Annotated in this window: 39 protein-coding genes (1 of these 39 cut by a window edge); 24 read left to right on the top strand and 15 right to left on the bottom strand. The window is 71.1% G+C overall.

The features are described 5' to 3' along the window. The 3 genes from ACESM1_RS08395 to ACESM1_RS08385 all read right to left on the bottom strand — a co-directional run. The coding region (locus ACESM1_RS08395) for a filamentous hemagglutinin N-terminal domain-containing protein (RefSeq protein WP_372619257.1) at positions 1-3,340 on the bottom strand (3,340 nt) is incomplete at its 3' end. Positions 3,341-3,348: 8 nt separating this feature from the next. Beyond that, on the bottom strand, positions 3,349-5,091 hold the full coding sequence (locus ACESM1_RS08390) for a ShlB/FhaC/HecB family hemolysin secretion/activation protein (protein WP_372619256.1): 1,743 nt from the start codon (positions 5,089-5,091) through the stop codon (positions 3,349-3,351). A 186-nt stretch (positions 5,092-5,277) separates the two neighbouring features. Further along, positions 5,278-5,961 (bottom strand): OmpA family protein, encoded by a 684-nt coding sequence (locus ACESM1_RS08385; protein ID WP_372619255.1) that lies wholly within the window; start codon positions 5,959-5,961, stop codon positions 5,278-5,280. 252 nt (positions 5,962-6,213) lie between these two features. On the opposite strand from ACESM1_RS08385, the gene ACESM1_RS08380 reads away from it, so the two are divergent. The 9 genes from ACESM1_RS08380 (at position 6,214) to ACESM1_RS08340 (ending at position 15,582) form a co-directional block, all read left to right on the top strand. Beyond that, the gene (locus tag ACESM1_RS08380) at positions 6,214-7,773 is read left to right on the top strand and encodes an ABC transporter substrate-binding protein (RefSeq protein ID WP_372619254.1); all 1,560 of its coding nucleotides are present in this window, start codon (positions 6,214-6,216) and stop codon (positions 7,771-7,773) included. Positions 7,774-7,909: 136 nt separating this feature from the next. After that, positions 7,910-8,917 carry an ABC transporter permease gene (locus ACESM1_RS08375; protein ID WP_372619253.1) on the top strand — a complete coding sequence of 336 codons (1,008 nt, stop codon included), beginning with the start codon at positions 7,910-7,912 and terminating at the stop codon, positions 8,915-8,917. After that, positions 8,914-9,810 carry an ABC transporter permease gene (locus ACESM1_RS08370; RefSeq protein WP_372619252.1) on the top strand — a complete coding sequence of 299 codons (897 nt, stop codon included), beginning with the start codon at positions 8,914-8,916 and terminating at the stop codon, positions 9,808-9,810. The genes ACESM1_RS08375 and ACESM1_RS08370 overlap by 4 nt, the downstream gene beginning before the upstream one ends. Continuing rightward, positions 9,807-10,775, top strand: coding sequence for an ABC transporter ATP-binding protein (locus ACESM1_RS08365; RefSeq protein ID WP_372619251.1), 969 nt, complete (start codon positions 9,807-9,809; stop codon positions 10,773-10,775). Before ACESM1_RS08370 ends, ACESM1_RS08365 begins: the two co-directional genes overlap by 4 nt. Further along, a complete protein-coding gene (locus ACESM1_RS08360; RefSeq protein ID WP_372619250.1) occupies positions 10,772-11,761 on the top strand; it encodes an ABC transporter ATP-binding protein in 990 nt (329 codons plus the stop codon). Before ACESM1_RS08365 ends, ACESM1_RS08360 begins: the two co-directional genes overlap by 4 nt. Beyond that, positions 11,758-12,777, top strand: a complete 1,020-nt coding sequence (locus tag ACESM1_RS08355; RefSeq protein WP_372619249.1) for a C45 family autoproteolytic acyltransferase/hydolase — start codon at positions 11,758-11,760, stop codon at positions 12,775-12,777. The genes ACESM1_RS08360 and ACESM1_RS08355 overlap by 4 nt, the downstream gene beginning before the upstream one ends. A 29-nt stretch (positions 12,778-12,806) precedes the next feature. Then, the gene (locus tag ACESM1_RS08350) at positions 12,807-13,805 is read left to right on the top strand and encodes a sigma-54 interaction domain-containing protein (protein ID WP_372619248.1); all 999 of its coding nucleotides are present in this window, start codon (positions 12,807-12,809) and stop codon (positions 13,803-13,805) included. A gap of 65 nt (positions 13,806-13,870) precedes the next feature. Beyond that, positions 13,871-15,259 carry an acyclic terpene utilization AtuA family protein gene (locus ACESM1_RS08345; RefSeq protein ID WP_372619247.1) on the top strand — a complete coding sequence of 463 codons (1,389 nt, stop codon included), beginning with the start codon at positions 13,871-13,873 and terminating at the stop codon, positions 15,257-15,259. Positions 15,260-15,261: 2 nt separating this feature from the next. Further along, positions 15,262-15,582: a DUF4387 domain-containing protein gene (locus tag ACESM1_RS08340; protein WP_372619246.1), complete on the top strand. Its 321-nt coding sequence runs from the start codon at positions 15,262-15,264 to the stop codon at positions 15,580-15,582. 13 nt (positions 15,583-15,595) lie between these two features. On the opposite strand, the gene ACESM1_RS08335 is transcribed toward ACESM1_RS08340, so the two are convergent. Then, the gene (locus tag ACESM1_RS08335) at positions 15,596-16,186 is read right to left on the bottom strand and encodes a TetR/AcrR family transcriptional regulator (protein ID WP_372619245.1); all 591 of its coding nucleotides are present in this window, start codon (positions 16,184-16,186) and stop codon (positions 15,596-15,598) included. Between the two features lie 212 nt (positions 16,187-16,398). Between ACESM1_RS08335 and ACESM1_RS08330 the strand changes: the two genes are divergently transcribed. The 3 genes from ACESM1_RS08330 to ACESM1_RS08320 all read left to right on the top strand — a co-directional run bounded on the left by ACESM1_RS08330 (position 16,399) and on the right by ACESM1_RS08320 (position 21,625). Then, the gene (locus ACESM1_RS08330; RefSeq protein WP_372619244.1) at positions 16,399-17,589 is read left to right on the top strand and encodes an efflux RND transporter periplasmic adaptor subunit; all 1,191 of its coding nucleotides are present in this window, start codon (positions 16,399-16,401) and stop codon (positions 17,587-17,589) included. A gap of 14 nt (positions 17,590-17,603) precedes the next feature. After that, positions 17,604-20,744, top strand: coding sequence for an efflux RND transporter permease subunit (locus tag ACESM1_RS08325; protein ID WP_372619243.1), 3,141 nt, complete (start codon positions 17,604-17,606; stop codon positions 20,742-20,744). 155 nt (positions 20,745-20,899) lie between these two features. Next, positions 20,900-21,625 (top strand): DUF1194 domain-containing protein, encoded by a 726-nt coding sequence (locus ACESM1_RS08320; RefSeq protein ID WP_372619242.1) that lies wholly within the window; start codon positions 20,900-20,902, stop codon positions 21,623-21,625. Here the strand turns inward: ACESM1_RS08320 and ACESM1_RS08315 are convergent, their stop codons facing one another. The 4 genes from ACESM1_RS08315 to ACESM1_RS08300 form a co-directional block, all read right to left on the bottom strand. After that, entirely contained in the window at positions 21,626-22,807 is a 1,182-nt protein-coding gene (locus tag ACESM1_RS08315) for an acyl-CoA dehydratase activase-related protein (RefSeq protein ID WP_372619241.1), read from the bottom strand. Continuing rightward, positions 22,728-24,920, bottom strand: coding sequence for a BadF/BadG/BcrA/BcrD ATPase family protein (locus tag ACESM1_RS08310; protein WP_372619240.1), 2,193 nt, complete (start codon positions 24,918-24,920; stop codon positions 22,728-22,730). Before ACESM1_RS08310 ends, ACESM1_RS08315 begins: the two co-directional genes overlap by 80 nt. Beyond that, positions 24,917-26,425, bottom strand: coding sequence for a hypothetical protein (locus ACESM1_RS08305; RefSeq protein WP_372619239.1), 1,509 nt, complete (start codon positions 26,423-26,425; stop codon positions 24,917-24,919). Before ACESM1_RS08305 ends, ACESM1_RS08310 begins: the two co-directional genes overlap by 4 nt. A gap of 444 nt (positions 26,426-26,869) precedes the next feature. Beyond that, on the bottom strand, positions 26,870-27,046 hold the full coding sequence (locus tag ACESM1_RS08300) for a hypothetical protein (RefSeq protein WP_372619238.1): 177 nt from the start codon (positions 27,044-27,046) through the stop codon (positions 26,870-26,872). Positions 27,047-27,123: 77 nt separating this feature from the next. On the opposite strand from ACESM1_RS08300, the gene ACESM1_RS08295 reads away from it, so the two are divergent. Further along, positions 27,124-27,582: a group III truncated hemoglobin gene (locus ACESM1_RS08295; RefSeq protein WP_372619237.1), complete on the top strand. Its 459-nt coding sequence runs from the start codon at positions 27,124-27,126 to the stop codon at positions 27,580-27,582. A gap of 50 nt (positions 27,583-27,632) precedes the next feature. On the opposite strand, the gene ACESM1_RS08290 is transcribed toward ACESM1_RS08295, so the two are convergent. The 3 genes from ACESM1_RS08290 to ACESM1_RS08280 are packed head-to-tail and all read right to left on the bottom strand — an operon-like array spanning position 27,633 to position 31,326. After that, positions 27,633-29,633, bottom strand: coding sequence for a tripartite tricarboxylate transporter permease (locus tag ACESM1_RS08290; RefSeq protein ID WP_372619236.1), 2,001 nt, complete (start codon positions 29,631-29,633; stop codon positions 27,633-27,635). Continuing rightward, positions 29,633-30,379, bottom strand: a complete 747-nt coding sequence (locus ACESM1_RS08285; RefSeq protein ID WP_372619235.1) for a hypothetical protein — start codon at positions 30,377-30,379, stop codon at positions 29,633-29,635. Before ACESM1_RS08285 ends, ACESM1_RS08290 begins: the two co-directional genes overlap by 1 nt. Continuing rightward, positions 30,379-31,326: a tripartite tricarboxylate transporter substrate binding protein gene (locus tag ACESM1_RS08280; RefSeq protein ID WP_372619234.1), complete on the bottom strand. Its 948-nt coding sequence runs from the start codon at positions 31,324-31,326 to the stop codon at positions 30,379-30,381. The genes ACESM1_RS08285 and ACESM1_RS08280 overlap by 1 nt, the downstream gene beginning before the upstream one ends. 177 nt (positions 31,327-31,503) lie before the next feature. Between ACESM1_RS08280 and ACESM1_RS08275 the strand changes: the two genes are divergently transcribed. Then, the gene (locus ACESM1_RS08275; RefSeq protein ID WP_372619233.1) at positions 31,504-32,235 is read left to right on the top strand and encodes a hypothetical protein; all 732 of its coding nucleotides are present in this window, start codon (positions 31,504-31,506) and stop codon (positions 32,233-32,235) included. 2 nt (positions 32,236-32,237) lie between these two features. Here ACESM1_RS08275 and ACESM1_RS08270 read toward each other — a convergent pair whose 3' ends face one another. Beyond that, complete coding sequence (locus tag ACESM1_RS08270) at positions 32,238-33,317, bottom strand: threonine aldolase family protein (RefSeq protein WP_372619232.1); 1,080 nt, start codon at positions 33,315-33,317, stop codon at positions 32,238-32,240. A 156-nt stretch (positions 33,318-33,473) separates the two neighbouring features. On the opposite strand from ACESM1_RS08270, the gene ACESM1_RS08265 reads away from it, so the two are divergent. The 9 genes from ACESM1_RS08265 (at position 33,474) to ACESM1_RS08225 (ending at position 46,813) form a co-directional block, all read left to right on the top strand. Further along, entirely contained in the window at positions 33,474-34,433 is a 960-nt protein-coding gene (locus tag ACESM1_RS08265) for a TAXI family TRAP transporter solute-binding subunit (protein ID WP_372619231.1), read from the top strand. Positions 34,434-34,458: 25 nt separating this feature from the next. After that, positions 34,459-36,348, top strand: coding sequence for a TRAP transporter permease (locus ACESM1_RS08260; protein WP_372619230.1), 1,890 nt, complete (start codon positions 34,459-34,461; stop codon positions 36,346-36,348). Positions 36,349-36,381: 33 nt separating this feature from the next. Continuing rightward, positions 36,382-38,460 (top strand): hydantoinase/oxoprolinase family protein, encoded by a 2,079-nt coding sequence (locus ACESM1_RS08255; protein WP_372619229.1) that lies wholly within the window; start codon positions 36,382-36,384, stop codon positions 38,458-38,460. Continuing rightward, positions 38,460-40,103 carry a hydantoinase B/oxoprolinase family protein gene (locus tag ACESM1_RS08250; RefSeq protein ID WP_372619228.1) on the top strand — a complete coding sequence of 548 codons (1,644 nt, stop codon included), beginning with the start codon at positions 38,460-38,462 and terminating at the stop codon, positions 40,101-40,103. The genes ACESM1_RS08255 and ACESM1_RS08250 overlap by 1 nt, the downstream gene beginning before the upstream one ends. Next, a complete protein-coding gene (locus tag ACESM1_RS08245) occupies positions 40,100-42,169 on the top strand; it encodes a hydantoinase/oxoprolinase family protein (RefSeq protein ID WP_372619227.1) in 2,070 nt (689 codons plus the stop codon). Before ACESM1_RS08250 ends, ACESM1_RS08245 begins: the two co-directional genes overlap by 4 nt. Then, positions 42,169-43,704 (top strand): hydantoinase B/oxoprolinase family protein, encoded by a 1,536-nt coding sequence (locus ACESM1_RS08240; protein ID WP_372619226.1) that lies wholly within the window; start codon positions 42,169-42,171, stop codon positions 43,702-43,704. Before ACESM1_RS08245 ends, ACESM1_RS08240 begins: the two co-directional genes overlap by 1 nt. 26 nt (positions 43,705-43,730) lie before the next feature. Further along, a complete protein-coding gene (locus tag ACESM1_RS08235; protein ID WP_372619225.1) occupies positions 43,731-44,528 on the top strand; it encodes an enoyl-CoA hydratase/isomerase family protein in 798 nt (265 codons plus the stop codon). A 146-nt stretch (positions 44,529-44,674) separates the two neighbouring features. Further along, positions 44,675-46,075: a hypothetical protein gene (locus tag ACESM1_RS08230; protein ID WP_372619224.1), complete on the top strand. Its 1,401-nt coding sequence runs from the start codon at positions 44,675-44,677 to the stop codon at positions 46,073-46,075. A gap of 81 nt (positions 46,076-46,156) precedes the next feature. Continuing rightward, entirely contained in the window at positions 46,157-46,813 is a 657-nt protein-coding gene (locus tag ACESM1_RS08225; protein ID WP_372619223.1) for a class I SAM-dependent methyltransferase, read from the top strand. On the opposite strand, the gene ACESM1_RS08220 is transcribed toward ACESM1_RS08225, so the two are convergent. Continuing rightward, the gene (locus ACESM1_RS08220; RefSeq protein WP_372619258.1) at positions 46,737-48,884 is read right to left on the bottom strand and encodes a heavy metal translocating P-type ATPase; all 2,148 of its coding nucleotides are present in this window, start codon (positions 48,882-48,884) and stop codon (positions 46,737-46,739) included. The two genes, ACESM1_RS08225 and ACESM1_RS08220, sit on opposite strands and share 77 nt — an antisense overlap. Before the next feature lie 159 nt (positions 48,885-49,043). Here ACESM1_RS08220 and ACESM1_RS08215 point away from each other — a divergent pair, with 159 nt between their 5' ends. Next, the gene (locus tag ACESM1_RS08215) at positions 49,044-49,529 is read left to right on the top strand and encodes a DUF411 domain-containing protein (protein ID WP_372619222.1); all 486 of its coding nucleotides are present in this window, start codon (positions 49,044-49,046) and stop codon (positions 49,527-49,529) included. Positions 49,530-49,605: 76 nt separating this feature from the next. Here ACESM1_RS08215 and ACESM1_RS08210 read toward each other — a convergent pair whose 3' ends face one another. Both ACESM1_RS08210 and ppsA read right to left on the bottom strand, forming a co-directional pair. After that, positions 49,606-49,929: an ankyrin repeat domain-containing protein gene (locus tag ACESM1_RS08210; RefSeq protein WP_372619221.1), complete on the bottom strand. Its 324-nt coding sequence runs from the start codon at positions 49,927-49,929 to the stop codon at positions 49,606-49,608. Between the two features lie 158 nt (positions 49,930-50,087). Next, positions 50,088-50,479, bottom strand: partial view of a phosphoenolpyruvate synthase gene (gene ppsA, locus ACESM1_RS08205; protein ID WP_372619220.1) — the 3' end only. The gene runs 1,999 nt beyond the window's last position; only the last 392 of its 2,391 coding nucleotides appear in the window; its start codon lies off the right edge, out of view; its stop codon occupies positions 50,088-50,090.

The raw sequence follows: 50,479 nt of genomic DNA, 5'->3' as shown, positions 1-50,479 counted from the left end.
CGAGCGTGCCGATGCTGAGCGCGGTCAGGTCGAGCGGCGCCGTGACCTGGACCGAGGACCCGCCGGCGCCGCTTGGCGGCAAGGTCAGCCCGCTGAAGCCGCCGCCGATCCTGAGGCGCCCGGCGAAAGCGATGGCGTTCAGCTCCGTGCTGGTGATCTCCAGCGCGCCGGCGACAGCGCCGGCGCCGCCGAGGTCGATGACGCCATCGGTGAAGCGCGCGATGGTCACGGTGCCCGGCGTGAGCGCGGCGCCGGGCTGGATCAGCCCCGGCGCGCCGAAGGTCAGCGCATCGGCGACCAGCGTGACGCCGCTGGTCGCGTCGCCACTGGCCACCAGCGCCGCATCGATGGTGAGCGCCGGCGCCGCCAGACGGACATCGCCCTGCGCGGTGATGCCGGCCGTGGGCGTGGTGGGACCGCTGCCGTCCGGATGCGGCACGGAGGTCGGCGTGGCCGTCACCGTCATGGCGCGGTCGGACCGGATGGCGGTGGTGCCGGCGCCGAAGCTCTCGCTGCCGACGGACAGGATGCGGTTGGTGGTGAGCCCGAGGGTGACGTCGCCGCCCGAGAGCACGGCCAGTTCGCCCGCGCGGATCGAGCCCACGCCCGACTGGGTGACGGCACCGCCCGCCACGAAGCTGTCCGGATCGCTGGAGGCCGCCAGCGTCACCGCCTCGCCGCCGGTCACCGCGCCTGCCAGCGTGACCGAGCTGCCCCACAGGTGCACGCGGCCCGTGCCGGCCACCGGTGCGGGGTCGGTGCCGCCGAGATCGCCGGCCGAGACCGAGCCGGTCGCAGACACCCCGAGCGCGCCGGCGGCGCTGATCCGCACCACGCCCGCGCTGCCGCCGCTGACGGCGCCGACGATGCTGAGATTGCCGGTGCTGCGGACCGTCACATTGCCCGTGCTGGCGATGTCGCCCAGGCTGCCGAGCGCGTTCGCCGTGTCGGCAACATTGAACCCGCCGGTGCCGGACTGGCCGCTGAGCCGGGATGCGGTGATGCTGGCGGCGGCGTCCTGCACCACCTGGCCGGCGGCCGCGGTGGTGCGCAGCGCGAGCTGGCCGCTGCCGATGTTCACGGCCGACTGCAGCTGCACCAGATCGGTGGCGAACAGCTCCAGGTTGGTGCCGGCGCGCGTGATGCTGCTGGTCAGCACCAGGTCATCCGCCGTCACTTCCGTGTCGTCCGGCGAGCCCCAGGTGCGATTTCCCGCCGTTGTCCGGCCGAGGCGGAGCAGCGCGGTGGTGATGGTGATGCCGTTGCCCGGCACAAAGGCGCTGGCCGCCGTGCCGACGCTGCGCGGCCCGATCTCCACCAGCGTGCTGCCGCTGAAGACGTTCGAGTTCTTCAGGGTGAAGGTGTCGGCGCGCAGCGAGAGGGTCGGTGCGTTCAGCGTGACGCCGTTCCTGGTGCTCAGCGTATCGGCGGAGACCGAGATGTCGGTGCTGGCGTTCAGCGTGACGTTGTCGAGCGCCAGCGTGCCGGTCCGAAAGCCGAGCGAGCCGTTCTGCGCCCGCATGTCGGCATCGACGTTGATCGTGCCGGTGTTCTTGGTCTCCAGGAAGACCGAGCCCGCGGTGCTGCGATTGACCTCGGCCTTGACGTTGATGGTGTTGTTGGCCTGCAGCAGCACGTTCACGCCGGCGGTGAAGCTGTTGATGGCATCCACATCCACGTCGATGGTGCCGCCGCCACCATCCGCGAACAGGATCGCGCCGGCGGTGCGGCCGGGCGTGCCGGCGACCGGCGGCTCGTTGGCGTCGCCGTCATCGTCCAGGTTGATGGTGTCGGGGTCGATCAGCACCGTGCCACCGCGGCCAGCCGGAGCATCCAGCAGCACCTCGGCGGCCAGCGTCAGGCCGCTCAGCCCTGACAATTCGATGAAGCCGCCGTCACCCCCCTGCGGGCCGCCGCGCGCTGCGAGGCTGCCGCGGACCTCGGTGCGTTCCGTGCTGTTCACCACGATCACGCCGCCATCACCGGCATCGGTCGCATCGGCGCGCAGCTCGGCGCCGGCTTCCACCGTGGTGGTCGCGGCCATGGTCTGCTCGCGGCCGATACCGGTGGTGCCCGTCAGCACCGTGCCGCCGCCGCCTGTGCCGGAAGCGTCGAGCTTGGCGCCCGCGGCGACCAGCACGCTCTCCTTGGCCTGCACTGTCACGAGACCACCGCGAACCCGCGCGCCGGTGCCGCGCGCCGCAACCTCGCCGGCCACCGTCGCACGCCCCGTCGTCGCGCCGCCGATCCGTATTGCGCCGCCACCGCCTGCGCCCGAGGCATCGAGCCGCGCCTCGCGCGCCACGCTCACCGCGCCACCCGCACTGCCGACCTGCACGCTGCCGCCGCGCGCGCCGGGCGCGGTGCCGGTTGCGCTGATGGTGCCGGCGTCCACCCGCACATCGCCGCCCGCGCCGCCGCGCAGCACCACGCTGCCCGCCGCCGCCGTCGCGTCGCCATCGGCGCTGATCCGCCCGGTGTTGCGCAGCATGGTGTCCACCACGCCGCGCGCCGCATCGGCGGTCAGCAGCACGGAACCGCCGGCCGCCTCGATCGTGCCGCTGTTGGTCACCAGCGCCACCGCGCCCTCCGGCGCCCGGCGCACCGACTGCGTGACGTCGAGCGAAACCAGCCCGTCGCCGGCGAGGTCGAGCGTGAAGGTCTCCGCACCGGCCAGCGCAACGCGGCCGAGCCGCGCGCGGATCAACCCGCTGTTGGCGACGCCCGGCGCGACGAGGGAGGCGAGGCCGCGCTCGGCGACGGTGATGTTGCCGTGGTTCTCGACCCGCGCGCCGGGCCGCGCCGGCTGGTCGAACATCATCCGGCCGGCCATGAAGTTCTGGTTGGTGATGCCGGCGGCGCTGACAATGAGGCTGCCGACATTCACCTGTGCACCGGGCGCGAAGACCACGCCGGACTGGTTGACAATCGCCACCCCGCCATTTGCCTGGATGCGCCCGGCGATCATCGAGGGGTCGGGCGTGTTGACGCGGTTCAGCGTCCAGGACTGCGCGTTGGGCTGGTTGAACTGCACCGTGTGATTGCGGCCGACATCGAAGCGCTGCCAGTCGATCGCGGCGCGCGTGGAGGTCTGGTCGATGCGCGTCGTCGTCGCCGACTGGCTGATGGCCGCACTGCCCGCGCTCACCAGCCCACCGCTCGGCGCGGCGCTCGGGGCCTGCGCCATGGCTGGCGCTGCCAGCAGCGCCACCGGCAGCAGTGCGGTGGTGGCGAGCAGCCCGTGCCGGATCGCGGCCACCGAGGGCGCGGCGGCACCGGGCAGGAGGCCGCGGTTCCGCACGGCGGCGGAACGGGCGGAGCGATGGGGCCGTGCGGTCATCGTGCGCCTCAGAACCTGGTGAGCAGACGGAAGAAGCCGGCAGTCTCGTCCAGCGGAGGCACGCTGCCGCCGCCCGCATCGACGCGGCGCGTCAGCCGGCGCACCGCCTCGACATCGAGCTGGACATTCTCGGTCAGGAACAGCCGCACGCCGCCGCCCCAGGATTCCAGCGTCACGTTGACGTCGGTCTCCAGGTTCTCCCAGCTGCGGCCGAAGTCGCGGAACAGGTAGAACTGCGCCGAGGGCTGCACCTCCACCAGATCGGTGCCGAAGCCCGGGATCTGAAAGGGCGGCGGGCGCACATCGAGCTGCAACTCGATGGTGGCGCCGAGCGCGCTGTCGCCGGTCACCTGCCCGGCATAGAAGCCGCGGCCGAGCCGGTTGCCGCCGAACAGGAACTTCTCCGACAGCGGCAGGATGTCGTCGCTCACCTGGCCGGCGACCTGGCCGAACACGCTGAGCATCAGCCCCTCGGCCGGCACCCAGAGCGGCTGGGTGCGGCTGAATTCGCCGCTCCATTTGACGAAGTCGAAGTCGCTCTGCACCCGCGCCGGGCCAGGCAGGTCGGTCGAGCCGGTCGCGTTGAACCAGGACAGGCCGCGATGGATCCGGATGGCAGCGCTGTTGATGGCTGGCGCTGGCGCGAAGGGGAAGAAGGTGTCGAGCGCGTTGCCCTCGAAGCCGAAGCGCAGCGTGCGCACTTGGTCCAAGCTCTGGCGCGTGCCGGGCGTGCCGACCTCGACCTCGCTGTCCAGATAATCGAACTGCAGGTTGGTAAAGAGGTTGAGCGGACGGCTGCGGATGATCGGGTACTGCAGCGCCAGCCCCGCCACCGTGGTGTGGCCCTGGTAGCCGATCGCCGCCAGCACGCCGCCCGGGTTGGTGACCCCGGCGCCGGCATAGCCGCGCAGCCGGAGACCGGAACCGCCGAGGAAGGCCTCGCCCGCGACCTGCCCGAAGCTCTGCTCCCAATCCTGGGTCTGGAATATCGTCGCCTCGATCCGCTCGCCGAGGGAGGTGTGCGAATTGGCACCGTAAGAGAGGATCGCCTGCACCGGGCCGGTGAGCCGGTAGCCACGGTTGTCCACGGCCAGGTAGCCGCTGAAGGCCTGGCGCTGCAGCTGCGCGACAAGTTCCAGCGCGCCGGCCTCGCCGCCCTGCAGCGGGCGGACCACGCTGCGCAGCGTCACGCCGGGGATGTCGCCGGCCAGCAGCAGCGCGCGCTCCAGCCGCGCGGTGGTGATGGCCCCGTCGCCGACGAGCGGCTCCAGGAAGCGCAGCACCTGGGTCCCGGCCGGGCCGATGTCGCCATCGAGCTTCACCGAGGCAATGTGCCCCTCGACGATGGACATGGTCAGCGCCGCGCCCTCGCCTTCCGGCGACAACCCGGCGGAGGCGGTGACGAAGGGATAGCCCGCGCGGCCATAGGCGGAGATCAGGCGGATGCGCGCATCCTCGATGGCAGCGAGCGGCACCTCCTGCCCGACCAGCGGCTGGAGAACCGGCATCAGCTCGGAATCCGGCACCGCGGCGTTGCCGCTGAGCCGCACGGCGACGATCCGCACGCGCATCTGCTCGCCAGGGCCGCGGGCGGCATCCGGGATAGCCGGGCGCAATGCCGGCGCCAGGCCCGGCGCCTCGGCGGGAGCCAATTGCTGCACGCGGCCCGGCGTCAGCGGGGGAGGCGCGACCTGGGCGAGGGCAAGCCCAGGCACGGCAAGCAGCGCGACCAGCGAAGGATGAAGCCGCATATGGTCCCGCCGCCCCTTATGACCGCGCGCCCCCGCGCGCTGGTTGGCTCGCGGGACAGCAACGCAACTGGCGAGATATTAAGACGGCGTTAGGGTTTTGACCAGCGCCAGTTCGCTCGGCGAGCGGTATACGCGACGGGGCTCCGCCAACCCAGGGTGCGGTTGGCGGGCGCAGCGTCGCCGGCTTCAGCCGCCGAGATTGACGACCTGCACGCGGCGGTTCCGTCGCTCCGCCACCTCGTCGCCGGTGGGAACGAGCAGGTCGCCCTCGCCGCGGCCGACCGTCTCGATGCGGCGCGGATCCACGGCGTAGCGCTGCACCAGGTGATCGCGCACCGCCGCGGCGCGGCGTTCCGACAGGCTCTGGTTGGCGTCACGCGGACCGACGCTGTCGGTGTGGCCCTCGATGCGGAAGCGGAAGGCGGCGAGGTCGCTAGAGGCCAGCGCCTCGCCGAGCGGGCGCAGCGCTGCCATGGCCTCCGGCGTCAGTTCGGCGGAGCCCGACGGGAAGGTGACGGTGATGCTTGCTGCCGCGACACCGACAGGCGCGGTGGTGGCGCGCGGCGGCTCGGGCGCGCGCGGGGCGGCGGCGGCGGTACGCGGGGTGCTTGGCGCCGGCGCGGCCACGGAAGGCGGTGGGGCGGTGATAACGGGCGGCGGCGCGGCGGCGGGCGCGGCGACCGGGGCCGGCGCGGTGGCGCCGCCGGCGGCGGGACCGACCGGGCGGATGCCGCGCGTGGTGTCCACCGAGGTGCGCGGCAGCAGCTGCTGGATCAGCGCACGTGCGGCGGGATCGGTCTGCGCGACGCCAGGTCCGGCGGCGAGCACGATGGGCAGAGCGAAGGCCGCACCGAGCAACACAGACTTCATGACCGGTATCCCTATGTCCGAGCACCATTCAACTAACAGTTCGGTGCCAAAACCTCAAGCGACTCGGGCCTGGGGCAGCCGGACGCGCCAGTGCAACAGCGCGGATTGCGCGCCCACGCGCGAATTTCACGCAAGCGACCCGGGGCAGCGACAACGCCGGCGGGCAGGCGCCTCCCACCTCCAGCTTTGTTGTTCCCGGCACGGGGCTTGCTAGCCCACCATCCGGCTTCACGAAATGGGACGGTGAGACGCATGAGCACGACACGCCGCAGCGCCCTGCTTGGCGCACTCGCAACGCCCTTCGTCCTCACGCAGCTACGCCCGGCCGCCGCCCAGCGCGCCGCGCGCGAGGTGCGCGTGGGCTTCACACAGGATGCGCTGACCCTCGACCCCGCGAACCACCGCAACCGCGAGACGCAGACCATCATCCGCAACCTCCACGACGGTCTGCTGACGCGCGATGCCGAGATGCGCATCCGGAACGAGATCGCGGAGAGCTTCCGCGCGGTGGATGCGAAGACCTACGAGATCCGCATCCGCGACGGCATCAGGTTCCACTCCGGCGACGCGCTGACCGCCGAGGACATCAAGTTCACCCTCGACCGCCTGGTGAAGACGAATGCGATGGGCGGCCAGACCAGCCCGCGCAAGAGCCTGCTCGGCCCCCTCGAGGATACCACCGTGGTCGATCCGCGCACGGTGCGCCTCCACCTCAACGCGCCCTGGGCGCTGATGCAGGCCATGCTGCCCTTCCAGGAGGTGGTGAACCGCCGCCATGTCGAGCGAGTCGGCCAGGACGGCATGCAGACCCGCCCCGATGGCGCCGGCCCGTTCAAGCTGGTGGATTGGCGCCGCGGCGAGGCCATCATCATGGAGCGCTTCGCCGAGTACTATGGCGGTTCGCCGGAGATCCCGCCGGCCGGCCCCGCGCAGGTGGACCGCGTGATCTTCCGCGTCATCTCGGAGAATTCCTCGCGCGTCGCCGCGCTGCTGGCCGGCGAGGTGGACATCATCAACGAACTGCCCCCCTCGGCGATCCGCCAGGTGGAGGCCAGCCGCAACGCGCAGGTGATGAAGGTGAACGGCACGCGCACCTTCTTCGTCTCGCTGAACCTGGCCAAGAAGCCGTTCGACGATGTGCGGGTACGCCGCGCGCTGAACCATGCGCTCGACAAGGGCGCGATCATCTCGCGCATCCTCGGCAATACCGCGACGCCGCTCCGCGGCGTGATGAGCCCGGACGCCTTCGGCTTCAACCCGGACCTGCCCGAATATGCCTACGACCTCGACCGCGCCAAGGCGCTGCTGGCCGAGGCCGGCGTGGCACCGGGCACCGAGATGGTGATCGACACCACGGGCGCGACGCGCGAGATCGCCGAGGCCATTGCCGCCCTGCTCTCCCGCACCGGCCTGCGCGTGCGTGCGCAGGTGTGGGAAGGCGCGGTGCTCAGCCCGATGTGGCAGAACGCCGAGCGCCGGCGGGAGCGCGACATGTATCTCACCTCCTGGGGCAACGGCGCGCTCGATCCCTCGGACATCATGCTCCCGACGCTGAAGACTGGCGGCCGCGGCAACAGCGCCGGCTTCTCCAACGCCGAGGTGGACCGCCTGCTGGATGCCGCCGAGACCGAGACGGACCAGGAGAAGCGGCGCCAGGGCTACCTGCGCGCGCAGCAGATCGTCAGCGAGCAGGCGCCCTGGATCTTCCTGTGGCTGCCGCAGGACATCTATGGCGTCTCGCGCCGCATCGAGGGCTGGAAGCCGCAGGCCGACAGCCGCATCAACCTGCACCGGGTGCGGATCGCCGGGTGATACCCGCCTCGCTAAGTCCTGACCTGCGGCCGACGCAGCCGGCCGAGGCCGCGAATGCGGCCCGCCGCGAGTGCGGCGAGCCAAGCGAAGCGCCGGCGCCTGAGGGCGAAGTGCGTCAGCACTTCGCAAGGAAAGCATGAGCCTTTCGAGGATCCTCGAGAGGCTCGTCCAGCTCCCGGTCGTGCTGCTGGGCGTCAGCATCATCGTCTTCCTGATGATGACGCTGACGCCGGGCGATCCGGTCGAGATCATGCTCGCCGACCAGCGGGCCACCGAGGAGCAGGCGGCCTCGCTGCGCCGCGACCTAGGCCTCGACCGGTCGGTCGCCGAGCGCTTCCTGGTGTTTCTGGGCAATGCGCTGACCGGTGACTTCGGAACCTCCTTCTTCCATCGTCGGCCGGTCTTCGAGGTGATCGCGGAACGCCTGCCGGCGACCATCGAGCTCACGCTGGTCGCGCTGCTGGTCGCCGTGCTGGTCGCGGTGCCGCTCGGCGTGGCGGCGGCGGTGAAGCGGGACAGCTGGCTGGACCGGGCGCTCTCGGCCATCTCGCTGTTCGGCGTCTCGCTGCCGGGCTTCTGGTTCGGGATCCTGCTGATCCTGCTCTTCGCCGTGCATCTCGGGGTTTTCCCGGTGGGCGGGCGCATCCCCTTCGATGCGGAGGTGCCGCAGCTCACCGGCTTCCTGCTGCTGGACACGCTGGCGGCGGGCCGACCGGACGCCTTCCTCAAGGCGCTGTCGCATCTCGCCCTGCCCGCGATCACGCTCGGCCTGCCCACGGCGGCGCTGCTGGCGCGCGTCATCCGCAGCGCGATGGCGGAGGTGCTGGCAACGGACTACGTGCTGTTCGCCGAGGCGAAAGGCCTGTCGCGCCGGCGCGTGCTGTTCCTGCATGCACTGAAGAACGCGCTGATCCCGGCAGTGACGGTGCTGGCGATCGAGACCGGCTCACTGCTTGGCGGCAACATGATCGTGGAGACGGTGTTCGGCTGGCCCGGACTCGGGCGCCTCGTCGTGGAGAGCATCTTCGCGCGGAACTACCCGCTGGTGCAGGCCGCGGTGCTGCTCTACGCCGTCACCTATGTTCTGCTGAACTTCATCGCCGACCTGCTCTACGCGGCGCTCAATCCGAAGGTGCGGCTGTGAGCGGCGCCGTTCTCGAAGCGCCGCCCCTCTCGCCCACGCAGCTTGCACTGCGGCGGCTCGCGGGCAACCGCACGGCGGTCCTGGCCTCCGCCATGGTGGTGCTGTTCGCGCTGCTGGCACTCTTCGCCCCCTGGATCGCGCCGCAGGACCCTACCGAGGCCGATCTGTTTCGCCGCCTCTGCGCCCCGGCCTGGGCGGACGCGAACACCGAGCCGGGCTTCTGGCTCGGCTGCGACGGGCTCGGGCGCGACATCCTCGCCCGCCTCATCCACGGCGCACGCGTCTCGCTTTCGGTCGCGGCGCTGGTGGTGGGGATCGCCGCGGTGATCGGCACCTTGGCGGGCCTCGCCGCGGGCTATCTGCGCGGCTGGGTGGACACCCTCGTCTCGCGCCTAGTGGATACGCTGCTCGGCTTCCCGTACCTGGTCTTCGCCATCGGGCTGATGGCAATGATGGGGCCGGGGCTGCACAACATCATCCTCGCGCTGGTGCTGAAGGAGTGGGTCTTCACCTGCCGGGTGGTGCGCGGCGAGACGCTGGCCGCGCGCGAGCAGGAGTATGTGGAAGCCGCGCGCGCGCTCGGCTGTTCGCCGCGGCACATCATGATGCGCGAGATCCTGCCCAACGTGCTCTCGCCCGTTCTCGTCGTCGCCACCTTCCGCATGGCGTATGTGATCATCATGGAGGCCTCGCTCTCCTTCCTCGGCCTCGGCGTGCAGCCGCCGACGCCGAGCTGGGGATCCATGGTGGCGGATGGGCGCGACTTCCTGGTGGATGCCTGGTGGGTCTCGACGCTGCCGGGCCTCTGCATCCTGGCGCTGGTGTTGGCGATCAACCTGGCGAGCCAGGGCCTGCGCGACGCCTTCGACCCCAGGCTGCACCAGAGCTCATGAACGCGCCGCTGCTTTCGGTTCGGGGACTGCGGACGGTGTTCCCGACGCGCCGCGGCCCGCTGGCCGCCGTCGACGGCGTGGATTTCGACATCGCCGCCGGGGAGGCGCTCGGCGTGGTCGGCGAGAGTGGCAGCGGCAAGTCGGTCACCTTCCTCTCCGTGCTCGGCCTGGTCCGCCCGCCGGGCCGCGTGGAAGCCGGCGAGATCATTTTCGACGGCCGCGACCTGCGCCGCCTGCCGGCCGGCGAGTTGCGCGCGCTGCGCGGGCGCATGGTGGCGCTGGCGATGCAGGATGCGCTCTCGGCCCTGAACCCCTCGCTGACCATCGGCACGCAGATCACCGAGACGCTGCGCGCCCACGCCATCCCCGGCGACCCGATCGCCGAGGCGGTGCGGCTGCTCACGCGCGTCGGCATCCCCGATTCCGTGCTGCGCCTGCGCGACTATCCGCACCAGTTCTCGGGCGGCATGCGCCAGCGCGCAATGATCGCCATCTCGCTCGCCGCGCGGCCGAAGCTGCTGGTGGCGGACGAGCCGACCACCGCGCTCGACGTGACGATCCGCGCCCAGGTGCTCGACCTGCTGGACGAGTTGCGCGCAGAGCAGGGGCTCGCGGTGGCGATGATCACCCACGACCTCGCCGTGGTGGCGGAGCGCTGCCCGCGGGTGATCGTGATGTATGCCGGCCAGGTGGTGGAGACCGGCCCGACCGCCGAGGTCATCGCGCGCCCGCGCCACCCCTACACGCGCGGCCTGATGGAAAGCTTGCCGCGGCTGGAAGACCCGGACCGCCCGTTGCACCCGATCCCCGGCCAGGTGCCGGATCTCGCCACCGTGGATGCCGGCTGCCGATTCCGCAACCGCTGCGCGCTCGCCATCGCCGATTGCGCGCGACCGGTTGCGCTGGCGCCATCGGGCGACGCACGCCTCTCGCGCTGCATCCGCGCCGCCGAGGTCTCGCCATGACCCCGCTGCTGCAGGCGCAGGGCGTCACCAAGCACTACGCGCTGGCGCATGGCCTGGGCGAGAGGCTGCTGCGCAAGCCGGTGCGCCTGGTGCGCGCCGTGGAGGGCGTGGATCTCGCCATCGGCCGCGGCGAGACCCTCGGCCTGATCGGCGAGAGCGGCTGTGGCAAGTCCACCCTCGGCCGGCTGCTGCTGCGGCTGCACGAGCCCACCGCCGGCGCCATCCGCTTCGACGGGCAGGAGATCGCGCATCTGCCGGAGCCCGCACTGCGGCCGCTGCGCCGGCGGATGCAGATCGTCTTTCAGGACCCCTACGCCTCGCTGAACCCACGCCGGACGGTGCGCGAGATCGTCAGCCTGCCGCTGGCGCTGCATGAGAAGCTGCGCGGCGCCGAGGCGGAGCGGCGTGTCGGCGCGATGCTCGACCGCGTCGGCCTGGCGCGCGCGCATCTGGACCGATACCCGCACCAGTTCTCCGGCGGTCAGCGCCAGCGCATCGGCATCGCCCGCGCGCTGATCCTGCACCCCGATTTCGTGGTCTGCGACGAGCCGGTCAGCGCGCTCGACGTCTCGGTGCAGGCGCAGGTGCTGGCGCTGCTGCGGGAACTGCGCGACGAGCTCGGCCTGGCGATGCTCTTCATCTCGCACGATCTGGCGGTGGTGGCGCATCTCGCGGCGCGGATCGCGGTCATGTATCTCGGCCGCGTGGTCGAGGAAGGGCCCCGCGATGCGGTGATCCGCCGCCCGGCGCATCCCTACACCCAGGCGCTGCTCGCGGCCGTGCCGCGGCTCGATACGCCGGCGGTGCGCCAGCACGTGGCGGCGGGTGACCTGCCCTCGCCGCTCGCACCGCCGCCGGGTTGCCCGTTCCATCCGCGCTGCCCCGAAGCCGGGCCGCGCTGCCGCACCGAGATCCCGCGGCGCGTGGCGCTTGCCGAAACCGGCCACGCCGCCGCCTGCCACCTGCATGACGGAGGCGTCGGATGAGCGCGGTGGTGGTGCTGCGGGGCGATGCGCGCGAACGCGGCCTCGGCCAGGCGCGCGCATGCCCGGAGGCCGCACCGGCGGTGAGGGATGCGATCCGGTCCCGCCTTGCCGCCGCGCGACGCGACGTGCCCTTCCTGGAGGCGCAGGGCGCCATCACCGCGCGCCTCGCGCCGGAAGCGCTGCTGGAGATCTGCGGCATCGCCACCGGCTTCGGCCTCGGCGATGACGAGGTGTTCGACTTCCTGCACATCGGCTGCCTGAACGACCTGGCCGCCACGCCAAGGGACGACGATGGCTGCACTGCCTTCGCGCGCGATGGCGTGGTCGCGAAGAACCGCGACTTCCGCCCCGAGCATGTCGGGCTGCAGCGCATCTTCCTGCACGAGGACCCGGCATGGCGCGGGCGGCGCGTGCTCTGCCTCGGCTCGCTCGGCGCCCCGGGGGCGTGGTCCTCGGGGATGAACAGTGACGGCCTCGCGCTGGCGGATACGCAGATCGCCACCGCCGATCACGGGCCGGGCATCCTGCGCTACTTCCTGATGAACGCGCTGCTCGCGCGCTGCACCACCGTCGCCGAGGCGCTGGCGCTGATCCGCAGCCTGCCGCATGCCGGCGGCGGCAGCCTGGTGCTGGCCGACCGCAGCGGCGCCGCGGCGGCGGTGGAGCTGCGCCACCGCCGCGTGGATATCGAGCAGGGCGCGTGCGTCGCGCACACCAACCACTACACCGCCGCACCGGAGCACCTGCCGGCGGTGGCGCATTCCTTGGGTCGGCTCGAGACGCTGCGCGCGGCGCTGGCCGCGGATCCGGCGCGCGATCCGCGCGCGGTGCTGGCGCTGCACGCGCCGACCGCACTCTGCCGCCATGCGCCCGACCCCTCCCCCACCCTGGCCGGCGCGGTCTGGGATACAGGCAACGGGACGGCGCAGCTCGCGCTCGGGCCGCCCTGCAGCACGCCCTGGCGCCGGTTCGAGCCCGCACCGGACGGATGGCGCGAAACGCACGCCTTGGCGTAGTCTCCGCGCCGGGAGGGGCCGGACACGCCATGCCGCAGGCCGATCTGCTCGGCGAGCACGACAGCATCCGTGCGGTGCGCGCCCTGGTCGCACGGATCGCCGCCAGCCCGGTGCACCAGGTGCTGATCTATGGCGAGACCGGCACCGGCAAGGGGCTGGTGGCGCGGATGATCCATCGCCTCTCGGCGCGCGCCAACCGCGCCTTTGTTGACGTGAACTGCGCCGCCATCCCCGCCAGCCTGATGGAAAGCGAACTGTTCGGGCATGAGCGCGGCGCCTTCACCGGCGCCACGGTCACCAAGCCCGGGCTGATCGAGGCCGCCGATGGCGGCACGCTGTTCCTGGACGAGATCCGCGAAATGGACCCGCAGCTGCAGGCCAAGCTGCTGACGCTGCTCGATACGCAGCGCTTCCGCCGGGTGGGCGCGGTGAAGTCCATCGGCGTGGATGTCCGCTTCGTCGCGGCGACCAACAAGATCCTGCTCTCCGAGGTCGCGGCCGGGCGGTTCCGCGACGATCTCTATTGGCGGCTGCAGGTGGTGCCGGTGAACATTCCGCCGCTGCGCGCCCGTGGCGACGACGTGCTGCTGCTGGCCGAGGCCTTCGTCGCCCACCACGCGGCGCGCTGCGGCCGGGTGATCCGCGGCCTGGAACCGGCCGTCGCCCAGGCCTTCCGCCGCTATTCCTGGCCCGGCAATGTCCGTGAGCTGGAGAACCTGATCGAGCGCATCGCAATCCTGGAAAGCGAGGACCAGGTGCTGATGCGCCACCTGCCCGATCGCCTGCTGCGGGAGGTGGAGGGCCGCGCACCGCCGCGTGCGCCCGGGATGGGTGGCGAAGGTGCTGCGCATCTGCCGCTGCATCTCGGCTTCCACGCCGGCACGGAGGACTTCCAGCGCGCCCTGATCGGCGCCGCACTGAAGGAGGCGGGCGGCCGGCAGGGCCGCGCGGCGCAGCGCCTGCGCCTCAGCCGGCATGCGCTGAGGCACCAGATGCTGAAGCTGGGCATGGCGGCGCCGACCGGCTGAGCTCTGGCACGGGGTGTGCAAAGCCCGCCGGGAACGATGCGGCCCGACGGAGGGGCCTTCAGCACATGGCCGAGATCACCATCCTCTGCCCCACCGGGCATCTGGGCTTCACGCCCCTCGAACCCGCTTCCTTCCGCGCGGGATGCGCGCTGAAGCCGGATTTCATCATCGCGGACAGCGGCAGCTGCGACATCGGCCCCTACCCGCTCGGCGCCGATGGCCAGGCAAGCCCGGCGGCCTGGCAGCGCCACGACGTGGAGATCATGCTGGTCGAGGCGCGCCGGCTCGGCGTGCCGATGATCATCGGTTCGGTCAGCGACACCGGCACCGACCGCGGCGTGCGGCAATTCGCGCAGATGGTCCGCGACATCGCCGCCGAGCACGGCCTCGCACCGTTCCGCATGGCGACGATTTTCGCCGAGCTGACGCGCGAGGAGGTGATCGGCCGCATGGGCGCCGGTACCGTGGTGCAGGGCCTCGACGGAAGGCCGGATGCTGATGCCGCGCTGATCGGCCGCACCGACCGGATCGTGGCCGTGATGGGCGCCGAGCCGATCGCCGCCGCGCTGAAGGCCGGCGCGGAGGTGGTGATCGCCGGCCGTGCCTCCGACTGCGCGTTGTTCGCGGCACCCTTGCTCAACGCCGGCATGTCGCCGGCCACCGCGTACTACGCCGGCAAGCTGATGGAATGCGCCTCCTTCTGCTGCGAGCCCTTCATGGGCAAGGAGAGCATCCTCGGCCGCATCAGCGAGGACGACATCAAGGTCACCGCGATGCATCCCGGCCAGCGCTGCACGCCGGCCTCGCTCGCCTCCCACGCGATGTACGAGCGGCGCGATCCGTTCCGCGAATACGTCGCCTCGGGCTACGTGGACATGAGCGATGTCCGCTACGAGCAGTGGGACGAGAAGACGGCGCGCGCCACGGGTGCGAGATTCGTGCCCTCCGCCCAGCCGATGGTGAAGCTGGAAGGTGCCGGCAAGGTGGGCGAGCGACGGCTGGCCATCGTCGGCATCCGCGATCCCTACACGATCGAGAACATCGACAAGGCGATGGCCTGGGCCCGCGCGCGGCTCACGGAGCGCTTCGGCGCGCCGGAAAGCGCGGGCTGGACGGTGTATTATCACGTCTACGGCCGCGACGGGGTGATGGGCGCGCTGGAGCCCAGCCCGCCGCTGCGCCCGCACGAGCTCGGCATCGTTGTGGAAACCGTCTGCCAGGATGCGAAGCGCGCCGAGGAGATCTGCGCGCTCGCCGCCCGCAACCTGTTCTACGCGCGCCTTGCCGAGGTGAAGGGCACTGCCGGCGCGGCAGCACTGATGTCGGACGAGATCCTGGTCGGCAAGCCGGGCTATGAATGGACGCTGAACCACGTCATGCCGGTGCGTGATGCGGCGGAGCTGTTCCGCACCGAGATGTCCGTCGTGGATGGCAGCGCGAAGAAGGCGGCCTGAGAATGCGCAACATGCCGACGCTGCGCGACCTCGCCAGCACCATCCGCAGCAAGAATGCGGGCGTGGACCACATCACCTTCGACCTGATCTTCAAGGAACGCGCGAATTTCGAGAAGGTCCGCGATTCCGGCGTGCTGAGCCCGGAGAAGGTCGCCGCGCTCTACCGCATCCCGCGCGAGCGGGTGACGGATTTCGTCGTGTTCGAACCCGCCAACGCCATCAAGTTCACGATCCGGCGCGAGAAGCCCTCCGGCAGCCCCGGCGAGCACGACGTGTTCGGTGCGCAGCAATACGCGCCGCTGTTCGAGGTGGAGGTGCCGTAATCCCGGTGGCCGCTCAACCGGGCTGCCTGCGCAGCCCGTTGAGCGCCAGCGCGACATGCGCGCGGCACATCTCCTGCCGATCCGGCGCGCGGTCCTCGCCGATCATCAGCCGCCACACCGCTCCCATCGCCGCCGGCGCCAGCAGCACCGCGGCGAGGCCCGGTTCGTCGGCCGCGTCGGCCCGGAACTCGCCCGAGGCGACGCCCGCACGCACCACCTGGCCCACCAAGCCAAGCCCGCGCGCGAGCACCTCGGCGCGGTAGAACTCTGCCAGTTCGGGGAAGCGCGAGGCCTCGGCCAGCAGCAGCTTGAACAGCATCTGCTGGCGCGGCTCCTCGCCCACGCGGGTATGGCCGAACTCGATGATCCGCTGCAGCAGCTCCGCCCGCGGGCCGGGCCAGACCACGACCAACCGCTCCAACTCCGCGAAGGCCGGCTGGATGCAGGAGCGGACGACCGCCTTGAACAGCTCCGCCTTGCTCGGGAAATAGTGGTAGATCAGGCCCTTGGCGACGCCGGCCCGGGAGGCGGTGGCGGCCATGCTGGCACCGCCATAGCCACGCTCGCCGAACTCCTCCAGCGCCGCATCCAGGATCTGCGGCATGCGTTCAGACGCGGACAGCCTGCGGCGCGACGGCCCTGCCCCGCCTCCGCCTGCCTCTGCCCGCATCGTGCCCTGGCTCAATCCGCTCTCCCGCTTCCGTTACACTTCGGGCTATTGACCAATCGGTCAACATGGCCACATACGCCCCACACGTATTGACCAGACGGTCGATAAGCAAGAGCCTGAAGTCTGGAACGATGCCGGACCATCCATTGCCCGACACCGTCCTGCCTCGCGGCGCCCCGGCGCCCGAGCCGGACCCGCCCCCCGCGCCACGGCGCCGTCGCTGGCTGCTGGCGGTGCTGTTGCTCGTTGCCCTGGGGGCTGGCGGCCTGCTGCTGCGCGACGACATCTCGGCCCTGCTGCACCCGGCGGTGCCGGCGCAGACCGCCGCTCCGCTGGCAGCGCCGCCGCCGGCGCTGACCGTCACCGTGGCCGAGGCCCGTCCCGCCCTGCTCGCCCGCCGCATCACCGGCGATGGCTCCGTCGTTGCCTGGGAGGAGCTGGTGATCGGCGCGGAAGCCGGGGGCCTGCGGGTCGCCGAGGTGCCGGTGCAGGAAGGCGAAGCAGTGCGTGAAGGCCAGCTGCTGGTCCGGCTCGAAGACGCGCTCCTCACCGCCCAGCGCGATCAGGCCGAGGCCGCCATTGCCGAGGCCGAGGCCGCGCTGCGCATCGCGCGCCAGGACCTCGCCCGCGCCGTCGAACTCACCCGCACCCAGAGCGTGCCGCGCCAGACGCTGGAGCAGCGCGAGGCCGCCGAGGCCCAGGCCGAGGCGCGGCTCGCCTCCGCCCGCGCCCGCCGTGACGAGGCCGTGGCCCGGCTTGCCCAGGCGCGCATCCTGGCGCCGACCGACGGCATCGTCTCCCGCCGCACCGCCCTTCCCGGCGCCGTCACGCAGCCCGGCCAGGAGATGATGCGCCTGATCCGCGACGGCCGTGTCGAGCTCGACGCCCGGGTGCCGGAGCTGGAGCTCGCCGCCCTGCGCCCCGGCCAGCGGGTGCGCGTCATCCACGGCGAGCGCGTGATCGAGGCCGAGGTGCGCGCCATCGCGCCGACTGTCTCGCCGGAGACGCGGCTCGGCACCGTGCATGTTGCGCTGCCACCCGATTCGGGGCTGCGCCCCGGAATGTTCGCGCGCGCCGAGATCATCCCCGATCCAACGCCGCGCCTGACGGTGCCGCAATCCGCGCTGCTGTTCCGCGAAGGCAGCCCCGCCGTGCTGGTGGTGGAGGACGAACGCGTCGTGCTGCGCCAGGTGCAGACCGGGGTGCGCCGCGACGGCGTGGTTGAGATTGCCGATGGCCTCGAAGCCGGCGAACGCGTGGTGGTCTCCGGCGCTGGCTTCCTGCGCGATGGCGACCGCGTGCGCGTGGCCGAGCCCGCCATCGCCGATCGCCGCTGAGCGGAGGGCACGCCATGCAGACCCGCTCCTCCGCCGACCATCGCAACATCTCCGCCTGGGCGATCCACAACCCGGTCGCGACCGCGGTGCTGTTCGCGCTGCTGACGCTCGCCGGCCTGTTCGCCTTCCCCTCGCTGCGCATCAACAACACGCCCGACATCGACCTGCCGGCCGTGGTGGTCACCGTCGCCCAGCCCGGCGCTGCCCCCTCGGAGCTGGAGACGCAGGTGACGCGCCGGGTGGAGGATGCGCTCTCCGGCCTGGGAGACGTGAAGCACATCACCTCCACCGTGGTGGACGGCGCCTCCACCACGGTCGTGGAGTTCGAGCTCGGCAAGAACATCGACCGCGCCACCAACGACGTGCGCGACAAGGTGGCGCAGATCCGCTCCGACCTGCCGGCCGGCATCCGCGACCCGGTGGTCACCCGCGTGGAGGCCACCGGCGGCGCGGTGCTCACCTACACGGTCCAGGCGCCGCGCATGGGCGAGGAGGAGCTCTCCTGGTTCGTGGACGACACCGTGGCCAGGGCGCTGCTCTCGGTGCCGGGTGTTGCGCAGGTGAACCGCATCGGCGGGGTGGAGCGGGAGGTGCGCGTCGCGCTGCGGCCGGACCGGCTGCTCGCACTCGGCATCACCGCCGGGCAGGTGAACGAGCAGCTGCGCGCGCAGAACGTCAACCTGCCCGGCGGCCGCGGCACGCTCGGCGCCGGCGAGCAGGCGATCCGCACGCTCGGCTCCGCGCCTTCGGTGGAGGCGCTGCGTGAACGGCCGATCACGCTGCCCGGCGGCCGCACAGCGCGGCTTTCCGACATCGCGGAGGTGAGCGACGCCACCGCGGAGGTCCGCACCGCCGCGCGGCTCGACGGCCGCCCGGTGGTGGCCTTCGAGGTGATGCGCACGCGCGATTCCTCCGAAGTGCGGGTCGCCGAAGGCGTCGCCGCCAAGGTCGCGGAGCTGGAAGCCGCACATCCGGAGGTGGAGCTGCGGCGCGTTGCCTCCACGGTGGAATTCGTCCTCGCCGGCTATCGCGGCGCAATCGAGGCGCTGATGTTCGGCGCCGGCCTGGCGGTGCTGGTGGTCTGGGCGTTCCTGCGGGACTGGCGGGCGACGGCCATCGCCTCGCTGGCGATGCCGCTCTCGCTGATCCCGACCTTCTTCGTGATGAAGTGGCTCGGCTTCTCGCTGAACAACGTCACGCTGCTCGGCCTGACGCTGGTGGTGGGCGTGCTGGTGGACGATGCGATCGTCGAGATCGAGAACATCGTGCGCCACCTGCGCGGTCGCACCGATGGCAGCGCGTTCAAGGCCGCGCTCGACGCCTCCGCCGAGATCGGGCTGGCGGTGGTGGCGACCACCGCGACGATCCTCGCAGTCTTCGTGCCCGTCGCCTTCATGCCCGGCATCCCCGGCCAGTTCTTCCGCCAGTTCGGCCTGACCGTCGCGGCGGCGGTGTTCTTCTCGCTGGTGGTCGCACGGCTGCTGACGCCGCTGCTCGGCGCGTATTTCCTGAAGCAGCGCAAAGGCGGAGCACGGTCCGAGGAGGTCGGCGATGGCGCCATTGGCCGGCGCTATCTCAGCCTGCTCGGCTGGTGCATGCGCCACCGCTGGATCACGCTGTCCGGTGCCGGCGCCTTCTTCGCCGCCTCGGTCGCGCTGGTGCCGCTGATCCCGCAGGATTTCGTGCCAGCCGCCGACCGCGGCCGCTCCTCGCTGGCGATCGAGCTGGCCCCCGGCGTGACGCTCGCCGAGACCGAGGCGGTGGTGCAGGAAGCCACGCGCATCATCAAGGCGCGGCCAGAGGTCGCCTCGGTCTTCGCCTCGCTCGGCACGCGCGCCACCGGCGGCCAGGGTCCCGCGCTCGGCAGCACCACGCGCGAGGGCGAGCCGCGAATGGCGAACCTGACCATCACGCTGGTCCCGGCCGCCGAGCGCAGGCTGCGCCAACAGCAGGTCGAGGCGCTGCTGCGGCCGGAACTGGAGCGCATCCCCGGCATCCGCGTGCGCTTCGGTGCCGACGGACAGTCCGGCGCCAAGCTTTCCGTCACGCTGGTTTCGGAGGATGCCGAGGCGCTGTCGCGCGCGGTGCAGGAGCTGGAGCAGCAGATGCGCGGCATCCCGCAGCTCGCCGGCGCGCGCTCCACCGCCTCGCTCTCGCGGCCGGAGCTGCTGATCATCCCGCGCGAGGCGCGCGCGGCGGAACTCGGCGTCTCGCCTGCCGCCATCGCGACCACCGCGCGCATCGCCACCACCGGCGACGTCGCGCAGAACCTGGCGCGCTTCAACCTGCCGGGGCGGCAGATCCCGATCCGCGTCATGCTCGACCAGCAGGCCCGCGGCGAGATCGAGGAGCTGCGCGCGCTGCGCGTGGAAGGCCGCAACGGCATGCCGGTGCCGCTCGACGCGGTGGCGGAGATCCGCCACGGCGCCGGCCCCTCGCAGATCGAGCGGCTGGACCGCGTGCGCAAGGCGACGGTGGAGGCGGAGCTCGGCGGCCTGCCCCTCGGCGAGGCGACGCGGCTGGCGGCGGAACTGCCGATCATGCGCAACCTGCCGCAAGGTGTGCGCGAGCGCTCGACCGGCGATGCGGAGATCATGGCCGAGCTGTTCGGCAGCTTCACCATCGCGCTCGCCACGGGCATCGGCCTTGTCTACCTGGTGCTGGTGCTGCTGTTCGGCGGCGTGCTGCAGCCGCTGACCATCATGTCGGCGCTGCCGCTCTCGCTCGGCGGCGCGCTGATGGCGCTGCTGCTGGCGCAGAAGGCGCTCGGCATCTCGGCGGTGATCGGCGTGCTGATGCTGATGGGCATCGTTGCGAAGAACTCGATCCTGCTGGTGGAATACGCGATCGAGGCGCGGCTGGCCGGGTTCGACCGCCGCACGGCACTGATCGAGGCCGCTCGCAAGCGGGCGCGGCCGATCGTGATGACGACCATCGCGATGACCGCAGGCATGGCGCATATCGCCGCGGGCGTGGGTGCCGACAGCGAGTTCCGCGCACCCATGGCGCTGGTCGTGATCGGCGGCCTCGTCACCTCCACGCTGCTCAGCCTGGTCGTGGTGCCGGTGATCTACACGATGATGGACGATGTCGGCGCCTGGCTGACGCGCCACCTGCGGCGGCCCGCGCCGGCGGAGGCCGCGGCCCGCGGCTGAACGCCGGCGCAGCCGGGCAACGGTTGCCGCTGCGCCGCCTACGCAGTTTCCCGGTCCGCGGTCAAGTCACGCCTGCGCGTGGCCCTCACCGCTGCAACGAACCCCCCGCCTCTCCGCGCTTTGGTCCTTCGAAGCAAACAGCCAAGGAGGCGCGTATGCGGCGCCGGAGCATCATTGCGGCCGCGGCCTCCGCCGTGGCCATGGCGGGGCTGCTGCGCCCGGCACGTGCCGCGGAGGATCCGGTGGACGTGCTGCTCGTACTCGCCACCGATGTCTCGCGCTCGGTGGACGAGGACGAGGCGCGGCTGCAGCGCGACGGCTACTACGCCTCGCTCACCCATCCGCGGGTGATGGAGGTCATCCGCAACGGCCCTCTCGGCGCCGTCGGCGTCGCCTATGTCGAATGGTCCGGCGAAAGCTATCAGTCGCAGCCGGTGCCGTGGACGCGTATTTCCTCACTCGCCGAAGCGGAGGCCTGGGTGGGCGCGATGGAGCGGCATCCGCCGCGAGCGCATGGCTGGACCTCGATCTCAGGTGCGATCGACTTCTCGCGCGGCGTGCTTGCGCAGGCACCGTGGACCGGCACACGGCGCGTGCTCGACATCTCCGGCGACGGCATGAACAACTCCGGCCGCGATCCGATGGCGGCGCGCGATGCGGCGCTGAACGAGGGCATCACCATCAACGGCCTTCCGATCCTGAAGGACCGGCCGATCCCGGGCGCCGCCGCGCTCGACGAGTACTACCGGGAGAATGTGATCGGCGGCCCCGGCGCCTTCGTCATTCCCGCCGGCGATTTCCGAAGCTTCGCGCGCGCGCTGCGCCGCAAGCTGATCATGGAGATCGCGGGCATCACGCCGGAGCCCGCTTCCCGCGCCTGATCAGCCGAGCGGGCAGCCTTCCGGCATCGCCGCCTTCTTGCGCGCAACGATATCGGCAGACATGCGCTCAAGGTAGTAGGCGATGGTTTCGACGCGGATCTTCACCGAGCCCGCCGGCTTGGTGGAATCAAGATCCTGGAACGAGAAGAACAGCGTGCCGGAACGCTCCACCGTCTGCTGCACCGGCGTGTAGGTCGGCTGATCCATGCCGCATTCATAGCTGGTCAGGCGGATGACGCAGCTGACCCAAGGCATGCGCGCGGCGAATTTCGCCCCCCAGAGGATCTCGTTGGTGTTGCCGCTGTAGGAGGTCGGCCAGACATCGTGAATGTCGAAGGGCGACCTGATGTGGCCGGCACGGATCTCGGCGCCGAACATCCACTCCATCAGGTCGTCGTCAGTCGGCAGGTATTGCGACCAGAGCACGGGATAGCCGTGCGCCTGCAGATCGGCCTCGATCTCGTGCCCGAGGCCAGGGTCCATGTGGTAGGGGCGCGCCAGCACCAGCAGGCAGGCTCTCGCCTCTCGCGCGCAGTCCTCCAGGATGGCGCGGGACTTGCGGCGCGCGCGGACGTTGAATGCCTCCAGCGAGGCGTAGCCGGCCTTCACCGCCGCCTGCATCTCGGCCATCGTCAGCCCGGGAAACATCTCCGCCAGCGCGGGATGCAGCTGCTTCGGCACCACGCGCCGATCCGCCAGCGCGACCAGCGGTGCCAGGTAGCGGATGCCCTGTTCGGCGAAGACGTCCTTTTCGCGCGTGAAGCCGGCCTTGATGTTTTCGGGCGCGGCCATCACGCGCGGGCAGGCCAGGTTGTCCGTGACATGCCCCTGCAGGAAGGAGGGGACGGAGTAGATCATCGGCGAGAACAGGACGTCGATCTTCCGCTTCTGGCCGAACACCAGCTCGCCGTAATGGCCTGACATGCACTTCACGGGGTAGCAGCAATCGACGGTGCCACGGCCGCGGCCGAAATCGCGCCCCTGCTCCTCGCTGGTGTCGGAGGAGAAGACGATGCGCCGCGGCTCGACGCCCAGCGCCTCGAACAAGCCGATCCAGAACTGGTGCGTGGACCAGATGTTCAGCGTACGCGGAATGCCGATCCTAAGCTTCGACGGCGCTCTCGGCCCGGGCGCGGATGAAGGCTTCTTCCCGAACAAGCTCTCCAAGGTTTGGATGAACACGCCGCTGCTCCTCCATCCGGGCCTTCACCGCCCGCATCTCGTTCGCATCCTCGACCAGCCCTTTGGGGCAGGAATTGCCGCTGATCACGCGCTCCCACCCGGCCTCGACCGGCACCTTGCTCCAGGCGCGGCCCTCGCCGCCCGGCAACTGCACATCGATGAAGGTGCGCTTGCAGTTCACCGGGCACCAGTTGCAGACGGTGTGCGCATTCGTCGTGCTGCGATGCGCCAGCGCCTCTATCGCCGCGAAGCCGCGGAAGCGCGTCGGCGCGCCATCCTGCCAGTGCTCCAGCGCACAGAGTGCCGCACCGATCGCGCCGGCCTCGCCGGAATAAGGATGGATGAACACCGCCGCGTCCGGGACCTTCGCCGTGATGAAGTCCACCTGCGCCTTCACCACCGCCATGTTGCGGTGCGTGCCGCCCTGCAGCACGAATTTCCGACCGACCGCACGCAGATTCTGCAACTGCCCGGCATAGACCCAGACGTTCAGCGGCAATACGGCGGCCAGCGAGGCCATGATCTCCTCCGCCGACCAGCCCTTGCGCTGCTGGTTGACGATGTCCGATTGCAGGAAGACGCCGCAGCCCATCGCCAGCGTCGGCATCGCCTGCGCCTGGAACGCCTTCTCGGCATAATCGTGGAGCGGGATGTTGTAGCGATCCGCGACACCCTGCAGGAAGGCGCCGTTGCCCGAGGAGCATTGCGAGTTCAGCCGGAAGTCCGAGACGGTGCCCTGCCGCAGGATCATCACCTTCACGTCGGTGCCGCCGACGTCGCAGATCACATCGGCATCGGGGAAGAAGTGCAGCGCCGCCTTGGCATGCGCCACCGTCTCCACCACGCCGACATCGGCGCCGATGATGTCCTTCAGCAGGTCCTTGCCATAGCCGGTCAGCGCCAGCGCACCGATCTCGGTGAAGCCGGCCTCGCGGATCTGGCGCAGCAGGCGCTGCGCATCCTCGATCGGGTTGCCCTTCGAGGGCACATAGCAGGAGAACAGCATCTCGCGCTCCGGCGAGATCACCACCGCCTTGGTCGTCGTGCTGCCGAAGTCGCAGCCGATCATCACGGGACGGCCGGGCTTCACGCGCTCGGCTTCCGGCACCAGCGGCATTGCCTCCGCGTTGCGCGGCGCGCCATAGGCTTCGAGGAATCGCTCCAGATCGCCGGCGGCTGCCACCAGGCCGCGCGCGCCCTCCTTCGCCTTCTGTTCGTGCTGGCCGATCTCGATCCACCAGCGCAGCCTGTCCGCGCCGAGGTAGACGGCAACACCCGCGGGCTCCTTCGCGCCGATCTCCACGCAGCCGAGTGCCGCATAGTACAGCGCCTCCGCCGGCACGCGGATCAGCGCCTCGACGGTCTTTCCTTCCGGCAGCGCCACCTCGCGCTGCTGCCAGAGCTTGCCGAGATGCCGGCGCCAGGCCTGCTGCAGCCCGGTGAAGAACAGGTTCGGCCCGCCGAGCAGAAGAACCTCCGGCAGCGGGGTGTTGCCCTTCGTCAGCGTCGCCAGGTTCTGGTACACCACCGCCTCGAACAGGCTGGCGATGATCTCCTCCACCGGCACGCCGCCCTTGACCAGCGTGTTCGCATCCGTCTCGGCGAAGATGCCGCATTTGGAGCTGATCTTGTGCAGGCTCTGCCCGTCATAGGGTATGGCGGCCAGCGCTTCCGGCGGCACCTGCAGCTTGCGCGCGGTCTTCTCGATGAAGGTGCCGGTGCCGCCGGAGCAGGCGGACTGCATGAAGACCTGCTTGCTGCGCCCGTCGCCGGCCGGCTTGAAGAAGATCGTCTTCATGTCCTCGCCGCCGATCTCGGAGACGAAGAGCACGTCGGGGTGCAGCTTCTCCACCGCGGCGGCGACGGCGACCACCTCCTGGATGAACTTGCCGCCGACCAGCGGCGCGATCAGCCCGGCCCCGGAGCCGGTGAAGAAGATGCGCCCCTCGCCCGGCGTGAGCCCCGCCTCGGCCTGCATCCGTCCGAGGAAGTCCAGCACCTTTTCCGCCTGGCGCGTGTTGTGCCGCTGGTAGTCCTGCCAGAGCACGCGGCCATCCTCCACCAGCACGGCCTTCACCGTGGTGGAGCCGACATCCATCCCGACCAGCTTCATGCAGCGTGCGCCTTCGCCAGATGCAGCACCATGTTCGCCGCCGTGCCCGCCACGCCATGGTGCGGCAGGCGCCAGTCCGCGCGCTTCATCTCCGGGTGCCTGTCGAGCAATTCCCGCGCGCGTTCGGTGGTCAGGCCGGTCCGCGCCAGCGCGTCCTCGTATTCCCGCTGTGCCCGCTTCTTCGCCTCGGTCAGGATCATCTGGCAGCGCGAGAGGGCGTGCACCTCCGCATCGCCCTTGATCTCGAGCGGTGCGTAGAGCAGGTCGGGGTGCTTGCCGATCACGCCCGCCATCGCGCCGATGCTCATGGTGTTGGGCATGCAGGCATAGGGCGAGAGTTCGCAGATCATGTGCGCCTTCCTGTGCTGATGCGCCCAGAGCGCCTTGCCCACCAGCATGTCGCCCTCCCCGCCCGAGAGACGGTGGTGGAAGTACGGCGCGGCGAGCCGCCTCAGCTCGTACTGGTCCGGCAGCTCGTGCGGGATGTCGCCGAGGGCGCTGCGCAAGCGACCGTAGCTCCAGCTGAAGGCGCGCTCGATGCCCCGGATCATCGCGATCTTCGCACGAACGCCTTTCTCCACGCCGAGCCGCTCCTCGAACTCCTGGGCGTAGAAGCGCAGCCAGTATTCCAGCCAGACGGCGATGGCGGCCGGATAGACCTCGGCGCCCTCGCTCTCCAGCCAGCGATGGATATTGTGGTTCGGTTCGCCCTCCACCGTTTGAAGGTAGAACTCGCCGGTGATCTTCACCATCGGTTTCACGCGCAGCCGGTCCACCTCGATCGCGCCGAAGCGCCGATGCACCTCGCGCAGCGCCTTCACGAAATGCCCCGTGGAGAGATGCCAGGCGAGCAGGCCCCACTTGCCCTCGCGCTTCGGCCGTTCGGCGAAGGTCTGCGCCAGCTGCTCCACCGCCTCGCGGGAGACCCGGTTCGTCTCACCGGGCACCACCTCATAGGGGCGAACCTGGTATTCAAGGCTCTGCACCACATCGCCGCAGAGTATGGCCCAGAGCATGCCGAGCGTCAGCGGCATGTCCACCTTCAGCCCGCCGCCTTCCAGCGCGCCCTGGTCCATCCGGTCCTGCGCGATCAGGAACATCCGGAACGCGTCCATGCCGATGTTCCGCAGTGCCAGCTCGTAGCTCTGGTGGTACTGCCCGAAGCGGCAGGACCCGCAGGATCCCGCGGTGACGTAGATGTAGCGCCGCGCCGTCTCCTCCGCTCCCAGCCGCGCTGTCTCGGACTTCAGGAAGTTGGTCAGGTTGCCGGTGGTGAAGCTGGTCGGGCAGCATTGGCCGACATCGGCAAGCTCCCGGCCCGCCAGCAGGTCCTCGCGCGTTGCGGTGGGGAGTGCGCGGGCACGGTAGCCGAGGTTCTCGAACACTGCCTGCATCAGGCGCTCGGCCCGCCAATGCAGCCCGCCGAACAGGATCTCGACCTTGTCGCGCTCCTCTGGCGTGAAGCCCGCCGGCCGATAGGCCCGGTAGGGCGACAGATGGTTCATCGCGACCTCCATCCCGCGGCGCGGACATGGCGGCCCGAAGCCATGCCCTGAACAATGCCGGCGAGCCTATGGGATCAGCGGACGCGAATGGAAGAGGGAACTTGCCATTGGGGTAAGGTTGTCCACAGTCCAGGCGGAGCGCTGCAGGGCGGAACGGCACGACCGAGAATCGGGGCAGCGGGCTTCGCACTCAAGGCTCGCCGCTGCCGGGCTGCCTACTGTCGGAGTCACGGCCGGCAGCACCGGAAGGAACCGCCGCCCCGACGCACTCCGCAAGCGCGGTCCAGCGTGCGGAGGAAGGCCTCCCCAGCGGCGCCAAGCAGCACGCACCGCCATCGGCGCGGAAACCCTTCCACCAGCGGCCGTCCTCCAACTGGCGGACCACCGCGCCGAGGTGGATCTCGGCCAGCGCGCGGGCCAGCAGCACGTCACGGCGCGCACCGCTCAAACTGCGGGCAGCGCCGGCCGCCGCGCCGCCAGATCCTGCACGATCCCGAGCAGGCGGTTGCGCGGCACGCCGGCCGCAGCCGCCGGCGCTTCCGTGCTGCGGTGCCGCGCGGGACCGGCGCCGAGCCGCATCAGCGCGCGCAGCACGACGTCAGTCGAGGCGAGCGGGCCCAAGGAACCCGGGCCTCCTGAATTTGGCATTGACGATACCAGGTCTCTGGCTGAAGATAAGTGGTATCGGAGATGCCTGTTTGAATCCCTCGCCCCCCATCCCGGAAGGACCGGAGCGCCGCGCCGCCCTGGGCCGAGAGGTCACCGAACGCACAGGGCTCGACGATGCCACGATCGAGCGCTTCCTTCGAGCCTTCTATGGCGCCGCCCGCACTGATGCGCTGCTCGGGCCCGCCTTCGCCGGCGTTGCGGACTGGGAGCGGCACATCGCCACCCTCACCAGCTTCTGGGCCTCGGTGGCGCTGATGCGGGGCGGCTATCACGGCCAGCCGATGCAGGCGCATGCCCATCTTGGCCTGACGCCCGCCCACTTCGCCCGCTGGCTCGCGATCTTCGAGCAGGTCGCGCGGGTGGAACTCACCGAGGAGGGCGCGGCACACATGCTCGAACGCGCTCGTCGCATTGCCCGCAGCCTGGAGATGGGGATAGTCCCTCTCGCATTGCCGGCCGCACCGTGCCGCCCGACGCCAGCCGCTTGAGCTTACGCCACCATGCCGGCGGGCGTCGCGGCCTGACCGGCGCCTCCTCCCTACAGCGCGGGCAGCACCTCGCCGCCCACCACGCCGGGCCAGAGCGGCGCGACCACCCCGCGCCAGAGCGGCGCCTCGACGAGCCAGGAGAAGCCGACCGGCAGTGCAAGCGCGAACAGTGCGGTCAGTGCCAGCACCCGCGGCAGCGGTCGCCGCTGCACGCCCCCCCAAAAACCGAGCAGCAACGCTGCCATGCCGGCGAGGAAACCCAGCCACAACGCCACCGCCAGGGCGCTGCCCAGCAGCAGCGCGAGGCGCAGCGTGGCCGCCGCCTCCGGCACCCGCGCCGGGGCACGGCCGCGCCAGGTCTGCAGAACAACCAGCAGTAGCAACACGCCGACCAGCGCCAGCACGCCCGGCGCCACAATGCCGCCGCGCCATCCGGTGGCCGTCGCCTGCCAGAGCAGGTAGAGGCAGCCCGCGAGCAGCAGGACGGCGAAGACCAGCGCGCCGGTCGAGGATGCGGCCACCTCCGACTCGTCGCGCCTGCCACGCGCGACCTTCACCGCGCAGAACACAGCGGCCAGCGCCGTCATCCCGGCGAGCGTCGCCGCGACCGGCGAGTCGACCAGCACGGCGTAGTCACCGAGCGAACTCTGCAGCGCAGTGTAGAAGCTGCGCTCGATCACGTCGCCGAGCACGAAACCGATCACCACGCCGATCACCGAATAGCCGTACAGCCGCAGGAAGGCGCCGAACAGGCCGAGCGCCAGCAGCAGCCCGAGATCGAGAAAATTCGACCGCACGGTAAAGGCGGACATCAGCGACGCCACCAGCACCACCGGCGCCAGGACACCCATGTCGAAGCCCGGCAGCCGCGCCAACCAGGGGCTCGCCGCCGCGGTGCCGAGGCTCGCGACGAGGTTCGAGAACAACAGGCCGAACACCAGCGCCCAGGCCAGCGCGCCATGCGTGCTCATGAACGAAGGGCCGGGCTCCAGCCCATGGATCTGCCAGGCGGCCAGCACCAGCGCCATCTCGGCATTGCCGGGGATGCCGAACAGCAGCGTGGGGAACAGCGCGCCGCCTTCCTTCGAATTGGTCGCCGCCTCGGTGGCGACCAGCGCATCCTCCGCGCCCTTGCCGATGCGGCTGCTGTCCTTGGTGGTGGCGACAGCGAGATTGTAGGAGAGGAACTGCGAGACCGTGCCCCCCACGCCCGGCAGCGCGCCGACCACGGTGCCGAGCGCGGAGGAGCGCAGGAAGACCGGCCAGTGCCGGAGCGGCGCCTTCCACCCGTCGATCGCCTGCCGCTTCCAGTCATCGGCCAGCGGCGCTGCCGCACGCGTTGCCAACCCCGACTCGCGCCCGCGCGCCCAGACGGTTGCGGCCTGTAGGATGCATTCCGACACCACCAGGAAACCGATGATGACGACGACGATCTCAAGCCCGTCCAGCAGGTAGGTGCTGTCGAAGGTGAAGCGCGGCACCGGCAGCCGCGGCCCGCCCATGCCGATGATCGCCAGCAGCACGCCGATGCAGATGGCGACCAGCCCCTTGGCCGGCGACCCCGCCACCGCCAGCACCATGGTCACCAGGCCGAACACCGCCACCCAGAAGGTCTCGGCCGGGCCGAAGGAGAGCAGGAAGGGCAGGAAGACCGGCACCAGCGCCAGCAGCACCACCACGCCGAACACCGCGCCCAGCCAGCTTGCCGCGGCGGAGAGGTTCAGCGCGAAGACGGCGCGGCCGGCCCGCGTCATCGGATAGCCTTCCAGCGTCGTCGCGGCGTTCTGCGCGGTGCCGGGCAGGTTAAGCACGATGGCGGTGACCGCGCCGCCATTGCCGGCCGCCCCGATGATGCCGGCGAAGAAATACATCGCCTGCGCCGGCGACCACCAATAGGTCAGCGGCAGGAACACCGACATGGCGGTGACCGATTGCAGGCCGGGCAGGATGCCGAAGACATAGCCGACAACGGTGCCGAACAGCATGAACAGCAGCGCATCGGCGGTGGTGGCCTGCGCCAGCCCGTCCAGCAGCGCCGCCGCCAGATCCATCAGCCGGCGAAGCGGTCGAGCAGCATGCCATGTCCACGCGCCACGCCGCTGACGCCGAGCGCGCGGAAGGCGGCGAGGAAATCCGCATGGTTCTGCGCGACGACCGGCTTGCGCAGCCTCGCTTCCAGCGGAAGCACGACCTCCACCGCCGGCAACTGGCCGGAGGGGATCCAGACGGCGTCGAAATCGGGATCGTCGGCCGCCGCCGCCAGCGCCGCGCGGAACAGCGCATCCAGCGGCACGTCCTGCAGGAAGTCGAACAGCGCCGGCACGCCGACCAGGCGGGAGAAGGCGAAACCCTCGGCCTCGACGAAGGTGCGCAGCTGGCCGTTGAGCCGTTCATGGAAGGGCGTTACCGCCAGGATGCGGCGTGCGCCGAGGGCTTCGAACGCATCCAGCGCGGCACGGATGGTGGTGGTGCAGGGGATGCCCGCCGCGACCTCCGCGAATTCCTTGAGCAGCACGCGGTCGTAGCCTGGCCCCTGCGCCACCACGATCGGCGAGGCGACGTGCAGGATGAAGTCCACCTTGCGCGCCGCAAGGTAGCGCACGCTGTCCTTCACCTGCGCCAGCGCCTGGCCGTACTGGTTCTCCGCCCAGCCGCCCATGCCGGTGGTGATGCCGCACAGCATCGCGCCCTCCGGCGCGATTCGTTGGAAATCGAGCGGGATGCGCTCCAGCACGGTCGGGCTGATCACCCCGATCCGCGCACGCCAACCCGGCAGCAGCAGGGTCGGCGCGTGCATCAGAAGGCGCCGCGCAGCGTCGCCGCATTCTGCTGCAGCAACGCCTGTGCGCGCGCCAGGGTCTGCGGATATTCGGCGCTGAAGGTCCAGTCCCGCTCGAGGCGCGAGCGGGTGACGAACTCATCCCATTCCGGCTTGGTCATCGCCGCATTGAGCGCCGCGATCAGCCGGTCGCGGATCGCGGCCGGCAGTTCGGGTGGCGCCGCCACGCCGCGGATCACCGTGACGTCCGCCAGGTTCGCCATGTCGATGTCGGCGAGCGACGGCAGCTCCGGCAGCCGCGGATCGCGCTGTCCCGACCAGGACAGCAGCGGGCGCACCGCGCCGGCTGCGATGTGGTCGCGCCAGAGCGTCGGGCCGAGCGAGGCGACATCCACGTCGCCGCGCACCGCGGCGAGCACCAGCTCCGGCGGCCCCTGCACCGAGACGAAAGCGACGGGGAACCCGAACTGCGCCCCCAGCAGCGCGCATTGCGCGGCTCCGGTGGAGATGCCGCCGAAGGTGCCGCAGCGCACCGGCTGGCGCATGGTGCGCAGCGCATCGAGGCTCGCCACGCGGCCGCGCGCCGAGGCCACCATGGTCTGCACGCCGGCCGAGAAATGCCCGAGCCAGGTCAGCTTCATCGCGTCGAAAGGTTGCGGCTGCACGATGGCCAGCGCGATCTGCGCCACCGGGTCGCCATAGCCGATCGTCTGGCCATCCGGCGCGGCGCGGAAGATCCGATTGTAGCCGTTGCCGCCAGGGATGTTCTGCACCGCAACGGGCACGCCGAGCTCGCGCGAGAGCAGCGGCGCGACGGCGCGCATATTGCGGTCGGCCAGAGAGCCGGGCGTGAACGGCACGACGATCTCGATCGGCCGGGTCGGCTGCCAGCCCTGGGCCCGCGCGCCGGAGGCGAGCATGACAAGCGCCGTGAGCGCCGAGACTATGAAACCTGTCGCACGCATCCTGCCTGCCCTCTCCCTGGTTGCAGCCAGGATCGGAGGAGCCGCCAGCTTTGTCCAGTGCTGACATCCGCAGGCGCGTTGACGCGGCTCAGCGCGGGCGGCAGCATTCGTCGTGCGCCCAGCGCCAATCGGCAGGGCCGCCAGCGAGGACGCGAACATCGTGACACCTGCGCTCCCATGACGACGCGTGCACCCTGGCGGCGGGTCGGGATGCTGATCCCCTCCTCGAACACCTCGATCGAGCGCGAATACCCGCGCTGGATGCCGCACGAGTTGAGCTTCCACTTCGCGCGGCTGACCATGACGCGGCTCGATGCCGCGGGCATGGGCGAACAGCTCGCCGACATGCGACGCGCGGTGGCAAGCCTGCGCGATGCGCGCGTGGATGCGGTGCTGCTTTGCCAGACCGCAGCGAGCTACTGGATGGGACGTGCCTGGGACAGCGAGATCCGGCGCGACATGGCGGAATGGGCCGGCGCGCCGGCTCTCACCGCGGCAGCGACGGTGCTCGATGCGCTCTTGGCCCTTGGCGCGCAACGAGTCGCCTTCGCCGCTCCCTTTCCGGCGGAGATCGGGCAGGCCAGCCTGCGCTACCTGGAATCCTCGGGCATCAGTGTCGTGAACAGTGCCTTCGGCGAACTTCGCGACAACTTCGCCATCGCCGAGATGGCGCCAGAAGAGGTATTGGATCTTGCCGCGCGTGCCGACCATCCGGACGCGCAGGCGCTGCTGATGCCCGGCGGCAACATGCCCTGCCTGGCACTCGCCGGGGAGATCGAGGCGCGGATAGGCAAGCCGATGGTCTCGACCAACCAGGCCGGCATGTGGGCGCTGCTGTCGCTGTTCGCACTGCCCGACCGCATCGCCGGCGCCGGCCAACTCCTGCAGGAGCGACCACCCGCACCGTAGCGCTACGCCGCCTGCGCCGCGCCGCGCGGCCACAGCGTGGCGAAGGCACGCAGCGTCGCCTCGACGCCTGCATCATCAACGTCGAGATGTGTCACCAGGCGCATGCGCGTGGCGCTCGAGGCGCGACAAGTGATGCCGTGCTCGCCGAGCCGTGCGGCCCATTCGGCCGCACCGGTGCCGCTCCCGGCGAAATCCACGAACAGGATGTTGGTCTCGACGGTGCCCGGATCGCAGAGCGTCGGCGAGATCGCGGCCAGGCCCTCCGCCAGTCGCCGCGCGCGCGCATGGTCCTCGGGCAGCCGCGCAACATTACCCTCCTGCAGCGCGACCAGCCCGGCGGCGGCGATCACGCCGGCCTGACGCATCGTGCCGCCCAGCATGCGCCGGTTGCGCCGCGCCTGCGCGATGAACGCCTCGCTGCCGCAGAGCAGCGATCCGACGGGCGCGCCAAGACCCTTGGAGAGGCAGAAGGTCAGCGTGTCCGCATGGCGTGCGATCCGCTCCACCGCAACGCCGAGCGCCGCCGCGGCGTTGAACAGCCTGGCGCCGTCGAGATGCAGCGGAATGCCATGCGCGTGCGCCACCGCCGATGCGCCTTCCATGTAGTCGAGCGGCAGGACAGCGCCGCCGGCCGCGTTGTGCGTGGTCTCCAGGCACAGGAGTCCCGGCCGCGGCAGCGTGCCGTACTCGCCGGCCTCGAAGCAGGCCTCGATCGCAGCCAGCGGGATCGCGCCCCGCACGCCCGGCAGCGGCTTCGCAGGCAGGCCAGCCAGCGCAGCGATGCCGCCGAGTTCGGACCGCTGGATATGGCTCGTTGCCTCGAGCAGCGCCTCCGCGCCGCGTGCGGCATGGGTGAGCAGGGCGCAGAGATTGCCCATCGTTCCGCTCGGCATCAGCAGCGCCGCGGGCTTGCCGGCGATGCTGGCGGCGCGCTCCTCTAGCCGGCGCACGGTGGGATCCTCGGCATAGCCGTCGTCGCCGACTTCGGCCGCAGCCATCGCAGCGCGCATCGCTGGGCTCGGCCGTGTCACGGTATCGCTGCGGAGGTCGATCACGATGCGGCTGTCCTCTCGATCGGGCATCACGGAAGATGCATCCTGCGCCAGGCCGCGCCAGACGCAAGCGCCGAGGCCGGTACCAAATGGATCATTCGCCCCGGCTCCAGGGCCCGGCGTTGCCCCTTGGCAGGCCGTGCGTATGGCTTGCATACTCCGCGGTCAGAAGCGGGAGAGCTCACGATGAACCTCAGGACACTCGCCTTCGCCGGCATGGCCCTCGCGTTCAGCTGCGCCGCATATCCGGGCGTCGTGGCCGCGCAGGGCCGGGCGCCGCAGCAGCTCACGATCTTCACGGGTCCGCAGGGCGGATCGTGGTACGCGATGGGCGGTGGCCTTGCACGCATCTTCCAGGAGGCGGGCGTGCGCACCTCAAGCGAGGTCGGGGGCGGCATCTCCAACCTCGTGGTGGTGTCCAACGGGCGCGGCGAAATGGGCTTCACCATGAGCGTCGTGCCGCCCGCCGCGGCGCAGGGCCAGGCGCCGTTCCGCCAGCCGATCACGAACCTGCGCGCGGTCGGCACGATCGGGCCGAACCACGTGCACATCGTGGTCGCCGCCGATAGCGGCGTCACGAGCCTCGCCGAGTTGCGCGGCCGCGCTTTCGCCTCGCAGCCGGTCGGCAATGTTACGACGGAGGCCTTCCGCCTCGCGTTGCAGGCCGCCGGCATGACGGAGGACGACCTGCAGCTCACCCGCGGCGGCCAGGGGTATGGCGCCTCCCAGATGAAGGACCGGCGCATCGTCGGCTTCACGGCGACCACGCTGACGCCGAGCCCCGCCTTCCTCGACGTGTCGCAGAGCCTCGACGTGCGGTTCCTGCCGATCGACGGGGACCTTCGCACGCGCATGCGCCAGCTCAACCCCGGCTTCCGCGACGGCGAGATTCCGGCCGGCACCTATCGCGGGCAGACCGCCGCGGTGCCGACCGTGGTGACCGACCAGCTCATCTTCGTGCGCGCCGAGATGAGCGAGGCGGAAGGCTACTGGATCGCACGCACCCTGGCGGAGAATCTCGCGAAGCTGCGCGCGATCCACGTCTCGCTTGCCAACCTCCAGCTGGCGGATTTCGCGCAGACATCGGGCATGGAGTTCCACCCCGGCGTCGCCCGCTACTGGCGCGAGGCGGGCGTGCTTCGCTGACCGCCGAAGCCCGCCGCGGATGAGTGTGACGGAAACGGCCCCGGGCAGCGGGCTCGCCTCCTGGCTGGGACAGACGCGCACTCTCATCGCGGTGGCGATGTCCGCCTACCATCTCTGGACCGGGTTTTTCGGAGCGCCGGTCGGCGAGGTGCATTATCCGCTGCACCTGCTGCTCGCCCTGCTCGTGCTGTTCCTCGCACGCGGGCAGGGCGGGCCGGTCAGGCCGTTGGGCCTCGCCTGGGATTTCGCGCTGATCGGCATGACCGCGGCGGCGACCGGCTATCTCTTCGCCAATGCCCGCTACGTCACCGAGCGGATGCTCTTCGTCGAGCCGCTGACCACGACGGAGACGGTGCTTGCCATCGGGCTTCTCGTCGTCGTGCTGGAGGCCGCGCGGCGCACCGTGGGCTGGGTGCTGGTCGGCGTGCTCGGCGTTTTCATCGCCTACGCGCTGTTCGGCAACGTGCTGCCCGGCGCACTCTGGCACCGTGGCTACAGCGTCGAGGCGGTGCTGGAATACAGCTACCTGACGACCGAAGGCATCTTCGGCGCACCGCTCGCCGTGATGGCGAACTACGTCTTCCATTTCGTACTGTTCGGATCGCTACTGGCCGCGAGCGGCGCGGGCGATTTCTTCACCAACCTGGCGCGTGCGCTTACCGCGCGCACGGTGGGTGGCGCCGCGAAGAGTGCGGTGGTCGCCAGCACCTTCATGGGTATGCTCTCCGGCAGCTCGGCGGCGAATGTCGTCACCACGGGCGCCTTCACCATCCCGGCGATGAAGCGCAGCGGCTACAACAAGGAATTCGCCGCGGGGGTGGAAGCCGTCGCGTCCTCCGGCGGGCAGGTCACGCCGCCGATCATGGGCGCGGCGGCCTTCATCATGATGGAGTTCACCGGCGCCTCCTACGCCACCATCATGGGCATCAGCGTGATCCCGGCCGCGCTCTATGCCCTCGCCGTCTTCATCATGGTGGACCTAGAGGCGCGCCGCATGAAGCTTGCCGCCTTCGCGGACCCTGATGCGCCGACCGCGCTCGCCGTGCTGAAGCGCCAGGGCTACCTGCTGATCGCCATCATCGTGATGATCTGGGTCCTGGTGGATGGCTATACGCCGACCACCGCCGCGGTCTGGGCGATCGCCACGCTGGTGGCGCTGCTGGTGCTGATGGACCCGGTCAACCGGCGCCGCATCCTGAAGGTCTGCTGGGAGGCGATGGCCGATGCGCCGCGTCTGGTTGCACCGGTCACGGTGGCCTGCGCGGTCGGCGGCATCCTGATCGGCATCATCGGCCAGACCGGGCTCGGACTGCGGCTCTCCGGGCTGATCCTCGACGCCGCGGGCGGGCAGACCATCGTGCTGCTGGTGCTGACCACGATCATGGGCATCATCCTCGGCATGGGCATGCCGACCTCCGGCGCCTACATCATCATGGCGGCACTGCTGGCGCCGGGCCTCGTGCAGGGCGGCGTCCCGCTGCTGGCCGCGCATATGTTCATCATGTGGGTGGCGTCGAAATCCTCCATCACGCCGCCGGTCGCCATCGCGTCCTACGCCGCCGCGGCGGTGGCGGGCAGCGATCCGTGGCGGACGAGCTGGGTGGCCTTCCGCCTCGGCCTCTCGATCTTCATCATCCCCTACATGTTCGTCTTCGGGCCGCAACTGCTCGGCATGGGCGAGCCGCTGGAGATCGCGCTGGCGGCGGTCACCGCCTCGCTCGGCATCTTCGCGCTCTCGGTCGCGATCATCGGCTGGCTTTTCGTGCCGCTCGGGCTGGTGCAGCGTCTGGTCTTCGGCGCCACCTCGCTGTTGCTGATCAAGCCAGGCTCGGTCACCGACCTGGCCGGCATCGCCCTCATCCTCGCCTTCGGCGGCTTGGCCTGGCTGCGGCGGCCACGCGTCGCCGGCGCCTGATACTGCATTGCGCGACAGGAGATCATTTCCGGCATGGCCGTGACCTATTCCCTCGGCATCGACATCGGCGGCACCTTCACCGACATCGTCGCCTTCGATCCGGCAAGCGGCCGTGCCTTCATCTGGAAGGAGAGCACGACGCCGGACGACCCGGCCCGCGGTGTGATGGCGGGGATCGCGCATCTGCTCTCCACGCATGGCATCGCGCCGCCCCAGATCGGCCGTGTGGTGCACGCCACCACCCTGTTCACCAATGCGCTGATCGAGCGCAAGGGCGCACGCACCGGCCTCCTCACCACGGCCGGCTTCCGCGACGTGCTGGAGATCGCGCGCGAGCGCAAGTACGAGCTCTACGACATCTTCATCGACATGCCGCAGCCGTTGGTGCCGCGGCCCTGGCGCCGCGAGGTCACGGAACGGCTCGCCGCCGACGGCCGCATCGTCACACCGCTCGACACCGATGCCTGCGTGAAGGAGGCCGCTTCGCTGGTCGCCGAGGGCGTGGAAAGCCTCGCCATCGCCTTCCTGCATGCCTATGCCAATCCGGCGCATGAGCAGGCTGCGGCGGCCGCGATCGCAGCGCGCTTCCCGGGCCTTTCCATGTCGCTCTCCAGCGAGATCGCTCCGGAAATCCGCGAATACCCGCGCGCCAGTACTGCTGTCGCGAATGCCTATATCCGCCCGATCGCGGAGACCTACCTCCAGCGCCTGGAGGAGCGCATCGCCGCCGCCGGCATCCCCGGCACCTTGCACCTGATGCTGTCAAACGGCGGGCTGACGCATGTGGAGGAGGCGAAGCGCGCGCCGGTGCAGCTGCTTGAAAGCGGTCCCGCGGCGGGCGCGCTGGCCGGCGCCTGGTTCGGCCGCAATGCGGGGCTCGAGCGCGTGCTCGCCTTCGACATGGGCGGCACCACGGCGAAGCTGGCGCTGGTGGATGGCGGCGAGCCGCTGGTTGCCTGGGGTTTCGAGGCCGCGCGCGAACGGCGCTTCCTCCGCGGTTCCGGACTGCCCATCCAGATCGCGACCGTGGAACTGATCGAGATCGGCGCTGGCGGCGGTTCCATCGCGCGGCGGAGCGATCTCGGCACGCTGAATGTCGGCCCCGACAGTGCCGGCGCGCAGCCCGGGCCGGCCTGCTATTCGCGTGGCGGCACGGAGGCCACGGTCACTGACGCCGACCTCGCGCTCGGCTGCCTCAACGCCGACTTCTTCCTCGGCGGCGCGATGAGGATCGACGCCGGCGCCGCGACGGCGGCGCTCGGCCGTCTTGCCGGCGCGCTGTTCGTGGACCCCGCGCGCGCCGCGTCCGGCATCCAGGACGTGGTGAACGAGACCATGGCCGGCGCGGCGCGCGTCGCCATCGCCGAGCGCGGCCGCGTGCCCCATGAATACGCGCTGATGGCGACCGGCGGCGCGGCGCCCGTGCATGCCTGGGGCGTCGCGCGCAAGCTCGGCATCCGCCGCGTCGTCTGCCCACCTGGCGCTGGCGCCGGCAGCACAATCGGCATGCTGATGGCGCCCGCGCGCGTGGACCGTGTCACCTCGATGAACGTGCCGCTGGCCGATGCGGACATGGCCGCCGTGGCAGACAGCTTCGCGCGGCTCGAAGCCGAGGCCTTGGCTCCGGTCGCCGCGACCGGTGCCGATCTCAACCGGCGGGACGTGCGCTGGCTCGCCGACATGCGCTACATCGGCCAGGGCAGCGAGATCACCGTCACCATGCCGCGCCCGCTCGATCGCGGCGCGATCCGCGCCGCCTTCGAAGGCGAGTATCGCCGCCTGTTCGGCCGCACGCCGCCAGGTGCCGCGATCCAGTTCGTGGCGCTGCGGCTTTCCGTCAGTGCGCCGGTGCCGGGCGCCGAGGGCCGACTCGACCTTGCCTCGGCCTCGGGCGGCGTTGCTTTGAAGGGAAGGCGCCCCGTGCACTTCGCGGAGGCCGCCAGCACGGTTGAAACACCGGTCTATGACCGCTACGCCCTGCCGCCGGGCTTCACCGCCGAAGGCCCGGCGGTGTTCGAGGAGAATGAGAGCACCTTCGTGGTCGGACCCGGCGCGCGGATCGCGCTGCTGCCCGACGGATCGCTCGTCGCCGACATGCCGGAGGCCCGCTGATGACCGCCCGCCGCTTCGATGCCGTCGAGCTGGAGCTGCTCTGGCGCCGCCTGATCTCGCTGGTGGACGAGGCCGCAGCCGCGCTGGTGCGGACCTCATTCTCCACGCTGGTGCGCGAGTCCTACGACTTCTCCTGCATCGTCACCGATGCACGCGGCGAATCGCTGGTGCAGGCGACCGAGAGCATTCCCTCCTTCATCGGCACGCTGCCCGCGACCGTGAAGCACTTCCTGCGCTTCTTCCCGCGTGAGGCGTTGGAGCCCGGCGACGTGCTGATCACCAACGACCTCTGGCTCGGCACCGGCCACCTGCCGGACATCACCGTCGCCAAGCCCATTTTCCACAAAGGCCGCCTGGTAGCGTTCAGCGCCTCCACCGCGCACGCGCCCGACATCGGCGGGAAGATCCGCAGCCCCGAGCCGCGCGAGGTGTTCGAGGAAGGCCTGCAGATCCCGCCCTTGAAGCTGATGCGCCGCGGCGTCGCCGACGACACGCTGGTGGCGATGCTGCGCCAGAACGTGCGCACGCCGGACCAGACGCTGGGCGATCTCTGGGCGCAGGTGGTTGCGCTCGACGTGATGGAGGAGCGGCTGCTCGCGTTGATGTCCGGCTACGGGCTCGACGACCTCGGCGAGCTCGCCGCGGAGATCCAGGGGCGTTGCGAGACGGCGATGCGCGCCGCCATCGCCGCCCTGCCGGACGGCACCTATCGCAGCGAGTTGCAGACTGACGGGCTGATGGACACGCCCATCACCATCCGCCTCGCGCTCACCGTGCGCGGCGACGAGATCGAGATGGATTTCGAAGGCACCGATGCGCAGGTGGACCGCGCCATCAACTGCGCGCTCTGCTACACCTATGCCATGTGCATGTACGGCGTGAAGCTCTGCACCTCGCCGAACCTGCCAAACAACGAGGGCGCCTGGCGGCCGATCAGCGTCAAGGCGCCGCCGGGCTGCATCGTGAACCCGCAATTCCCCTCGCCCGGCGGCTCGCGCATGCTGATCGGGCATTACCTGCCGGTGCTGGTCTTCGGCTGCCTCGGCCAGGTGGTGCCGGAACGCGTGATGGCGGCGGCAGGCTCGCCGATGTGGGGCATGAACCAGTCCGGCGTGCATCCCGCGCCCGATGGCGGTCGCGGCCGGCCCTATGCCAACATGTTCTTCTACAATGGCGGCATGGGCGGCAATGCGCGCGGCGATGGCGTCACCTGCCTCTCCTGGCCCTCCAACGTCTCCTCCACCGCCATCGAGATCAGCGAGCACATCGCGCCGCTGCGCTTCCACCACAAGCGACTGCGCCCGGATTCCGGCGGGCCGGGGCGGCACCGCGGCGGGCTCGGGCAGGAGATCCTGATCGAGAGCCTGTCCGAGACGCCCATCGCCGTGTCCTTCCTCGCCGAGCGCACCCTCTTCCCCGCCTTCGGCATCGAGGGCGGCCAGCCCGGCGCGCCTGGCGAGCTGCGCATCAACAGGGAGAAGAACGACCCGAAGCGGCAATATGTGCTGAAGCGCGGCGACACCGTCTCGCTCGGCACGCCGGGCGGCGGCGGGCATGGCAGTCCGCTGGAGCGTGACCCCGCAGCGCTGGAAGCCGACATCGCCGCCGGCTACGTCACCGATCCGGCCTCCTATCGCCGATGAGCATCGCGCTCGGCGTCGACATCGGCGGCACCTTTACCGACCTCGTCCTGCACGATCCCGCCGGCGGCCGCTCGGCGAACCTGAAGGTGCTGACCACGCATGCCGACCCCGTGCTCGGCATCCTGGACGGCACGCGGCGTGTGCTTGCGGAGGCTGGTGTCGCGCCGCGAGAGGTCGGCCGCGTGGTGCACGCCACCACGCTGTTCACCAACGCGCTGATCGAGCGCAAGGGCGCCGTCACCGCGCTGATCACCACGTCCGGCTTCCGCGACCTGCTGCAGATCGGGCGCGAGCGCCGCTACGAGCTCTACGACCTGCAGCTGCGCCCGCCCGAGCCGCTGGTACCCGCCGCGCTGCGCCTGGAAGTGCCGGAGCGCGTGAAGGCGGATGGCACGGTGCTGGTGCCGCTCGATCTCGCCGCGCTGGAAGCGCAGGCGGATGCGGCGGTGGCGGCAGGGGCGCAATCGCTCGCCATCCTGTTCCTGCACAGCGACCTGCATCCGGCGCATGAGGAAGCCGCCGTCGCGCATCTCGCCGCGCGCCATCCGGGCCTGCCGGTCACCGCCTCCTCCGCCATCGTGCGCGAGGTGCGCGAATACGACCGCGGCTCCACCGCCACCGCCAATGCCTATGTCGCGCCGCTGGCCGAGCGCTATCTCGCGCGACTCGGCACCGAACTCGCCGCGCTGGGCATCTCGGCGCCGCTGCTGCTGATGCTCTCCAATGGCGGGCTGACGCATGTGGCGGAGGCGCGGCGCGCGCCGGTGCAACTGCTGGAATCCGGCCCCGCCGCCGGCGCGCTCGCCAGCGCCTTCCTTGCCGGGCCGGCGGAGGAGCGGCTGCTCGCCTTCGATCTCGGCGGCACCACCGCGAAGCTCTGCGTGGTCGAGAAGGGCGAGCCCGAGATCGTCTTCGGCTTCGAGGCCGCGCGCCAGGCCCGCTTCATCGAAGGCAGCGGTCTGCCGATCCGCATCTCCACCGTGGACCTGATCGAGATCGGCGCCGGCGGCGGCTCCATCGCGCGGCGGGACACGATCGGGCTGCTGAAGGTCGGGCCCGACAGCGCCGGCTCAGAGCCCGGCCCTGCCAGCTATGGCCGCGGCGGCACGCAGCCGACGGTGACGGATGCGAACCTGCTGCTCGGCTATCTAGATCCGGCGAGCTTCGCCGGCGGCAGCCTGCCGCTGGACCGCGATTCGGCGACGCGCGCGATCGGCGCGCTCGCCGATGCGCTCGGCATCACCGCGGAGGACGCCGCCTGGGGCATCCACGATGTCGCGACCGAGGCAATGGCCAGCGCCGCACGCACGCATCTCGCCGAACGCGGGCGCGATTCCGCCGGCTTCACGCTGGTCTGCACTGGCGGCGGCGGCCCGGTGCATGGCTACCACTTGGCGCGCAAGCTCGGCATCCGGCGGATGATCGTGCCGCCGGAGGCCGGCGTCGCCTCTGCCCTCGGCATGCTCGCCGCGCCGCCCCGCGTGGACCGCGTGGCGAGCCTCAGCCGGCGCCTCTATTCCTGCACCGCCGCCTTCCTCAACGAGGCTTTCGCGTCGCTGGAAGCGACGGCCCGCGGCGTGCTGGCCGACAGCCTGCTCGCCGGCGGGGCGCTCACGGTCGGCCGGCTCGTGGATGCGCGCTGTGTCGGCCAGGGCGCCCATATGCCGGTGCCGCTGCCGCCCGCGCCCTGGCCCGAGGAGGACGAGGCGGTGCGCGCGCTGATCCGCGACGCCTTCCACACCGCCTATGTCGCGCGCTACAGCCGCCCGCCGCCGCCGGTGCCGATCGAACTGGTGCATGCGCGCGTGGTGCTGCGCGGCGCACCGCATGGGCTGCTACCGCCGGCGGCGCTGGCCGGTGCCGCCGCGCACGCAGGACGACACCGACGCATCGTCGTGGATGGCAAGGCGGTGGAGGCCGCAGTGCATCGCCGCGGCGCGCTGCCCGCGGGCTTCACCGCTGCCGGCCCCGCGCTGGTGGAGGAGTCAGGCTCGACGCTGGTGGTCGGGCCGGCCAGCCAATTCTCCGTGCTGCCCTCGGGCAACATCCTGGTGGAGCTGTCGTGATGGCGCGCCTCGACCCGGTCACCCTGGAACTGGTCTGGACCCGCCTGATCTCGGCGGTGGACGAGGCGGCGAAGGCGATCGTCCGCACCTCCTTCTCCACTCTCTCGAACGAGGCGAATGACTTCGCCTGCGTGCTGACCGATGCGTCCGGCCGCTCGCTTGCGCAGAACACCGGCTCCATCCCCAGCTTCATCGGCACCCTGCCCGGCACCGTGCGCGCCGTGCGCGAAGCGATCCCGCCGGAGACGATGCGGCCGGGCGACGTGTTCATCACCAACAATCCGTGGATCGGCACTGGCCACCTGAACGACATCTCGATCGTGCGGCCGGTCTTCCATGGTGGCGCGATCGTCGGCTATGCGGCCACCACCAGCCACGTGCCGGACATCGGCGGCCGCATCCGCAGCACCGAGGCGCGCGAGATCTTCGAGGAAGGCTTCCACATCCCGCCCATGCGCCTGATGCGCGACGGCGTGGCGGACGCGACGCTGCTGACGCTGTTGCGCACCAATATCCGCACCCCCGACCAGACCGAAGGCGATGTCTGGGCACAGGTCGGCGCCGTGACACTCATCGAGGACCGCGTGCAGCGCACGATGGAGAGCTACCGCCTCACCGATCTTGCCGCCGTGGCCGACGAGATCTTCAACCGCTCGGAGGCGGAGATGCGCCGCCGCATCGCCGCCCTGCCGGCCGGCCGGTGGCGCTATGCCATGCAGACCGATGGCCTCGACCAGCCCTTCACCTTCGTGGTGGAGATCTCCATCGCGGATGGCGAGGTCACCGCCGACTATGCCGGCACCAGCCCGCAGCAGCCCCGCGCGGTGAACTGCGTGCTGGCCTACACCAAGGCGATGACCGCCTTCGCGCTGAAGGCGCTGCTGCTGCCGGAGGTGCCGAACAATGAAGGCATCTTCCGCCCGATCCACGTCCGCGCGCCGGAAGGCAGCATCCTCAACCCTCGCTGGCCGGCGCCGGTCGGCGGACGGGCCGCCACCGGCCACTACGTGCCGGTGCTGATCTTCGGTGCCCTGGCCGAGGCGCTGCCCGACAAGGTGCGCGCCGCACCCGGCAGCCCGCTCTGGATCATGAACATCGCCGGCACCGATCCCGCCGGCCGCTCCTTCGCCAATGTCTTCTTCTTCAACGGCGGCACCGGCGCCGGCGCGGCGCAGGATGGCGTGGACTGCATCTCCTGGCCCTCCAACATCTCCGCCACACCGATCGAGGTCGCCGAACGCACCGCACCCGTGCTGATCCACCACAAGCGCCTGCGCCCGGGCACCGGCGGCACCGGCCGCCAGCGCGGCGGCAACGGGCAGGAGACGCTGATGGAGTGCGAGGCGGACAACGTGGCCGCCGTCTTCGTCACCGAACGCCTGCGCTTCGGCGCGCCGGGCCTGTTCGGCGGCGAGGCGGGGGCACCCGGCCAGGTGCTGCTGGACGGCGCACCGGTTGACACGCGCCGGCAGCAGACGCTCTCACGCGGCACGCGCGTGACCATCGCGACGCCGGGTGGCGGCGGCTACGGTTGAACCTGCGCAGGACCGAGGAGAAGAAGATGGCTGTCGTCGAGACCGAGCGCCACGGCCAGGTGCTGGTCGTGCGCATGAACCGCCCGGAGCGGCTGAACGCACTGAATCACGAGATGCGCCTGGAACTCGCCCGCACCTGGGCGGCCTTCCGCCACGACAGGGAACTCGAGGTCGCCATCCTCACCGGCACCGGCCGCGCCTTCTGCGCCGGCGAGGACATGAAGGAGACGCTGGCCGAGAATACGCCCGGCGGCCGCAAGCTGGAGATCGAGGACCCTTTCCGCGCCGGCACGCTGGAGAAGCCGGTGATCGCGGCCGTCAACGGCTTCGCCATGGGCGGCGGCTTCATGCTGGTGGAGCGCACCGATCTGCGCGTCGCCGCCACCACCGCGGTGTTCGAGGTCTCGGAAGCCAAGCGCTGGCTGCTCGGCGGCTACGACCACGGCCTGATCGCCAACCTCGCCTTCCCGGTCGCGATGGAGATGGCGCTCGGCTTCCGCTTCACGGCGGAGCGCTTCCACCAGCTCGGCTTCGTCAACCGGCTGGTGCCGCCGGAACAGGTGGTGGACAGCGCGCTGGAAATGGCGAACCACCTGCTCACGCTGCCGCCGGCCTCCCGCGTCAACACCGTCCACATGATGCGCCTGATGCGCCCGCGGCCCACGCCGGCACAGCAGGACCTCGCCGCCGCGCTGCACGAGCACGGCGCCAAGAGCGACCTGATCGAAAGCCGCGCGGCCTTCGCCGAGAAGCGCGCGCCGAACTGGAAGGGCTGGGACGACCCCGAGGACCGCTACCGCCTGCCGCAGCTGAAGCAGGACTGAACGCGACAGGCGCATGACGTGCGATGCGCTGGTGTCGCGCGCCGTTGCGCCGCCCTGGGCAGAGCTTCAACTCTCCTTTGGCGGCGCTTGCCTTGCCCTGCGCGCCGGCCAAGAATCGGGATGCACGTCGGTCGGAGCACCAGACCATGCCTGCGCCCCTCGACATCTCGGGCCTGATCGCCTGGTCCCGCCGGGAGGAATGGCGCGGGGCACTCAGCGAGTTGCTCGACCGCCACAGCGCAACAGCCTGCGCTGCGGCCGGCATCGAGCTCCAGGATATCGCGCGGGTGCTCGGCGAGGACGCCGGCACCCTGCTCTGGGGCGCCGCGTTCGAGGACCTGCTCGCCGCCGACCTCCCCGGCGGCCGCAACATCGCGGAGGACTACCTGAAGCGTCGCGGCTGGAAGGAGACCGCGGCGACGCGTGACTACATCGCCGGCCTGCGCCGCTCGGTCATCAGCCTCTACGAGGTCAGCGGGCTTGTGCCGGGCGAATCCATGCTGCTGCGTGACCTCGTGCGCGGCGGCGATCCGGTCCGCGTCTCCGAGAAGCGCGGCTCGCAGGCGTTGCGGCAGTGGGACCGCATCGCCACGCGCGTGATTCCGCTGCGCGATCATCACGTGATCAGCGGCACGCTGATGACCTTCGACCACGAACCCAGCGAGGCGCTGCTTGCCTCCCTGCGCAGGATCCGGAGCAAGGCGCCGCGCGACGTCGCGATCGTTGCCCGGGAATTCGGGATCGAGACGGACGCGAACGCGCTGGCCGGCATGCTGACGCCGGACGTGCTGCTGGCGCCGGCCGGCTTCATGTTCACCAATGCCTGGCTCGGCGCCGCGCTTGAGGCGGCGCAGGGCAGGCGCCAGCCGGAGCTCGTCAACAGCGATGGCGACCCGCTCGACTTCACCGTGCTGCACTTTCCGCTGCTGCCCGGCGTGACGGCCCCGAAGGTCCGCCAGGCGCTGGCCGCGATCCCGGCGCTACGGCAGGAGAATGCCAGCTTCTGGAACTGGCTCGCCGCGCCAGGGGTGAAGCCGCAGACCGTGCCGCGGCGGCCGAAGGGGCAGACCTTCATCACCACCATGGAGGACGGTTCCCTGGTGCTCGGCACCGTCGCGCTGAAGGGCCGCAGGCTGTCGCTCGAGGCCAACTCCCCCGCACGCGCGGAACGCGGCCGCGCCATGCTGGAGCCGGTGCTGGGCGGCCTCGTGGGCGCACCTCTCACCGAGCGCAGGGACCTTGAGCAATTGCTGGCCGAAAGCCGGCCGCCGCCGAAGCCGGCGGGCCTGTCGGTGGAGCAGGAGCGCGCCCTCGTCCATCAGGGGCTGGACGACCACTACCGGCGCGTGCTGGACGAGCCGATCCCCGCGCTGGGCGGGAAGTCACCGCGCGCAGCGGCAAGGACGCCGAAGGGGCGGGAGAAGGTGGCGGCCTGGCTGAAGTCGCTGGAGAACCACATGGCACGGGAGGAGCCGGGCAGCCCAATGGGCAGCTATGACATCGGCTGGATGTGGACGGAACTCGGCGTCGAGGCGCTGCGCCATTGAGGGTCGGAGATCCGCTCACGTCTCCAGCGCCGAACTGGCCGTTGGAACCAGGCGCGGGCGGTATGCGGAGCGGAAGGGGCCATGGGCATCTACGAGCGTTGGATCCTGCCGCGCCTGATCGACTGGACGATGCGCGCCGGAGATCTGGCGAGCTACCGCCATCGGCTGGTGCGGACCGCACGCGGGCACGTGCTCGAGGTCGGCCTCGGCTCGGGGCTGAACCTGCCCCTCTACCCGCCCGGTGTCGAGGCGCTGGTCGGCCTCGACCCTTCGGCGGAGCTGCTGCGCCGCGCCGCGCCCCTGGCCGCTCAAGTCGCCTTCCCGGTCCACCTCGTCCGGGCGACGGCGGAGGCAATTCCGCTTGCGGAGCGCAGCGTGGATACGGTCGTCATGGCCTGGACGCTGTGCAGCCTGGCTGATGCGCGCGCCGGTCTCGGCGAGATCCGACGCGTGCTGCGACCCGAAGGGGAGCTCCTCTTCGTCGAGCACGGGCTGGCGCCGGATCCGGAGACCGCTGCCTGGCAGCGCCGGCTCGATCCCCTTTGGACCCGGATCAGTTGCCATCTCGACAACCCGGTGGACCGGATGCTGTGCGCCGCCGGGTTCAAGGTGGTCGAGCTCCGCTCCGGCTACCTCGGCAAGGGGCCGAAGCCGATGACCTTCATGTACGAAGGCCGGGCGCGACCGGCCTCGGCCGCGTCGGCGTCCATGCCAGCAGGCGCAGCGCGTTCAGCGTGACCAGCACGGTCGCTCCCGTGTCGGCCAGGATGGCGAGCCAGAGCCCGGTCATGCCGGATATCGTGGTGGCGAGGAACACCAGCTTCAGCCCGACCGCGAAGGCGACGTTCTGCTTCACGTTCACCAGCGTGGCGCGGGAAAGCTCGACGAGTTCCGCGACGCCGGTGACACGCTCGCGAAGCAGTGCGGCGTCCGCCGCCTCGAGAGCCACCTCGGTGCCGCTGCCCATCGCCACGCCGGCCGTCGCAGCGGCGAGCGCCGGCGCGTCGTTGATGCCGTCGCCGACCATCACGACCGGGCCACGCGCCTTCAGCGCCACGATCTCGTGCAGCTTGTCGGCGGGCAGCAGCCCGGCCTTCACCTCCAGCCCGAGCGCACCCGCGATGGCGCCGCCGGTCGTCGGGTTGTCGCCGGTCAGCATCACCGTTGCCACGCCGAGGCGCTGCAGGGCAGCCACGCCGGCCGCCGCGTCCGCGCGCGGCTCGTCGCGCAAGGCGATCAGGCCGAGCGCGGCGCGGTCGGCGATGACGACGGCCACCGTCTTGCCCTCCGCCTCCAGCCGGGCCCGCGTCGCTTCCAGCGCGGGCGGCAGGGTGGCGCCGGTCTCCGCAGCCCAGGCGGGACTGCCGACACCGACGCGGCGCCTCTCCACGCTCGCCGCCACTGCCTTGCCGGGGATCGCGGCGGCCGCCCGCGCCGGCGGCAGCGCCAGCCCGCGGGCGGCGGCTTCCGCGAGCACCGCGCGCGCCAGTGGATGGGAGGATCCCGCCTCCACCGCAGCCGCAAGGCGGAGCAGCTCCGCCTCCGCCACGCCATCGGCGGGCAGGAGGTCGGTCACGCGTGGCTTGCCGGCCGTGAGCGTGCCGGTCTTGTCGAAGGCGACGGTGCGGGCATGCCCGATCGCCTCCAGCGCCGCGCTGCCCTTCACCAGCAATCCGCGCCGAGCGCCGGCCGAGAGGCCGGAGGCCATGGCGGCGGGCACCGAGATCACCAGCGCACAGGGACAGGCCACGAGCAGCAAGGCCAGGCCGCGGTAGATCCATGTCCACCACTCGCCGCCGAGGAGCAGGGGCGGAACCAGGACCACCAGCGCCGAGACGGCCATGGCGCCGGGCGTCCACCAGGCGGAGAAGCGCTCGATGAACCGTTGGGTCTGCCCGCGGGTCGCCGTCGCTTCCTCGACGAGGCGCGCGATCCGGGCAAGCGTGCTGCCCTCGCCGGCGGCGGTGACGCGCAGCACGAGCGCGCCTTCGGCGTTCACGCTGCCCGCCACCACCGGGTCGCCCGGGCCGCGACTGACGGGCACGCTCTCGCCTGTGACCGGGCTCTCGTCGAGGGCGGATAGTCCCTCCTCCACGATGCCGTCCGCCGGCACGCGGTCGCCGGGACGGACCAGCACCAGGTCGCCGACCGCCAGCCGCTCCGCCGGCACCTCCTCCGTGCTGCCGTCGGCCCGGCGGCGGAGCGCGGCGCGGGGCATCAGCGCGACCAGCGCCCGGATCCCGGCCCGCGCGCGGCCCGCGGCGATCCCCTCCAACAGCTCGCCGACCGCGAAGAGCAGCACGACCAGCGCCGCCTCCTCGGCCGCGCCGATGACCGCGGCGCCGAGCGCAGCCGTGACCATCAGCGTCTCGATGGAGAAGGGCGTGCCGGCGCGGGCCAGGGCGAAGGCACGGCGGCCGAAGGGCACCAGCGCCACGAGCGTCGCCACGACATAGAGCCAATAGGAGGCGGCGGGGATCAGGCGCGCCGCAATCCAGGCCCCCCCGACAAGCCCGGCCAGGAGCCAGACCAGCTGCGCCTTGCCGGTCGCCCACCAGGACTTGCCGGCGTCGGCGGCGTCATCGTGCCGATGGCCATGCGCCGCGGCCGTCTCGGCCCGTGCCGGCTCGATCGGCGTCACGCCGTAGCCCAGGGCACGCACCTGCCGGGCCACCGCGTCGGGCTCCGTTCCGCCGGGCGCGAGATCGAGCGCGAGGCGCTCGCCCAGGAGATTGACCTCGACCCCGGAGACCCCGGGCAGGCGCTCCACGGCTTTCGTGACCTTGGCCACGCAGGAGCCGCAATCCATGCCCTCCACCCGCCAGGCCAGCCGGGTTGTCTCGTTCACGCCCGCCACCTCATTACTTCGTCCCCCCTTATGGGCCTTCGGGGCACGGGATGTTCAAGTCCCCTCGAAAAGCTCCGGCACCGAGCCATCTCTGGAATCCGCCGAGAGGAACGCCCGACCATGCCCCACCTGTCCCGTCGCCACGCGCTGGCCCTGGTCCCTGCGATCGCCGCCTCGGCAGTGTTCCCCACGCGCGCCCGCGCCGCGGGGACGGCGCTCCAGGTCCTGCGAAGCCCGGGTTGCGGCTGCTGTGAGGGGTGGGCGGAGCACCTCCGCGCGGCCGGCTTCAGTGTGACCGTCAGGGACTCGGTCGATCTGGACGCGGACCGGCGGGCCGCTGGCGTCCCCGACGACCTCGCGGGCTGCCACACCGGCCTGACGGCCGACGGCCGCTTCGTCGTGGAAGGGCATGTGCCGGCCTTCGCGGTTCGCCGCTTCCTCGACGCCCCGGGCACCTGGCGCGGCATCGCGGTGCCCGACATGCCGATCGGCTCGCCAGGGATGGAGGTGCCGGGCACCGCACCGAGGCCCTACACGGTCTACGTCTTCGCGGCCGATGGACGCAGCGAGGCATTCGTGCGGGCGCGAGGCGACCGGCCGGCCTGAGCGGCAGAGCCGGCTCGGCCGTGCGGAGGATCTGGACTGGCCGGCCTGCAGGCGGTCGGGCCCGCTCGGCCGCCGCTCACCAGATCGTCTTTTCCTTGTCGACGACGGTGTCGAGCCGCTCCGCCAGGTGCGGGTGGCCGGCGCCGCGCGCGTGATAGGCCGCACTGCGGCCCCGCACGTCGCGCCGGGCAGCGTCGGCTCCAAGCTGCAGGAGAAGCTCCACCATCCTTTCGTGACCCCCAGCAGCCGCCGCCATGAGCGGCGTCACCCCGTCCGGCGCATCGGGCACGGCGTCCGCAGCGAGGTCGCCGCAAGGGGGCACGAGCGACCGGACTCGTGCCAGATCGCCGACCCGCGCGGCGTGGAGCAGTTCGAGCGCTCTCGCCTTGTCGCACACCATCGCCGCGATCCTCCCTCCCACGGCGGGCAGAACGCGGCCACGGCGGGGCAGGTTTGCCCGGCAGCGACAGCATCATCGCAGGCCAGGGCCTTCCCTCCCTGGTGCAGTGGACCACCCGGCCAGGCTGCCCGCCTGACAGGGGTGGACGCCAGGGTGCGTCACGGACGCCCGAGCTGCGCCTCCGCTTCCGCCACCGCGCGGGCGGCGGCGACGAAGCTGTCCGGGTTGAGCGACATGGAGTCGATGCCGCACTCCACCAGGAAGGCGGCGAAGTCCGGGTGGTTGGAGGGCGCCTCGCCGCAGAGCCCGACCTTCACGCCGGCGCCATGCGCACGCCGGACCACCTCGGAGATGAGCGTCTTCACCGCCGGGTCGCGCTCGTCGAACAGCCCGCGCAGCTCTGCCGAATCGCGGTCCACGCCGAGGGTGAGCTGCGTCAGGTCGTTGGAGCCGATGGAGAAGCCGTCAAACCGCGCGGCGAAATCCTCCGCCAGGATGACGTTGGAGGGGATCTCGCACATCACATAGACCTGCAGGCCGCGCTCGCCGC

Origin of the sequence: Falsiroseomonas sp. (assembly GCF_041690465.1) — a bacterium.
Classification (GTDB): domain Bacteria; phylum Pseudomonadota; class Alphaproteobacteria; order Acetobacterales; family Acetobacteraceae; genus Falsiroseomonas.
Note: the sequence above shows the minus strand (reverse complement) of the source record. Positions and strands in the feature narration are given on the sequence as shown.

What these genes read in the sequence shown, in the direction of transcription:
- ACESM1_RS08225 (WP_372619223.1), top strand. Translation starts at nt 46,157, where the DNA reads ATGGGCATCTACGAGCGTTGGATCCTGCCGCGCCTGATCGACTGGACG.
- ACESM1_RS08385 (WP_372619255.1), bottom strand. Translation starts at nt 5,961, where the DNA reads ATGAAGTCTGTGTTGCTCGGTGCGGCCTTCGCTCTGCCCATCGTGCTC.
- ACESM1_RS08245 (WP_372619227.1), top strand. Translation starts at nt 40,100, where the DNA reads ATGAGCATCGCGCTCGGCGTCGACATCGGCGGCACCTTTACCGACCTC.
- ACESM1_RS08270 (WP_372619232.1), bottom strand. Translation starts at nt 33,317, where the DNA reads ATGCCCGATCGAGAGGACAGCCGCATCGTGATCGACCTCCGCAGCGAT.
- ACESM1_RS08250 (WP_372619228.1), top strand. Translation starts at nt 38,460, where the DNA reads ATGACCGCCCGCCGCTTCGATGCCGTCGAGCTGGAGCTGCTCTGGCGC.
- ACESM1_RS08280 (WP_372619234.1), bottom strand. Translation starts at nt 31,326, where the DNA reads ATGCGTGCGACAGGTTTCATAGTCTCGGCGCTCACGGCGCTTGTCATG.
- ACESM1_RS08380 (WP_372619254.1), top strand. Translation starts at nt 6,214, where the DNA reads ATGAGCACGACACGCCGCAGCGCCCTGCTTGGCGCACTCGCAACGCCC.
- ACESM1_RS08340 (WP_372619246.1), top strand. Translation starts at nt 15,262, where the DNA reads ATGCGCAACATGCCGACGCTGCGCGACCTCGCCAGCACCATCCGCAGC.
- ACESM1_RS08215 (WP_372619222.1), top strand. Translation starts at nt 49,044, where the DNA reads ATGCCCCACCTGTCCCGTCGCCACGCGCTGGCCCTGGTCCCTGCGATC.
- ACESM1_RS08220 (WP_372619258.1), bottom strand. Translation starts at nt 48,884, where the DNA reads ATGGATTGCGGCTCCTGCGTGGCCAAGGTCACGAAAGCCGTGGAGCGC.
- ACESM1_RS08230 (WP_372619224.1), top strand. Translation starts at nt 44,675, where the DNA reads ATGCCTGCGCCCCTCGACATCTCGGGCCTGATCGCCTGGTCCCGCCGG.
- ACESM1_RS08310 (WP_372619240.1), bottom strand. Translation starts at nt 24,920, where the DNA reads ATGAAGCTGGTCGGGATGGATGTCGGCTCCACCACGGTGAAGGCCGTG.
- ACESM1_RS08325 (WP_372619243.1), top strand. Translation starts at nt 17,604, where the DNA reads ATGCAGACCCGCTCCTCCGCCGACCATCGCAACATCTCCGCCTGGGCG.
- ACESM1_RS08275 (WP_372619233.1), top strand. Translation starts at nt 31,504, where the DNA reads ATGACGACGCGTGCACCCTGGCGGCGGGTCGGGATGCTGATCCCCTCC.
- ACESM1_RS08290 (WP_372619236.1), bottom strand. Translation starts at nt 29,633, where the DNA reads ATGGATCTGGCGGCGGCGCTGCTGGACGGGCTGGCGCAGGCCACCACC.
- ACESM1_RS08355 (WP_372619249.1), top strand. Translation starts at nt 11,758, where the DNA reads ATGAGCGCGGTGGTGGTGCTGCGGGGCGATGCGCGCGAACGCGGCCTC.
- ACESM1_RS08305 (WP_372619239.1), bottom strand. Translation starts at nt 26,425, where the DNA reads ATGAACCATCTGTCGCCCTACCGGGCCTATCGGCCGGCGGGCTTCACG.
- ACESM1_RS08285 (WP_372619235.1), bottom strand. Translation starts at nt 30,379, where the DNA reads ATGCACGCGCCGACCCTGCTGCTGCCGGGTTGGCGTGCGCGGATCGGG.
- ACESM1_RS08240 (WP_372619226.1), top strand. Translation starts at nt 42,169, where the DNA reads ATGGCGCGCCTCGACCCGGTCACCCTGGAACTGGTCTGGACCCGCCTG.
- ACESM1_RS08235 (WP_372619225.1), top strand. Translation starts at nt 43,731, where the DNA reads ATGGCTGTCGTCGAGACCGAGCGCCACGGCCAGGTGCTGGTCGTGCGC.
- ACESM1_RS08390 (WP_372619256.1), bottom strand. Translation starts at nt 5,091, where the DNA reads ATGCGGCTTCATCCTTCGCTGGTCGCGCTGCTTGCCGTGCCTGGGCTT.
- ACESM1_RS08255 (WP_372619229.1), top strand. Translation starts at nt 36,382, where the DNA reads ATGGCCGTGACCTATTCCCTCGGCATCGACATCGGCGGCACCTTCACC.
- ACESM1_RS08265 (WP_372619231.1), top strand. Translation starts at nt 33,474, where the DNA reads ATGAACCTCAGGACACTCGCCTTCGCCGGCATGGCCCTCGCGTTCAGC.
- ACESM1_RS08365 (WP_372619251.1), top strand. Translation starts at nt 9,807, where the DNA reads ATGAACGCGCCGCTGCTTTCGGTTCGGGGACTGCGGACGGTGTTCCCG.
- ACESM1_RS08345 (WP_372619247.1), top strand. Translation starts at nt 13,871, where the DNA reads ATGGCCGAGATCACCATCCTCTGCCCCACCGGGCATCTGGGCTTCACG.
- ACESM1_RS08375 (WP_372619253.1), top strand. Translation starts at nt 7,910, where the DNA reads ATGAGCCTTTCGAGGATCCTCGAGAGGCTCGTCCAGCTCCCGGTCGTG.
- ACESM1_RS08360 (WP_372619250.1), top strand. Translation starts at nt 10,772, where the DNA reads ATGACCCCGCTGCTGCAGGCGCAGGGCGTCACCAAGCACTACGCGCTG.
- ACESM1_RS08320 (WP_372619242.1), top strand. Translation starts at nt 20,900, where the DNA reads ATGCGGCGCCGGAGCATCATTGCGGCCGCGGCCTCCGCCGTGGCCATG.
- ACESM1_RS08335 (WP_372619245.1), bottom strand. Translation starts at nt 16,186, where the DNA reads ATGCCGCAGATCCTGGATGCGGCGCTGGAGGAGTTCGGCGAGCGTGGC.
- ACESM1_RS08210 (WP_372619221.1), bottom strand. Translation starts at nt 49,929, where the DNA reads ATGGTGTGCGACAAGGCGAGAGCGCTCGAACTGCTCCACGCCGCGCGG.
- ACESM1_RS08350 (WP_372619248.1), top strand. Translation starts at nt 12,807, where the DNA reads ATGCCGCAGGCCGATCTGCTCGGCGAGCACGACAGCATCCGTGCGGTG.